This window comes from Nocardia sp. NPDC004168, assembly GCF_040610355.1.
Classification (GTDB): Bacteria; Actinomycetota; Actinomycetes; order Mycobacteriales; family Mycobacteriaceae; genus Nocardia; species Nocardia sichangensis.
The window spans coordinates 171802-228188 of record NZ_JBEXME010000004.1 but is presented as its reverse complement, the minus strand read 5'-3'; the positions used below and the strand labels follow the sequence as shown (position 1 = coordinate 228188).

Below are 56387 nucleotides of genomic sequence, written 5' to 3'. Positions count from 1 at the left end.
ACGCAGGTGGCCGGTGATCGGGTGCGGAGACATCGGGACGAGGAAACTCAGCGCACGCCGAGCCGGGCCAGAATGTCCGACTCGATCCCGGACAGCTCGTGGGAGATCGACGCATGCACGGAACGGCGGCGATTGGCGGGCATCTGGTCGGAGGTGTGCACGGCGGCCGTCAGGCTGCCGAGGCGGTCCTTGGTGGCGGCGACGAACTTCTGCGCCTCGCCCTTGTCCTTGCCGTCCTGCGAGCCGATCTTCGTCAGCGCCGCTTCGGCATTCGTGATCCGCGCCTGCAGCTTCGCGCCGTGTCCGGTGAAGTCGCCGAGCTGGTCGATGCCGACGCCGAGCTGTTGGGCGCGGCGGGTGTCGAGCTGTCCGCGCAGGAAGGTCGCGCCGCGGTAGGCGAGCGGAGCGAGTACCGGGATGAGCACACGGGCCACCCCGAGGTATTTCTTCACCTGACCGGCGCTGAACGGATCGCGTTCGGCCTTGGCCGCCACCTTGAGCGCGGCCTTCTCCTCCGCCTGGAACGTCGCGATCTGCGCCTTGGCGACCTTGCGCTGGGTGCGGGCCTCGGCCCGGCGCGCTTTGCGGTCGTTCTTCGCGACGAGCTTGGCCTCCATCACGGCCTTGTGCTTGAGGGCTTTCGCCTCGGCCCTGCGGCTCGGCCGCCGCTTGCGCTTCGTGAACAACCCCATCGAAGGCCCTCCGTCATGCTGGTTCGCCATGGCAGTACGACGCCGGGGAAGCCCGTCCGCCCATGTCACACGCTTTGCCGTTACCCTATCGGGTCCACGCCGTCAGCTGCGAGGGTAGTGCGGCCCGCGCGCACGGCGCCCGGCAATTCCCATCCCAGCCGAGCGACTGGTCGGCAAGGCTTCCTTTCTCCATCCGGTGCCGTGCTGGTCGACGTCGAGCGGCCACGCCGCACCACCGCCTGGAACATCGTCCGTACCGAGCGGCGCGCTCCGTGGTTCGAAGTGAAGTGGTGTTGTCGGCAGTGGGGTCGACGCGATCGCCAATGTGAGTACCGCGTATGTGCGGGTCACCGCCCTACGCGCCCAGCGCACTGCAACCCCGGGACGCGCCCAGCGCACCGCAACCCCCGGTTTCGAGCGAAGCGAGACCGAGCATCCGCCGTTCGCGGCCCGGCTCGCGTCCGAGTGGCCGCTGCGTCCGCGACGAAGTCGCCAGCGGCGGTCGCTCGGACGCGAGCCAAGAGGGGGCCGCGAACACGCCGCGACGAAGTCGCGGCCAATCCAACACAGCGCTGAAATTCAACACTGTCGGGGGGAGGGACCATACTGCTTAGCGTGGATTCGGACATCGGTGACCGGGATGGTCGCAAGCGCAACGGAACGGCCGTGGATCGGGCCACCGACGTGCCGGCCGCCTTCATCGATGCCAGGGCGCTGATCGGCTGCCGCCATCGCCTGCGTATGGACGCCGCGCACCCCGAGGCATTGGCGGGGATCGTCGAGGACGCGGGCGTACGCCAGCGCCGGGACGCCGCCGTCGCACACCGCGCCCGAGTGCGCGACGCGCTGGTCGGCGCGGACCCCGATGCCTGGGTGGTGATCGATCCCGGACTGCGCGCCGCCGAGCGCGCCGAAGCGACGATGCGCGCGTGCGAAATCGGGGCACGGCACATCTGGGGCGGACTGCTACCGCAGGAGCCGGACACCGGCAGGCGCGGAGGTTCGGAGATCCTGCTGCGCGACGTCGAACGCGGCGGCTACATCCCGATCATCGTGGTGAACCACAAGGTGACCGACCCGCGTCAACCCGAGCGCGCCGACTTCCACCCCACCACCTCGGACCCGTATCACTGGGACCCGCAACCGGATCCGCACCGCAAGCTACGCCAGCAGCCCCGCGACCAACAGCGGCTCGCCCACCTGCACCGGATGCTGCAACGGCACGGCCTGGCCAGCCCCGCGCTGGTCGGCGGCGTCATCGGCTTCGATTTCGATCGCATCCTGGTCCACGACCTGGCGCCGCTGCTGGCCGATTACGACCGCCGCTACGCCGACCGGATCGCGGTGGTGCGCGGCGAGCTGCCCACCATCCCGTCGAAGGTGCCCGAGTGCAGGCAGTGCCCGTGGTGGACGCGAGGAGTCGATGGCCCGAGCTGCGAGGGCTGGCTGATCGAGCATCGTGACGTCAGCCTGGTGGCGCCCGGCTCCCGCGCCGAGGTGCTGCGCAGGCACAACGTCGAGACCATCGATGAACTCGCCGCGTGGGTGGGTGAGGAGCCCGAGGATTGGCAGCACGGCCCGTTCGACGAGGCCGTGGTCACCGCGCGGGCGTGGATCGTCGGCGCCCCGCTGGTGCGGCGGGTCGAGAGCGTGCAAGTGCGGCGGGCGGATGTGGAGGTCGACGTCGATCTGGAGAGCTTCCAGGAGTACGGCGCGTACCTGTGGGGAACGCTGCTGAACGGCGTGTACCGCCCGTTCGTCACCTGGGATCCGTTGCCCACCGAGGACGAGGGCCGCTCTTTCGGCGAGTTCTGGACCTGGCTGATGACGGTGCGCGCCGAGGCGACCGCGACGGGCAGAACATTTGCCGCGTACTGCTATTCGCGCACGGCGGAAGACAAGTGGCTGTACGAATCGGCGCGCCGGTTCGCGGGCAGGCCCGGCGTGCCGACGGTGGAGCAGGTGCGCGCGTTCGTGGACGGACCGCAATGGGTGGACATGTTCCAAGCCGTCTCCGACCAGTTCATCTGCCCGAACGGCAAGGGGTTGAAGAAGATCGCGCCGGTCGCCGGGTTCTCGTGGCGTGATCCCGAGGCGAGCGGCGAGGCGTCGATGAGCTGGTACCGGCTCGCGGTCGGCTACGACGGCGCCACGCCCGACGCGACCCAGCGCACCCGTTTGCTGGAGTACAACGAGGACGACGTCCGCGCCACCCAGGTGCTGCGCGAATGGATGACCACCCGCGCCGACGCGGAGGTTGCCGGTCTCGCCGATTTCCGGCAGGTTCCCGATGCGCGGTCGCCCGGGACCGTCGCGGGTTACGCGGCGGCCCCACCTTCGGCTCCGTAGTCAGCGCACGGCGGTACCATCGCGACCGTGACAGAGCACGTCGAACAACTCGAGTTCCAGGCAGAGACTCATCAGCTGCTCGAGCTGATGATCCATTCCGTCTACTCCAACAAGGACACCTTCCTGCGGGAGCTGATCTCGAACTCCTCCGACGCGCTGGACAAGCTGCGGCTGGAGTCCTTCCGAGACAAGGATCTGCACGTCGACACCTCCGACCTGCACATCGAGCTGGAGGTCGACAAGGACGAGCGGATCCTGACCGTCCGGGACAACGGCATCGGCATGTCGCGCGCCGAGGTCGTCGATCTGATCGGCACCCTCGCCAAGTCCGGTACCGCCGAGCTGCGCAGGAAGCTGAACGAGGCCAAGTCCGAGGCCGCCGCCGAGGAGCTGATCGGCCAGTTCGGCATCGGTTTCTATTCGACCTTCATGGTGGCCGACAAGGTCACCCTGACCACCCGCCGCGCGGGCGAGGCCACCGCCACCCGGTGGGAGTCGAACGCGGGCAGCTCCACTTACACGATCTCCGAACTCGACGAGGCCCCGCAGGGCACGTCGGTCGCGCTCCACCTCAAGCCGGTGGACGAGGAGGATCACCTCTTCGACTACACGCTGGAGTGGAAGCTGCGCGAGATCGTCAAGAAGTACTCCGACTTCATCTCCTGGCCGATCCGCATGCAGGTGGAGCGGACCGTCACCGAGGGCGAAGGAGAGGCCGCCGAGGAGAAGACGATCCTCGAGGACCAGACGCTCAACTCCATGAAGGCGCTGTGGACGCGCCCCAAGAGCGAGGTCTCCGACGAGGAGTACAAGGAGTTCTACAAGCACGTCAGTCACGGCTGGGACGATCCGCTGGAGATCATCCCGCTGAAGGCCGAGGGCACGTTCGAGTACCAGGCGCTGCTGTTCATCCCCTCGCACGCGCCGTTCGACCTGTTCACCCGCGAGCACAAGCGCGGCGTCCAGCTCTACGTCAAGCGGGTGTTCATCATGGACAACTGCGAAGAGCTGATGCCGGAGTACCTGCGCTTCGTCAAGGGCGTGGTGGACGCGCAGGATCTGTCGCTCAACGTCTCCCGGGAGATCCTCCAGCAGGACCGGCAGATCCAGATGATCCGCAAGCGTCTGGTGAAGAAGGTGCTGTCCACGGTCAAGGATCTGCAGGGCGCCGAGGACCAGGCCGGCTACCAGACCTTCTGGAAGGAGTTCGGCCGCGTCCTGAAGGAGGGCCTGCTCTCGGACTTCGACAACCGCGACACCATCCTCCAGGTCTCCTCGTTCGCCTCGACGAACTCCGAGACCGAGCTGACCACGCTGGCCCAGTACGTGGAGCGGATGCCCGAGGGGCAGGACACGATCTACTACATGACCGGCGAGACCCGTCAGCAGGTCGAGAGCTCCCCGCATCTGGAGGCGTTCAAGGCCAAGGGCCGCGAGGTGCTGATCCTGACCGACCCGGTCGACGAGATGTGGGTCGGTTCCGTACCGGAATTCGACGGCAAGGCGTTCCAGTCCATCGCCAAGGGCGAGGTCGATCTGGAGACCGAGGAGGAGAAGAAGGCCTCCGAGGCGCTGCGCGAGCAGCAGGACAAGGACTTCGCCGATGTCCTCACGTGGCTGGGCAAGACGCTGGAGGAGAACGTCAAGGAGGTGCGCCTGACCAACCGGCTCACCACCTCTCCGGCTTGCCTGGTCGGTGACGTGTTCGACTTCACGCCGATGCTGGAGCGGATGTATCGCGCCTCGGGCCAGGCGCTGCCGGAGAGCAAGCGGATTCTGGAACTCAACCCGACCCACCCGCTGGTCACCGGCCTGCGCGACGCGTACGCGGCCGAGCGGGAGAAGGCCGACGCCGGCACGGCGACCGAGCTGTCGGAAACCGCCGAACTGCTGTTCGGCACGGCGGTGCTCGCCGAGGGCGGTGAACTCAAGGATCCGGCGCACTTCGCCCACATCCTCACCGATCGGCTCACTCGCACTCTCTGAACCATCCGCGACCGGAGGACCAGCGATGTCCTCCGGTCGCGGCCGGTGCGGTCGGCGGCGTTTCGGCCATTTCTCGGTTACGGTGACGGGCGGGATGGCATATTCGCAGGACTGGGGAGTTCGCCCCCGGGTGGCGCGGTTAGATGTGGATGCCTGAAAGGATCGTCACGACATGTCCGCAAACCCGCTTGCCGTCGCCGAGCCGTGGGATCTCGTCGCCGACGGATATGACGAGTTCGCACCCGCGATAATGCAACCGTTCTCGGCGCGGGCGCTCGAGTTCGCCTCGCTCTCGCCGGAATCGCGCATCGTGGATGTCGCGGCGGGGCCGGGCACGCTCAGCCTGCTGGCCGCGGGTCACGTGGCGCAGGTCGACGCCATCGATTTCGCGGAGTCGATGATCGCGCGCTTGGCGAAGAACGCCGCTGCCGCCGGGCTGGTGAATATCCGGGCGCAAGTGGGTGACGGACAAGAACTGCCGTACGAATCCGACCATTTCGACGCCGGGTTCTCCATGTTCGGACTGATGTTCTTCCCGGACCGCGCTCGTGGGTTCGCCGAGCTGTTCCGAGTGTTGCGGCCGGGCGGGACGGCGGTGGTGTCGAGCTGGGCGCCGATCGCGGACTCGCCGCTGATGCGGATGATGTTCGGTGCCTTGACCGCGGCCGACCCGGACATCCAGGAGCCGCAACCGAACTTCCTGAGCCTGGAGAACCCGGAGGTCTTCGAATCGGAGATGCGCGGTGCGGGCTTCGAAGCCGTGTCCATCCAGCGGCATTCGATCGCGCTCACCTTCGGCAGCCCCGAGGAGATGTGGGAGACCATGGTGCGCAGCAGCGCCCCGTTGGAACTCATGCGTCACAACGTGAGCGCGGAGGTCTGGGCGCGGCGCGCCGCCGTCATGAAAGCGTTTCTCGCCGAGAAGTACCGGCCACACTGCCCGTTGTCCACCACGGCCTACCTCGGCATCGGCCACAAATCGGGGGAATGAGAACAGCGCGCGACCCTTCGGTGAAGGGTCACGCGCTGCCGGGACTGCGGAGCGGAATTACCGCGGCGCCATGCGCAGCGCGCCGTCCATGCGGATGGTCTCGCCGTTGAGGTAGTCGTGCTCGACGATGTACTGCGTCAGCTGCGCGTACTCGTCCGGACGGCCGAGGCGGGACGGGAAGGGCACGCCCGCCTCGAGGCCTTTGCGGTACTCCTCGGTGACGCCGGCGAGCATCGGGGTGTCGATGATGCCGGGAGCGATGGTGTTCACCCGGATGCCGAACTGGGCCAGATCGCGCGCTGCCGGAACCGTCATACCGTGCACGCCGCCCTTGGACGCCGAGTAGGCGATCTGACCGATCTGCCCCTCGAACGCGGCGACCGAGGCGGTGTTGATGATGACGCCGCGCTGGCCGTACTCGTCCACGGCGTCGGTCTTGGCGATCGCGTCGGCGGCCAGCCGCATGACGTTGAAGGTGCCGAGCAGGTTGACCGTGATGACCGTGCGGAACAGCTCCAAGTCGTGCGGGCCGTTCTTGGACAGGATGCGGCCCGCCCAGCCGACACCGGCGCAGTTGACCACGATGCGCAGCGGGGCGCCGGACTCGACGACCTGCGCGACGGCCGCGCCGACCTCGTCGTTGCTGGTGACATCGGCGGGAATGAGGGTGACCCCGGCGGGCACGTTGTCGCCGGCGCGCTCGATCGACTGCGGTACATCCAGCCCGAAGACGGTGGCGCCGAGATCGGCGAGACGCTTGGCGGTGGCGGCGCCGAGGCCCGATGCGCCTCCGGTGACAATGGCGGCGGAACCCGAAATCTCCACGATGGTCCTCTCGTTTGTGACAGCCAGTTGGCCCTTCGTCAATGGCACCCTAACCGGTACGCGGCGAACGGCCCTGCACGGCTCCCGCGACTCGTTTCCGGCGCGGGCCCTTTCCGGCAAGTCGGCGGAACCGACCGAGCAGAATGGAACAGCCCAGTCAGCTCGACCGAACACCCGGAGTCACCGAATGACCGAATCGGCCACCAGCGCACGCCTCCCCCGAGGTAGGCACGGCCTGCCACGGGAGCAGGTGATCGCTTCGCAGCGCGAACGAATCCTCGTCGCGACGGCGGAGGCCATGGCCGAGAACGGTTACATCGGAACGTCGGTCGCGGCGATCCTCAAGCGGGCTTGCGTGTCCAGGGAGACGTTCTACGAGCAGTTCCGCTCCAAAGAAGACTGTTTCGAAGCGGCCTATCAGCGCGCGGTGCATTTGTTGCTCGACCGGATCGCCGACGCCACCGAGAGAGAAGACGCGGCGGCCGATACCGACGCCGTGGCTCGGATGGATCGGATCCTGCGCGCCTATCTCCAGTATCTGGTGGACTACCCGGCCAGCGCGCGGTTGTTCTTGGTCGAGGTCTTCGCGGTGGGGTCGGCCGCCATCGCGCGCCGGGCCCAGCTGCAAGAGCGATTCGTCGAGTTGATCGCCGCCGTGCTCGACGCGCGGACCGACCAGCAGCGTTTCGCCTGTCAGGCCCTGGCCGCGGCGGTCGGTTCGATGGTCACCGCTCGGATCGCGGCCGGAGACTCGAGCGGTCTGCAGGCGCTGCGGGAACCACTGCTGGATCTGTTGCGTCAGGGTGGCGGACTGTACGGGGCTGCGCTGGACTCGAGCGGCGAGCCATCCGCGTGAGCAGCAGCGCCGCACCGGCCAGCGCGGGAACCAGCGCCGCGAGCCCGGCGACGGCGACACCGCCGAGGGCCGGCGCGGTCGCGCCGAGTAGGGTCGCCGCGCCGAAGTAGAGGAACAGCAGGCCCGAGCCGATGCCGATCGTGTGCTCCGGCAGATGCTTGCCGACCAGAATGCCCACCGCGATGGCGAGCGCGTCGGCGGCGACCATGCCGATGGTCGAGCCCAGCCAGACGCCTACCCAGTCGTAGTCCGTGGCCAGCGCGGCGGTCGCGAACATGGTGCGATCGCCCAGCTCGGCGAGCAGGAACGCGGACAGCACCACGAAGAACGGCGCACCGCCCACTTTCGGCGCCTTCGGCTCCGGGTCTTGCTCGCCGGTGCCGAAGTGCTCGCGCAACGTCCACAGGCCGACGGCCAGGAAGGTGACGGCGGCGATCAGCGCGATCGCCGTGGTGGGCAGCGCCGCACCGAGGAAATAGCCGATGCCGACCGAGATCAGGTGCACCGCCGCGGAGGCTGTCGCGATGCCGCCGAGCACCACCCACCAGCGGTAGCGCAGCGCGAACGTCAGCGCCATCAGCTGGGACTTGTCACCGAGCTCGGCGAGGAAGACGACGCCGATGGTGAGCAATACGGTGGCGATCATGTGTGGCGGCTCCAAGGTCTCCGGCCTGCCGACCGGAGATATGGGGACGCTCCGGCCGACAACGAAATGGTTGTCCAGGCCGAAGGTCTCGCCCACCGGCCGGAAGCCGGTTCACACAGCCGGACCCGGCCCGAGCGGGCTCGGCGGGTCAGTATGTCGACTGTGTGATTGGGGGCTACTCCCCTTCGCTGCTTGCGACTCTACCGCCACGTTCCGCTCGTGCCAACCCGCTGTAATCGAAATCGCAATGCGCACAATAAGTTTGGCGATCCACGTGCAGAATTTCGGTTACCCTCACGCGGCCAGCAGCATAGCCAGAACCGCGGTGTCGGGATCGCTGATCGGGTCCAGTCCGACCCGGCTGACCAGCGAGGTTACGGTTCCGTCCGACTCCGCCTCGACCCACGCGGCACGGTGTTCCAGCCCCAGGTGGGGCACGCCGGGCAGCAAGACGCAGCCGGAGGCCGCACCCGCGCATTCGGGCAGCGTCGGGCGGGTTTCGGACGGCGGATGCAGCATCAGCAACGCCGGTGGCACATGGTCGGCGAAACGGCCGGGTTCCACGGCCTCGTCGCCGAGCACGGGCCCTTCGGCCAGCACCAAGCCGACCGTGCCCGGGGCGGGGTCGTCGGGCAGGTCCTCACGGACTCCGAACACCGTCGAGGTGGTCAGCAGCCCGGGTAACGTGGCCACACGCACCGCTAGGACCAGCACCTGCGCCCACTCCTTGGTGGTGTCCGGCCAGCGGCCGGAGATCAAGAAGCCGCGCAGCGACCCGCGCGAATGGAACGGCGTGATGCCGATCGGTTCGTTCGTGCGCATTCCTGCCTCCCGTTGTCGTACCCGGGGGCGACCTTGCCCGTTCCTTTGGGGTGGATTTCCCGAATATGAACCACGAGTCACCTGGCACACAAGTACCAAAGAGTGCCAATCGGGCGGCCGGGGGCGTGGAGGAGGGCAATCCGGCTGCGCACTCGACGGATCCCGCCCCACCTCAGGGACTCCGGATACACGCGGGGCGGGTGGCGTTCCCGGCAACATGTCCGCGTCACCGGAGAACAGAACGGGCCCGCGAATCCGGCCGCGCGTGGCGGACGGATTCGCGGACCCGGTTCCGGCGTGCCGAACAGGCTCAGCCGAAGATGAGGCCCTTGGCCTGCGAAGTCGCCTTGGCGAAGCGCTCCTGCACGTCGGCCCAGTTGACGACGTTCCAGAACGCGGTGACGTAGTCCGCCTTGACGTTCTTGTACTGCAGGTAGAAAGCGTGCTCCCACATGTCGACCTGCAGCAGCGGGATGATGCCCAACGGGACGTTGGCCTGCTGGTCGTAGAGCTGGAAGGTCAGCAGCTTCTGGCCGAGGGTGTCGAAGCCGAGCACCGCCCAGCCGGAACCCTGCAGGCCGTTGGCCGCGGCGGTGAACTGCGCGCGGAACTTGTCGAACGAACCGAACTGGTCGTCGATGGCCGCGGCCAGTTCGCCGACCGGCTTGTCGCCGCCGTTGGGGGAGAGGTTCTTCCACCAGATGGAGTGGTTGACGTGCCCACCCAGGTGGAACGCGAGGTTCTTCTCGTGCAGGAAGATGGCGCTGTGATCGCCCGACTCGCGAGCGGCTTCCAGCTTCTCCAGTGCGGTGTTCGCGCCCGCGACGTAAGCGGCGTGGTGCTTGGAATGATGAAGCTCGTTGATCTGCCCGGAGATGTGGGGCTCCAGGGCGCTGTAGTCGTAATCCAGATCTGGCAGCGTGTACTCGGCCACGTTGTCCCTTCCTATGTCGGGCTGGTTGTGCCCCGTTCCGGACACAGCCAACCATCATTCGTACACCCGGTCGATTCCAACTCGGGCCCACGCCCGCGCATTCCGGTGACGCCGCTCACACCTAGCGGGTCGCGCACCGTCACATCACGCACATCGGCCCCACTGGAAACGCACGCGTAGCATCGAACCATGTCGTGGTACGACGAACTAGTGGGGCGTCTGAGCCTCCCCGAACCCGTCATGGTCGCTCCCGAGCAAGCCCTGCCCGGCCGGGCGGAACCGCTCGACGTGCCGGATACCCACTACGTCAACGGTCACCCGATCCGCCCGCCGTTTCCCGAGGGGCTCCAGCTCGCGGTCGTCGCGATGGGCTGCTTCTGGGGCGCGGAGAAAGGCTTCTGGGAGCTCGACGGCGTCTACTCCACGGCAGTCGGTTATGTCGGCGGGTACACGCCGAATCCCACCTACGAAGAGGTATGCAGCGGACGGACGGGTCACGCGGAAGCGGTGCTCGTCGTGTTCGATCCCGCGGTGATCGACTACGCGGGCATCCTCAAACACTTCTGGGAGAACCACGATCCCACCCAAGGCATGCGGCAGGGAAACGACCGCGGCACCCAATATCGTTCGGCCGTCTTCACCTTCGGCGCCGAGCAGGCCGACCTCGTCGGCTCGACGGCCGAGTCCTACGGTAAGCGGCTGGCCGCGGCGGGATACGGGCAGATCACCACGGAGATCACGCCGCTGCCCGGGCTGGCGGCCTTCTACTATGCCGAGGGCTATCACCAGCAGTACCTGGCCAAGAATCCCGGGGGATACTGCCCCGTTCACGCCACCGGAGTGAGTTGCCCGGTGGGCACGGGCGCCTGAGCGCCGAGGTGCGACGAACCGCACCCAAAAGTGCGGTTCACTCGCGACGGTTCGGCGCTCAGAGCGGCGGCGCGATTCCCGGACGACTGGCTCGCGGGTCGCCCGCATCGTGCGCCCGCCACCACCGCGCGCCGCCCGCGACGAAGTCCGCCAGCGGGATCTGCTTGCCCCGCGCGTCGTACACGGTGATGCCGTCGAACCACACCCGGACGTCCAATTCGCGCGGATCGATGCCCTCCTCCTGGGAGAACTCCAGAACGTGTGCGGATTCGCGATCACCGATGCGGGTGTCGAAGCTGAGCAACTCGCTCCACAGCGCCCAACTGCTGTCGTCGAGATCGATGAACTCCCAACCGTGCAGCCGCCCGCCGCCGAAACTCCGGATCGCCTCGTCCAGGCCTTCCAGTCGCAGCGGCAGCACCCTGGGTTCCAGGTCGTCCCAATGCTGCGTCCGCAGTGACGCGGCGACCCGGCTCACGCCGGTGAACGTCACCTGCACCCGATAGTCCTCCGTCGCCGTTCCGCGTTCGGGAAGAGTCAGCACTTCGAGGTCGAGTCGCAGTTCTGCGGCGGCCTCGTCGATCGCGAGGCCGAGGCACGTGGCCTCGGACAACGCGATATTGAGCCCTGCGATGTCCATTCCGTGGCGTAGCCCCCTGCTCACGTTCATGCGCCCAGGCTACCGATCGTCTTCGCCGGATCGCGGGATTTCGGCGGCGTTCTGGATTCGATGGAACCGAATGCGCCTCGGCGCCGTCCAAGTAGATATCGGGCCCTCTTCGGCCGCGGGTTCCGATGTCGGCGACGAATGGCCGCTCCGGGATTGGTATGGAGGGGAGTCCCGGATCGGCCATTCGCATCGCTCGACCGTTAGGGACTGATCCGTACTTCGATCAGGTAAAGCATGCCGAGAACGGACCAAGGGTTCACAACGACACCAGGTCGATAGCTGATCAGTTGCTAGAAAGCCGGTTCAATCCCGCGAAACGCCTTCGACACCTGCGCCTTGTGGATCGAGCTGTGGATTATGTGGATAACTTCGCCCGAGTTATGCACAACCAGCATCGGGCGGGTGCGCGGTCGAGTTCCGGAGGGGAGAACATACCCGAAGTCGTGGCTCGCTGTCGAGGTCGCTCCCCTGGCATGGAACTGCACGGCGGTCCGCCACGCATGGCAGGATCGAATCTGTGACGAGCCCCCACGTTCCGTCGGTCACGGTGGAGGACGTGCCTGCCGAATTCGACAGCAGCGCGCCCGCGTCGGCCGACACGCCGCGATCGATCCTGCTCGACGTCCGTGAGGACGACGAGTGGCGGCTCGGACACGCCCCGGGCGCGATCCACATCCCGATGGTCGACGTTCCCGCCCGGATCGACGAGCTGGAGTACGACGCGGATCTCTACATCATCTGCAGGCAGGGCGGTCGGTCGCTTCAGGTGGTCGAATATCTCACGCACATCGGCTATGAGGCCATCCAGGTCAACGGGGGCATGGTGGCATGGCAGCACGCCGGCCGCCCGCTGGTCGCGGAGGGCGACCACGAGGCGAAGATCTACTGACGAAAGAACGAGGTGCGCGGGTGAGTACGGTGGTGCAACCTTGTGCGCGCTGCGGTGCGCGCTGGGCCGTGCAAGGGGCGCCGATGCACTGGTGCCCGCGCTGCCGCGGCGTACTCCTCTCGCCGGGGCCGATCGACGCGCCCGCCGACCGTCGCAACTACCGCTGGGTGGCGCGCAAGCCCGACCAGCGCGGTCGGCGAGCGCAGTCGGCCGTCCGACCGGCCCCGCCGAGCCGCACGCCTCGGTACACGCAGATCCCGCGCTGGGGTCTGATCGACCCGCCACCGCACGCGGGCGGCGCGGCGCGTCGCCCGTTCGGCAAGTTGACCCACTCGGTGATCAGATTGCTCGTCGCGACCGCCGTCGTCTTCGGACTCGCGGCCGTCGCGGAACTGGCGCGCTACGGGGTGTTGCTGCGCAACCGGACGCGCCTGATCCACCCCGCCGTCCTCTTCGCCTCCGACGCGTTCGTGATCGGCGCCGGAGTGCTCGCGGTCGTGCTCGCGCTGCTGGCGGCCGCGGCCACCGTCGGAAGACTGATCGAGATCAGGCGCTCGGCCTACGCCGCCACGGGCAGGCGCGACCCGCGTTCGCCGCGAGCGCTCGCGCTCGGCTGCCTGATTCCGGTGGTCAACCTGCTGTGGCCGGGGGTCTTCCTGAGCGAAGTGGCCGCGTTGCAGGGTGATCCCAGGACGGGACGGGCGGTCCGGATCTGGTGGGCCGCGTGGGTCTTCGGCGGCCTCGTCACGGTGGCCGCGCTACTGTGGCGGACCGCGGATTCGTTGCAAGCCGAGGCGGACGGGGTGCTGTTCACCGCGTTCACCGACGCGGTCGCCGCCGCGGTCGCGTTGCTGACCCTCTGGGTGTTGCGAACGATCGAGGGGCATGACCTACTCGGTCGCAGCCGGACCGCGCGCCGCTGGCTGATCGCGGTCGACCCCGCGGTGCCGGTGATCGAGCCGGTGCATCCCGGCGGACGTGCACAGGCGGGCGCCGACGCGCACGAGGACAACGGTGCTGAGGACCGTGAGCAGGAGGAGGTTATGGCCAAGTGAGCCAGGGCAGTCGCGCGCCGTTCGTCGTCGCGCATCGAGGCGCCTCGGCGGCGCGCCCCGAGCACACGCTCGCCGCCTACGAGTTGGCGCTCCAGGAGGGCGCCGACGGCGTCGAGTGCGATGTCCGGCTGACCAGGGACGGACATCTGGTGTGCGTGCACGACCGCACCGTCGACCGGACCTCCTCGGGCAGCGGTCTGGTCAGCGAGATGACGTTGGAGGAGCTGCGGGCACTGGATTTCGGCGCCGACGGCGATCCGGCCTCGGTGCTGACCCTCAGCGAGCTGATCAGCCTGGTGCTGGACTGGCGTAGCAGGCCGACCAAGCTGTTCATCGAGACCAAGCACCCGGTCCGCTACGGCGCGCTGGTGGAGAACAAGCTGCTCGCCGAGCTCCAGCGCTTCGGCATCGCCACCCCCGCCTCGGCGGATCATTCCCGCGCGGTCGTCATGTCGTTCGCGGCCACCGCCGTGTGGCGCATCCGCCGCGCCGCCCCGCTGCTGCCCACCGTCCTGCTCGGCGAATCGTCGCGCTACCTGGGCGGGTCGGCGGCCACCACCGTCGGCGCCACAGCCGTCGGCCCCTCGGTGAAAACACTGCGCGAGCACCCCGACCTGGTCGACAAGGCCGCCGCCGCCGGCCGCGCCACCTACTGCTGGACCGTCGACGACCCCGACGACGTCCAATTGTGCGCCGACCTCGGCGTCAGCTGGATCGCCACGAACCACCCCGGCCGCACCAAGTCCCTGCTCCCCGCCGCCTGACCCGGTTCCGCCGGAAGGGGTTGTCGTGGCTTCCAACAAATCCTCGATCGTCCGTCGCTGCGACGCACGCCTCGATCAGAGCGGAATACGGTGCGGTGAACGTTGGGGGGGTGTGCAGGTCGGAGCGCATCGAAGTGGTCGTCGCAGGTGCGGTGGTGCCGTAGCGGAATCTCTGTGGCGTCCACGTCGATGGCGGGCGCTCGACGCCGCGCCGAGTTCGGCGGCCTTTCGCCACGCCCACCCGGTGAACTAGTTTGCGCGATTGCTCCCTGCCGCGACCACGCCACCTCAACCCCCGGTTTCGAGCGAAGCGAGACCGAGCATCCGCCGTTCGCGGCCCGGCTCGCGTTCGAGCGGCCGCCGCGTCCGCGACGAAGTCGCCAGCGGCGGTCGCTCGGACGCGAGCCATAAAGGGCCGCGAACACCCAGCGCCGCAGGCGCTGGAAAAACAAACACAGCCAAGAAACACGGTAGGTTGACCCCTCGTGGGTAAAAGCAAGCGCAACAGTCCTAAGCCCGGTGGGAACCGGGCGCAGCGTCTCGCCGAGCGGCGAGCGGCGCAGGAGCAGGCGGCACAAGTCGTCACCCGTCCGTTCGAGGGCCTGGCCGCGGAGTGCGATCTGGTCGCGCTGCGCGAATTCGTTCCTTCGGCCACCGCCCGGTTGACGCTGGCGGCCGAGGTCGCGGCGGAGCGGCCGGTCGTGCTCGCAACGGTGCTGCCCGGCGCGGTGGCCGCGTTGGTGCGCGCCGGTGACGAGCCCAGCGGTTACGTCGGCGCGCAGGTGCAGTTCCAGGGCGCGGATCCGGCCGCCGATCTGGCCGCGGCGATCCTATGGACCCAGTCCGCCGAGCCCGGTGATTCGCTGACCTCGGTGGAAAGCGTCGCGGGAGGCCCGCGGCTGGCCGATGTCATCGATCCCGCCGCGAGCCTGGACTTGACCGTGCACCAGGACTTCGACTGGTGGGTGCCCGCAGGGGTCGAGCCCGACCCGCAGGTCGCCGCCACCATCGAGCAGGCCAAGCAGGCGATCATGCCCTCGGCGCGGCTCGGGCTCGCCGCCGACACGATCGGTGCCGCCTGGTGGGTGGACGCGGGCGAGAAGGCGCACATCCGCTGGGTGCGGCCGGAGGACGAGGACGCGCTCATGCTGGCGCTGGCCCGGGTGCACGCCTCCGGCGGTCTGCACCTCGGCGAGGGTTCCCGGTTCGCGGGGTCGTTCCGCACGCACGGAGTGCTGGTCCCGGTCTTCGACCTGGACCGCGAGCGACACCCCGACGAATGGGTCGAGCCCGCAGCCGAATTCGGCGCTCGGCTGTCCGAGGCGCTGGCCGTCGACGCCCCGTTGACCTCCGACGAGCGGCGCTCCCGCGACGGCCTGCGGTCGCGTCAGGTCACCTTGCGCTGAGCCCGGATATCGCGAGACTTGGGCAGAAACGGCCTTTGTCGGCGGCGGTGTTTTCCGGTTGCCGCCGGTGCGGCTCGAAATATAGGAAAGACTCGCCAAACCACTGCGAAATGTGGTGGAACCGTCGTTTACGCCGACATTCCGACTCGCCGTCCGGTAGAACGTCCAACAGCGACAGGCCCGGTTCCTGATACGGAACCGGGCCTGTTTCACCTATACGGCGAACGCCGTCAGACGGAGCCGCCCGCCGCCGAAGGCGCGCCGGAGGCGTCGCTCGGGCCGCTCATTTCCCGGGCGACGAATTCCTCCAGGTCGAACAGGTTCGACCCGGCGCGATCGGCGATGGTGAGCAGGGTGGTCATGTTCGCGACTTCCTCGACCTGCTCCTTGAGGAACCACTGCATGAACTGTTCGCCCAGGTAGTCGCCCTCTTCGCGGGCGGTGCTCGCCAGCTGGATGATCTGCTCGGTGACCGTCTTCTCCTGGGTCAGTGCGAGCGCGATCGGCTCCCTGGCGTTCTCGAACCGCGATTTCGCGGCATCGATGCCGGAAATATCGACGCTGATATCCCGGTCCAGGAAGTACTGCACGATCATCATCGCGTGATTGCGCTCTTCGACGGCCTGCTTGTAGAACCGCTTGGCCAGCTGCGGGAGATCGGCATTGTCGAACCACACCGCAATCGCGATGTACTGATGCTCGGCATTGAATTCGTGCCGGATCTGATCGTGCAACAGGCTGTGAAATTTGCTGCGGGGTGATTCCGGATGGCTTGACATGGCATCGACATTAGCGCTGGTCAAGACCCGTGTCATCCAAGTGCAGCCTTATTGAGGCTAGTGTTGCCTAATTAATTCTTCGCCGCTCCAGCCATTTTCGGCGCCGGAATATCGGTGCGCGGCCGCGGCCGTGTCTCCCGGGCGACGAACTCCTCGACGTCGAACAACTGCCCGTCGGCACGGTCGATCACGGCCAGCAACGTGCTCATCCCGGCGACGTTCTTCACCTGATCGGCGAGGAACCACCCGATGAAGCGTTCGCCGAGATAATCGCCGGAGGTGCGGGCAGTGTGGGCCAGATCGCTGATCCGGGCGCTGCGGACCTGCTCGATCTCCAGCAGCGAAGCGACCGCGCCGCGCGGGCTTTCGAAGGTGGACTCGATCTCGTCCAAGCCGCCGATCTGCACCGGGAGATCCCGGTCCAGCAGGTACTGCACCATGCGCAGGGAATTGCCGTAGTGCTCGCGTGACCGGTCGTAGGCGTGTCCGGCCAACTGCGGCAGTCTGCGTGAGTCGAAGTACACGGCGGCCGCGAGATACTGCTGGGCAGTGGTGAATCCGTGACGGATCTGGGTGCGCAGCAAGTCGGGAAAGGACTCGTCGGCCTCGTCGATGTCCGGCATGGCATCGACGCTACCGCGTCAGCAGGTCCTCCGGGATCGGACGGTCGCCGGCGAGCGCGTCGAAGAACCGGCTCGCTTTGGCCTTGTCCCACAGCAGGACGTTGCCGCTGTCGGTGTCCTCGAATCCGCCTACCGGTACCGCCGTGGCGATGGTGTCGCCACGCAGCGCCCAGCCCAGGCCGCTCAGATCCCAGATGTGGTCGCCGTTGTCGACCTTCAGCGACTTGGCGGTGTCGGTGGCCAGCGGCCAGAGCTTGAACGGATTGGCCAGCGTGGCTCCACTGGTCGCCTTCTTCAGCAGGGCGGCCATGAAGATCCGCTGGTTGTTCATCCGGTCCAGGTCGGCGAGCGCGGTCGCGCGACTGCGGACGAAACCCAACGCCTGTGGTCCGTTGAGTCGCTGGCAGCCCGCGGGCAGGTCGATGCCGGCGAGCGGGTCGTCGATCGGTTTGGGCACGCACACGTCGATGCCGCCGAGCGTATCGACCACGCTGGCGAAGCCGCCGAAGCCGATCTGCGCGTAGTGGTCGATCCGCAGGCCGGTGGCGATCTCCACGGTCTGGACCAGCAGCGCGGGGCCGCCGATGGCGAACGCGGCGTTCAGTTTGTCCTTGCCCTGGCCCGGGATGCTGACGTACGAGTCGCGCGGCAGGCTGACCAGCGTGGTCTTCCCCGACTGCGGCACGTGCACGAGCATGATCGTGTCGGTGCGCTCGGGGCCCACCTCACCGCCGGTGGCGAGTTCCCGCTCCTGCTCGGCAGTCAGTCCGCCACGGCCGTCGGACCCGACCAACAGCCAGTTCGTGCCGGGTGTGTCGCCGACGCGCTTGGCGTAGTTCGCCAGCGCGGGGATGCGGTTGAGCGAGTTGTCCAACTTGATGACGGCGCCGACGGCGGCGAGCACCAGGACCAGCAGGATCACCAGGAACCAGCGGAAAGGGTGGCGCTTGCGGCGCGGTCGTGGAGCCCGCGGCGGACGCTCGCCGCGTGGCGGCACCGGTGGGGGGCCTTCGCGGAACGGCCTCGGTTTCCGGGGCGGCGTGTGCGGCGGACCTTCGTGATACGGAACCGGCCGCTGTGTCGGCGCGTGCGACGGAACTTCGTGATGCGGCACCGGGCGCTGCGTGGGGGCGTGCCTGCGGGCCGGGGGAGGCGGCGGCATTCGCCGCGCCTGTTCGGGCGGGACCTGCGAATACGCCAGCGGCTGTGCGTGGGGGTCGGCGGTTCCATCACGGCGCACGACCTGCGTGGGCTCGATCGGCGGCGGACCGCCGGACCCCGGAGGCGGCATGCGACGGCGCATCGGAGGTTCACCGGGTCTGCCGGGCGGCGGCATCCGGCGCGTATGCGCGTTGCGCTGGGGGTCGTCGCCGTTCATCACTGGAACTCTACTTATCGGGCGGTTGTGACGTGCCGCATGTGGACGCGGGCGCACGCGGAAGCGGCGCTGTTCCGTAATTCGCAGGCGGCACCAGGTTGTTAGCGCTGCCGAGGGCACAGTTGCGTCACGGCAGCCACGAAACATGGCCGCGCAGAACGGTGTAGCCGATGTAGGCGACCGCATCGATGGTCGCATGGGCGAGGACCAGCGGCCACAGCCGATTCGTGCGCTGCCAATAGCGGCCGAATATGACGCCCATCACAAAGTTTCCGAGCCCGCCGCCGATTCCTTGGTACAAGTGATAGCTGCCCCGCAGCACAGCCGAGGCCAGCAGAGCCGAGTTCGCCGACCATCCGAGCCTGCGCAGCCGGGTGAGCAGGAACGCGACCACGATGACCTCTTCGGCCAAGGCGTTCGCGCAGGCCGAGAGGACGAGCGCGGGCAGTCGCCACCAGTAGTCGCCGAGCGAGGCGGGGACTATCGTCACGCTGACGCCGAGTGCGTGCGCCGCGAGATACAGCCCGAGTCCCGGCAACCCGATGATCGCGGCCAGCGTCAAGCCGGGTAGCACGTCGGCGCGCCAACGGAGCCGGTTCGCCAGCCCGATCAGTCGCGGGCCGATGCCCCCGCGCCACAGCAGATATAGGCCGAGCGCGGCCCAGCCGAGCAGCCGCAGCACGCTGAGCAGCTGGAACAGCAGGTCGATGGTGGACTGCGTGGCTCGCGACGGATTCAGCGCGACGGTCCGTCCGCCGATCCCGCCCGGGGCGAGCGCGCTCTCCACCAGCGAGAGCGCGGCGCTGAGCCCGCTGAGCCCGAACGTGACCAGCAGCACCACGGCGATCTCGAGTTTGATCGCCAGCCGCTCCCGATCGGTCGGCTCGGCCTCGTCCCACTCGGCTCTGGACTCCGCACGCATGGGTCGAATCTATTGCGCTCGTCCGCCGCGGCGCGCGGCGCGTCGGCATGTGAACTGCCTGGTGCGTCGTCGGCGTCTCCGCTGCGGCGCATGCTTCCGGGCCTGGTGGCCCAACCCGGCCCGCCACTCGGTCGAGCTCGGACTTCGGGTCTGCGCGCGCTGCGGCGAGCAGCCGCCACTCCGGCTCACCGGAGCATCCCTCTAAACGACGGTTCACCGAAGGAGTGTGCGACCAAGCGGCGCTGGATCAGCCCGGGCACGATGCGCTCGAGGCAGCCGGACCGCTCACCGCGGATTCGCCACAGGTCGGGATCGAACGAATCGGTGTGGTTGACGTCCGTCGTCCGCCCGCGTTGAACGAATCGGTGCGATTGCCATTCGCCGCGTCGGTGTGCGTGTCAGCCGAGCAGCCAACCGCGTCGGGAGTGCGTGCGCCCAGCCGATGCGCCGCCCGTCTCTCACCCTCATTCCCGCCGATGTCACCAGCAACGACGAGGTCAGCGCGGCCGTCGCGCGGGTCGTCGAGTCCGGCGCTCCACGCATCGTGGTCAACTGCGCCGGTTGTCCACAACCTCTGCGGGCAGGGGCCATGGAACGCTATCTCGTCCGTCTTCTCGGGCCGGTCATCCCGTTCTTCGCCTTGGTACTTCCGTTCGCCGGCCCGATGCCGCTGAAGATCGTCTTGATCGTGCGGCGGGTCAGATCCGGCGCAATCCATTGAGGAACGGGCAGCCCGCCAGCGTGCGTACGGCGCGGCTGAGCCCCTCGATGTCGTGCGCCGGTGCGCTGAACGGCAAGCGGAAGTCGTGGTCGCCGTCGTGTCCTTCCACCCGCAGCGTGAGCCCGTACCGGTCGATGGCCAGCGGGTGCACGATGCCGCGCCGCAGGTGTGGCGGCAGATGCCTGGCCAGCTGGGCGACGACGTCGGCGTGATCGGCCTGCATGTGCTGCAGCCACGCGGATTCCATGGCGCAGAACGGATCCGGCTGCGCCAGGCGCAGTTCGTCGCTGCGCACCGATTCCGCGCCGGTCGAGTCGGCCACCACCGCGGAGTCGATCACCAGCCGCAGCAGGGTGGCGCCGAAGCCGATGTCGAGCAGGCCCGGATGCGGGTAATCCTTGGCCACCTCGGTGGCCAGCGCGCGCTGCGCCTGGGTGGGCACCGCCCGTACCCAACCGCGCAGCCAGACCAACGCGCGCACCGGCTCGCGCAGCGGCAGTGGGGCGTGGTCGGTGAGCTCCAGCACCGCGGGCGCGCCGTGGTCTCCGGAGTTGCCTGCCAGGATCGCGGCGACCGAGGCCGTCGGCACCGCGATCACGGCATCGCCGCACTGCCGTACGTGGTGCACGGACGCGGGCGTCGGATCGATGCCCGGCATGGCCAGCACCGCTTGCTCCGCGTGCGCGCATGCGCTGCGCACTCGCTCGGCGGTGGACGGTGCGAAGGTCGAGGACGGACGCGGCATACAAACCTCCGTGGAGCGTGGCGCGCTTGACTGTTGATTAGGTTACCCTAAGCTAAGTGACGAGGCGTGGTTCCGCAAGCGTTCCGATCCGGCTGATCGCAGCGAACTGGATCGGTTCCGGTGGAACCGGGTTGTTACGGTGAGGGCGTGTCGGAAGGGTCGGAATCCGCAGAACCGGTGCTGGTGACGTTGTCGACGCCGCCGCGGCGCAGTCTGGTCGACGGGCTGGTCCGCAACATCGGCGCAAGTCCCGCCGCGCCGACGCTGGAGCTGGACGCGCCCGACACCGGGATCGCCGACTTCCTCGCACACGTGGCCCACTCTGATACCGGCTTCGTCGCGCGCACTTCCTCGGGGGAACGGGCGCTGGCCATCGTCGCCGCCACAGCCGCCGCCCTGTGCGGCGAGGACATCGGCGCGGCCCTGCGCGCCCCCGACATCGCCTTCCTGACCTCGCTGAAACCGCCGGCCGTCGAGGCGGTCCGTTCGGTCCTGCGCGCCATCGAGACCGAGGCCGCGGACCGGGTGAACGCCGCATTGCGCGTGCTCAACGGAGGTTGAACACCGCTAGGGCGGTCCTGGAACAGATGACCGGGACCGGCAGGCCCTTCGCAATTGGTGGGGAGCCGGGCGAGCGCGCAAGTAATCTCGTAACCGTGCCGCGAATCGCGTACTTCGGGCCGTCCGGAACTTTCACCGAGATGGCCCTCGCTCAATTGGAATCCTCGGGAACCTTCGCCGGGCCCGTCGAGCGGATCGCCGCGCCCAGCCAAGGCGCCGCGCTCGACCTGATCCGTTCCGGTGAAGTGGATGGCGCGGTGGTGCCGATCGAGAGTTCCGTGGAGGGGTCGATCTCGGCGACGCTCGACTCCCTGGCAATCGGTCCGCGCCTGCAGATCGTCGCCGAGACCGAACTCGAAGTGAGTTTCACGATCCTCGGCAAGCCGGGCACGGCGTTACCCGACGTGCGCACTCTCGCCGCTTACCCCGTGGCCGCCGCGCAGGTCCGGCTGTGGGTGGCGCGGCATCTGCCGCAGGCGCAGCCCTACACCTCGGCGTCCAACGCCGCCGCCGCCGAGGACGTGGTGGCGGGCCACGCGGACGCCGCCGTGTCGACCGCCCTGGCCGGAGAGCGGCTGGGATTGATCGCGCTGGCCTCCGGGGTCGCCGATCACGAGCAGGCGATCACGCGGTTCGTGCTGTGCACCCGGCCCACCGCGGCGCCGCCCGCCACCGGCGCCGACCGCACCTCGATCGTGCTCGAGCTGCCGAACGTACCGGGCTCGCTGATGCGCGCCTTCGCCGAGTTCGCCACGCGCGGTATCGATCTGACCAGGATCGAGTCCCGGCCCACCCGAACGGGCATGGGCACCTACCGTTTCTATCTGGACTGCGTCGGGCACATCGACGACACCGCGGTGGCCGAGGCGCTCAAGGCGCTGCACCGCACCGCGCGGATCCGCTTTCTCGGATCTTGGCCGGCGACTTCCGCGACCGGTACGCCACCACCGTCGGACGAAGCGTCCGCGGAGTGGTTGATCCAGCTGAGAAAGGGGATGGCCGACCTATGACCGGGAGGTTGATTCTGGTCCGGCACGGCGAGACCGAGGGCAATGTCGCCAAGCTGCTGGACACCCGGATTCCCGGGTTGCCCCTGACCGAACGCGGTGCGGCACAAGCGAAGACGTTCGGTGAGGGCCTGCTCCGCCCGCCGCAGGTGCTGTTCTCCTCGGCGGCGCTGCGCGCGCGCCAGACCGCGAGCTACATCGAGGCGGCGACCGGTGTCGCCGCCATGGTGCTCGACGGACTGCACGAGGTACAGGCCGGCGACCTGGAGGGAGAACACAGCGAGGAGGCGCACCAGACCTTCCAGCGGATCTACCGTGCCTGGCATGAGGGCGATCTCACGCTGCGGGTGCCCGGCGGCGAATCCGCTCAGGATGTGCTGGATCGGTTCCTGCCCGCGATCGAGGAGCTGCGGAATACGTATCTGACACCGGACGTTGCCGCGCCCGGGGACGTGATGGTAGTCAGTCACGGTGCGGCCATGCGGCTCGTCGGCCGCACGCTTTCGGATGTGCGTCCGCCGTTCACCACGAACAACCACTTGGACAACACCGAGACCATCGAGCTGGTACCGATGCCGGACGGCAGGTGGGAGTGCATTCGGTGGGGACGATTCACGCCGCCGTTCGGCTACGAGGTCGCACCGACTTCGGACGATCCCATGGGTTAGCGACGCTCGTTCGGTGCTTCAGGACAGCTTCGGATTCCGCGGGAACTCTTCGCGTTCCGGTAGGAAGTTGATCAGATCCTGCACGGCCGTGCGCAGTCGCGCGGGAGTCCCGCTACTGAGCGACGTCCACTTGACGCCGTCGTCGGACCTGCTCGCGGTCGCGATGAATCGGCCGGCGCGCGTGTTGAAGACGGCGATGTGGTTGTCGGCCGCGTCTCGGGTGCCATCGCCGTAGATCACACTGACGATCTCGGCATACGAGTGGATCTCGACCAGAGCCGCGGCCAAGGTCTTCGCGTCCTGGGCCGGGTTGCCCACCTTCGCCAGCCGTTCCGCGGTGGCCGCCGCGTCGCCGGTGTCGCCGAAGATCGTGGCCAGCTCTTCGGTCGGGGCGTTCATGCCGTACAGCTCGAGCGGCTCGGCATAGCCGAGTGCCGCGAGAACCGTTCCGGGCAGGTCGTTTCCAGCCTCGTCGACGACGTAGGAGTCCTGTCCCCGAAGGGCGACGACCGGGAGGTCGACGCCCTTCGCCAGACAGAAGCGGCTCACCCAACCATCGACGACCAACCGCAGCGCGATGATCCAGTGGGGCCGGTGCAGCGCGCGCAGCCGATTCTCCAGATCACGATGCAGCACATCGTCGATCAGGAGTTCCCGCTGGGCGAGCGACTCGGCGGCCGCGTCCATCGCCGCTTTGTGGTCGGTCAGATTGTCGTACCGTGCCCTCGCGTTCAGGACGACGGGAACCTCGATCTGCAGTTTCTCTACGAGGAACTGCATTTCGTCGAGCGACAGGACGACCGCGTCGAGCGTCGACGGGCTGCGGCCCGCACCGAGTACGGTCACCTAACCGTCCCGCTGAGGTCACCGCCGATGACCCCATCGGCGGTGAAGCGGCCGTCGTTGAAGTGCTCGGTCGACCGCAGGTAGTCCCGGCCGTCGTGTTCGGTCTCGTCGTCCTCGTCGCTGCGCGCCTGGTTACCGAGCAAGGGGTTGCCGTTGCCGGTGTTGGCGGGCCGGACCGGCGCCGCCTCGACGCCCTTGACCGCGACGCTCTCCTGCACCGGAGCCGTGCTGCCACCGATCGTGCCGTTGGAGCCCCAGCCTTCCGGAAGCTTGAGCGAGCCGCTGCTGATGCCCGCCGCCGATCCGAGACCGGAGAACGACACGGCACGCGTCGCCGCACCGGTAGCGGTGGCTGCCGCACCGATACCCATGGCCATGGGAGCCATGCCGGAGAAGGAGGGCGCGGAGCTGGTGGTGGCGGCCGCGATCGCGCTGCCCGCGACATTTCCGACGGTGGAGACACCGGTGGTGGCGATCGAGCCGACGGCCTGAGCGGCCTGGGTGGCAGCGCTCGCCACCCCGGGGTTGCTCAGGAACGCCTGGGTGGCGGCCACGGCAGCCTGGATCGGATCGGCCGGGACCTCGGTGGTCGTGTCCGCCGCTTGCTCGGGACTTGCCGTCCCCGCGCCCTTGGCGATCGCCGGCGGTAACAGGAATTCGGCGGGCGTGGCGACCATGGCGCTGGTCGCGGCCTCATAGGTCTCCATGACCAGCGCGGCACGGATGTCCATCGCGTTCCTGGCGACTTCGGCGGCTTCGAACGCACCGCTCAACACGCCCGGCGGGTTCGCCGACGCGGCCAAAGCGGTGTTGACGGCCGCGATCTCGGGCGGGCTCGGCATCGCCAGCGCGGCGACGGTGTAGGCGGTGGCGTTCGCCGCGGCCTTGGCGCCCATCGCGGCCGCCTGCACGCCCTGCTGCTCGGACCAGCCGAGGAAGCCGGTGAGCTTGCCCAGCGCGGCGATGCCGTTGATGCCCTGCATTCCGACGCCGAGTTCGGCCATCACCCTGGCGACCGTCGTCGTCGCGTCGATCCAGGCGGCGGTGAGCCCGCCCCATGCGGTGGCGGCGGCCGAGATCGGAATCGCGTGCGCGCCCGCGTGAAGTGTGGCCGAATTGATCTCCGACGGGCGCGCCGCCCAGATCACCCCGGTGACTCCTGCAACCATGTCTGACTTCTCCCCTGCTTAAAGCGTTGCTGATGGATCTCGCTTGCGGAACTACACCTGGATGGCGCTGATGCCGGCGGCGCGGACCACGTCGCCCGCGACGTGCTGGGCCAGCTGCATGCGCAGCGTCGCCGCGGCGTGGTGGCACTCCAGAATCGCCTGCGCGATCGCGCGATCGTGCGACATCGCCCCCTGATTGAAATGGCTCGCGCTGAGGAAGGAGACTTCTTCCGCCCCGGAGGGCAGCACGTGCGTCGCGGGCGCGGTGATCGCCGCGGCGGCGGCCAGACGTTCGGCGACGAGGTCGAGTTCGGCCGCGGCGGCGAGAATGGCTTCGGGTGCGATCAGTACATGTCCAACCATGACTCGACTCCTTCTAGTGGCTGTGGGGCGGAACCACGAGAATTCCCCCTTCGAGTGATAGGACGCGACAGCAACGCGATCGGTTCCATCGAATCCCCAATTTTTCGATCTCCGTGCCGATTACACACCCACCGCTGGTGGTGCGCAATACAGCTCGGTTCAGACTATCCCCATCCCAGCTGATGCAGGCGGTCTTCGTCAATGCCGAAATAGTGTGCGATCTCGTGGATCACGGTGATCGCCACCTCTTCCACCACTTCGGATTCGTCGGCGCAGTGTTCGAGGATCGCCTCGCGGTAGATGGTCACGGTGTCGGGAAGCGCTCCGCCGTAATGACTGTCACGCTCGGTGAGGGCGATGCCGTGATACAGACCGAGCAGGTGTGGATTCTCCGGATCGCGCGGCTCGATCAGTACGACCACGTTGTCGATCGCGCGGGTCAGCTCGGGCGGGATGAGATCCAGTGCGTCGCCGACCAATTCCTCGAACCGGTCGGCGGACATCGTCACGGGCATCGGCGCTCGGCTACCTGGGCTGAGGCTGCGGCGGCAGGGGCGCGGCGCCCGGCAGCGGTGCGGGCGTGGAACGTCCGTTGTTCGGCGGCGGCACCGGAGCCTGGCCGTTGATCAGGATCTCGCCCTTGGCCGACCCGGTGATCGGCGCGAAGCCCTCCCGATCGGCTCCCTTGCCGATCATGCAGTCCAGCTTGCGGCTGCCCGCCATCCAACTGCGGGCATCGATGTAGTCGAAGAACAGCGTGAGCGTCTTGTTCCGGATGACGTCCGGCCCGCCCAGGTAGTCGGTCGACGTGCGGGTGCACTCCTCCTCGACGAACTTGTCCTGGTCGTCCTTCGCGGGCGGGCCTCCGTTGAAGTGGGCGGCCAGATCGACGGTGGAGACGATCTCCACGGCGTGCGGCTGGGCGCAGTCCACCGGATCGGTGGGCAGGTTCTGGTTGATGCCGAGGCACACGCCCGCCTCGTACACCTTGGACTGATCGTGCTCGGTGGCGCTGCCGACCGACGGCGGGGTGCCGACGCTGGCCGCGATCTGCAGGCCGCAGCGCAGGGTGCGGTCACCGTGCTGCCAGCCGTCCGGGCTCGGATACATCAGCCCGACGATGTACTTGCCGCGCGGATCGAACCGGCCCGACATGTACTTCTGCACCGCGGGCACGCAGTGCTCCTCTTTCAACTCGGTCAGGCGCAGCGAGTCCGGGAACCGCGAGCCGGGACCGAACTCCTTGCCCGGATACCTGCTCATGTCGATGTCGGCCGCGACCTCGAACATGTGCTTGCTCGAGCAGTTCACCTTGGCCAGGTCCGATCGGTCCGGCTTGGTCCAGCTCAGGCAGTCGCCCTTCGCCGCGGTGCCGAACTCCTTCTCCAGCACCGGCTGCGCCGGAGCGCCGGGATTGTGCGCCTCCAGGCCCTTCTCGTTGTCGAAGCCGGTGACGAACAGCGTCACCAGGGCCGCCACCACGGCGCCGACGGCCACCGCGAGCAGGCCCCAGCGCAGGGTGTGGGCCGACAGATGCAGATCGCGCAGCTCGCCGTCGGCGAGGGCGGCTCTGGCCGAGTCGAACGAGCGCCGTACCGAGTCGGCGCGCGACGAAGCGCCGCGCTTGGGCGCCTGCGGGGACCGGGACATGCGTTCGGAGGACATCGCGGTCCATCATGGCAGTGTCGGTGCCGCGGTGCCACGACCTGCCCCGATCGGCGCGGCACGGGCCACGAGCGATTCAGCCGCGCAGGGCCGAGAGGAAGACGCCGGGCAATCGGGCGGGGTTGGCGTCGGCGTAGAACTCGGTGAGCCTGCGCCCGGTGGTCGCTGCGGTGGCGTTGCCGACGAACCACGGCGGCTTCGGAGAGAGGGCGAGTTCGCCGCCCAGCAGCGAGCGCGGCACCGGCCGGAACGGGCCGTGCACCACGGTGCGCTCCACATCGTCGAGCAGCAGGGCGTTGTGCACCACGCCGATACCGCTCTGCACGTCGTCGAGGGTGTGCCCAGGGAAGGCTCCCCAGGCGGCACGCGGCGCGAGGAAGGCCAGACCGGTCCAGCTGTTCACCGCGATCGCGCCGTAGCGCAGCCGTTCGATCGCGCGGTCGAAGGCGACACCGAGCCTGCGGATGGTCGTCGGATCGGCGATCAGGTTCGCGCCGAGCGTGCCGGTCAGCTCGGCGTTGGCGAAGTCCACCGCGCGTTGCAAGAACTCGCCGCCCGTGTAGGGCAACTCCACCACGCCCAGCACGGGGGAGAAGTACTCCGTGCGCAGCAGCGGCGAGCCGGTGCGCGGCAGTCCGCCGACCAGCACCCGTCCCGCGCCGAGACGCTCGGCCTCCGGGTACGAGGCCAGCGCGTCGGCGACCCGCGCGTCGCTGCCCGGGTAGTAGGCCGTGCGCTGTGGCGCCCGCTCCATGGCCAGGCGGAGTTCGGCGAGGAACTCGTCCTTGCGGTCCCACTCGGAGCCGATCACCACCGCCTGCGCGGCCACGCAGTTGTAGCCGCCGTTGTGCAGCCGTTGGGTGGCCACGTGCTCGGCCTGGTAGCGCAGATCGGCGTCGGACCAGTCGCCGGGCACCACGATGGTCGGCGAGACGCCGCCCAGTTCGCTGCTGATCGGCTTGTCCAGCAGTGGCCGGTTGTGCTGCTTGCGTTCCGCGCCCTCGGCGCCGGGGCCCCACACGATGGCGTCGTGGGTCTGCGCGCTGCCGGTCATGTGCACGTGCGCGACGTCCGGATGACGCACCAGGTAGCCGCCCTGCTGCGCGCCGCCGGTGAGGATTCGCAGCGCGCCGATCTCCAGCAGCGGTTCGAACACCATCTCGAACACGGTGAACAGCGGGTCGGTGATCGGGTTGAGCTTCAGCGCGACCACCCGGTTGTGCGCGAACAGCTCGTACAGCGCGTCCAGCGGCGGAATCGAGGTGATGTTGCCAGCGCCGAGCACGGCGCCGATCCCGCCGGTCGCGGTGGGATCGAGCTGGGCGAGTCCGGCTCGCCGACGGGCGGCGTCGGCGTCGACGCCGGGACGCAGCCACACCTCGCCGCGGAAACCGTTGAGCAGCAAGCGATCGTAGACGCCGAACGGGAATACCGGCACCGCCAACCGCCCGCCCGGCGCCTCCCGCAGCGTGATGCCCGCCAGTGGACTTCGCCCGGTCTCCAGCGCGGCCAGGGTCGCCGACAGCGCGGCCGTGGCTTGCAGCAGCGTGAGCGGCCCGGACATCCACTCCTCACCGACCAGCGCGGAGTGCTCGCCGAGATCCTTGACGACGCACGCCGCGCGCACCCAGTCCTCCGCGAGGCGGCCGGTCCTGGCGTGGATCTCGTCGAGCAGCGCGCGGCGGCGGCGCAGCGACGTCGCGGCCCACACTTTCTCGCCCGCCGCGAGATCGGCCAGCGCGTTGTCGATGGCCGTCTCGTCGAATGGGGTGCCCACAAACCCACTATGCGCGCGATCCGAGGTGGATGGTCCGCATCCTGGGATATCGGCGTGAAAGCGCAACACACCGACTACTAGGCTGGTGGCCCATGATCGACCTCCGATTCCTGCGGGACAACCCGGACGCGGTCCGCGCCTCGCAGCGCGCCCGCGGCGAAGACCCCGTTCTCGTCGACGCGCTGCTCGAGGCGGACGCGGCGCGGCGCGCCGCGGTGGCCACCGCGGACAACCTGCGCGCCGAGCACAAGGCGATGGGCAAGCTGATCGGTAAGGCGAGCAAGGACGAGCGGTCCGCGCTGCTGGCGCAGGCGTCGGAGATGTCGGTCAAGGTCAAAGAGGCCGAGGCCGCCCAGCACGCCGCCGACGTGGATCTGGACACCGCGCACCGCGCCATCTCCAATGTGGTGCAGGACGGCGCGCCCGCGGGTGGCGAGGCCGATTTCGTCGTGCTGCAAACGGTCGGCACGCCGCGGGAGTTCGACTTCGAGCCGAAGGACCACCTGGAGCTCGGCGAGTCGCTCGGCCTGATCGACATGGAGCGCGGCGCGAAGGTCTCCGGCGCCCGGTTCTACTTCCTGACCGGCTACGGCGCGCTGCTCCAGCTGGGCATGCTGCAGCTGGCCGCGCAGAAGGCGGTGGCCAACGGCTTCACCATGATGATTCCGCCGGTGCTGGTGCGCCCGGAGGTCATGGCGGGCACGGGGTTCCTCGGCCAGCACGCGGCGGAGGTCTACCACCTCGCCGACGACGACCTCTACTTGGTCGGCACCTCGGAGGTGCCGCTGGCGGGCTACCACTCGGACGAGATCCTCGACTTGAGCGACGGCCCCAAGCGCTATGCGGGCTGGTCGTCGTGTTTCCGCCGGGAGGCGGGCAGCTACGGCAAGGACACCCGCGGCATCATCCGGGTGCACCAGTTCGACAAGGTGGAGATGTTCGTCTTCACCACGCCCGACCAGGCCGACGCCGAACATCAGCGTCTGCTCGCCTGGGAACAGGAGATGCTCGCGGCGATCGAGGTGCCCTACCGGGTGATCGACGTCGCGGCCGGTGATCTCGGCAGCTCCGCCGCGCGCAAGTTCGACTGCGAGGCGTGGGTGCCCACGCAGCAGACCTACCGGGAGCTCACCTCGACCTCCAACTGCACCACGTACCAGGCGCGGCGGCTGGCCGTCCGCTATCGAGACGAGAACGGAAGGCCGCAGATCGCCGCGACCTTGAACGGCACGCTCGCCACCACCCGCTGGATCGTGGCCATTCTGGAGAACCACCAGCAAGCCGACGGGTCGGTCCGGGTGCCGTCCGCCCTGGTCCCGTTCGTCGGTACCGACGTGCTCCGACCGACGAATTGACAACGGACGAATGACGTTCAGGTAAATAGCTACTGGTTCGCCATGCCGTATTCCCGGGATGTGGCAACCAGGGGGATTCCTTATGTCTAGGCTATTCGTCGTGCGAGGAATCGGGTCTCGCGGCGATACCCGAACCCGGGTGCGGGCCGCGTCTGCGTTGGCGACGGCTATGGTCATGGCTCGGACCACCGGGGCGTTCTACGTCATGGGCGGGGTGCTCGGTCTGCTGATCACCGCCATCGCCCCTGGTGAAGAGGGTAATCGTCCGCTGGTAGGCGGGGCGGCAGCGGTGGCGCTGGTGCTCGGTCTCACGCTGCTCGCATGGGGCCCGCGGCTGCCGCATTCGATTCATCACGTCTATGTCGCGATCGCGACGGTGTTGGTGACGATCGCGGTGCATTCGTTCCCGAACACGGTGGGCGCGATCAGCCTCGCGGCGTTCTACGTCTTCATCGCGTGCGACGCGGCCCTGTTCTTCGCCTGGTCGCAGGCCGCCGCCCATATCGCGTTCGCCTTGGCGCTGTGCCTGTGGGTGCTGCCCGCGCGGCCGGTGACGCCCGGGTTGCCGTGGTGGTCGGGCCTGATCCCGGCCGGCGTGACCTTCGGTGTCGGCGTCGTCGTCGGGATCCTGACCAGGATGGCGTCCGAAGCCGACATCGACGTGCTCACCGGCCTGCTCAACCGGCGCGGCTTCGACCGGGCGTTGAACACCGCGATCCAGCAGGCCACCAGGTCCGGGCACGGACTCGCGCTGGTGCTGGTCGACCTGGACCGTTTCCAGAAGATCAACGACCATCTCGGGCACCGCGCCGGTGACGCCGTTCTGCAGCGAGTGGCCGACACCTGGTCGAAACTTCTGGCTCCCGATCAGCGCCTGGCGCGTTACGGCGGGGACGCGTTCGCCTTGCTGCTGCCGAACACCACCGAGCAGGCCGCGATCCTGCTCACCGAACAGCTGCGCGCCGCGGTGACCACCGGCTGCTCGGCAGGCGTGACCTCCTGGCAGCCGGGCGAATCGGGGTCGCTGCTGGTCAGCCGCGCTGACGTCGGCCTGTACCGGGCCAAGCAGGCCGGACGCAACCGGACGGTGCTGGAGTCCTCGCGGCAGCTGCCGCTGGCGGTGGAACTGCGCGAGGCGATCGACCGGGGCGCCCTCGACGTGCACTACCAGCCGATCGTCAGCCTGACCGAAGGCGGCGGCAAGGCCGTCGGTGTGGAGGCGCTGCTGCGCTGGTCGTCGAGCGCGCAACCGGATGTCACCACCGAGGGCTTGATCCGCGTCGCCGAGGAATACGACCTCATCGCCGATCTGGACGAACTGGTGCTGCGCCGGGCCTGCGCGGACGCCGCCCGATTGCAGGAAACCTTCGCCCAGCTGGATCTCACACTGAACGTGAACGTCAGCGGGCTGGAGCTGGCCGAGACCGGTTACGCCGACCGGGTGGCGGGCATCCTCGCCGCCACGGGGTGGCCCGCCGACCAGCTGGTGCTCGAAGTGACCGAGAGTGAGCTGGCCGCCGAATCCCAGACCGCGATCGAGAATCTGCACACCCTGCGCGACCGTGGCGTGCGCATCGCCATAGACGACTTCGGCACGGGATACTCCTCGCTCAGCCGACTGGCCACGCTGCCGAGCGACATTCTCAAGGTCGATCAGTCCTTCGTCGCCGCGATCCGCTCGGATTCGCCCGCGCCGCCCTTGCTCGGCGTGATCGCCGCGCTCTCCAACGCGCTGGACCTGCAGGTCATCGCCGAGGGCGTGGAGACCGAATATCAGGCCGCCGTGCTCACCGAACTGGGCTTCGCACTCGCGCAGGGTTATCACTACAGCGATTCGCATCCGGTCTCGGAGCTGATCAGCGACCTCAACGAGAACAAGGGCCGGATCGGCCAAGGTGTCACCGACCGGGAGTTGGGCGACGGAGATTCGGTTCCGGCGAACGGCTGGGTGCCGTTGCCCTGATTCGCGCGGCGGCCGATTCCCTTCGACGCGCCCGAGCGGTAATTCCCTTGACGCCGCGAGGCGGGGATGGCCATGCTGATCGGCATGCGGTTGCTCGTCTACGCCTATTGATTCGCTGGATCGCCGCGCGCCCGTCGGACGGGTAGCGCGCGTACTTTCAGTCTGCGCTCGCTGACGGTTCGGGCGGTGCTCTTCAAGAGCACCGGTGAACTGATTCCGCTGTACGCGCTGTATGCCCTGCTGTTCGCCGATCACGGCATGAGCACGGGGCAGATCTCCTTACTGTTCGCCATCTGGTCGATGACCTCGTTCCTGCTCGAGGTGCCCTCCGGTGCGTGGGCCGACACGGTTTCGCGGCGCGGACTGCTCGTGCTCAGCGGTGTTCTGCTGACGGCGGGCTTCGCGCTGTGGACGGCGGCGCCCTCCTTCACGGGCTTCGCCGCCGGGTTCGTGCTGTGGGGTACCTCGGGCGCTCTGGCCTCCGGCACCTTCGAAGCGTTGCTGTACGACGATCTCGCCGCCCGCGGTGCGTCGTCGACATATCCGCGCATCCTCGGTTACACCCGGGCCGGTGCGGAAACCGCCGTCGTCATCGCGATCGTCGCCGCGACGCCGCTGTATCTCATCGGTGGCTATGCCCTGGTCGGCTGGGCCAGTGTCGGTCTGGCCGCCGTGCACACGCTGGTCGCGCTCTCGCTGCCCACCGCGCCGAAGGCGGTGTCCGCGGCGAACGTCGATGATCTCGAAGAGGACGAGTCGGCATCTTTCGCGCCACCTTCCGTGGTGGCCGGTGAGACGGGCGGCTCCGCGGGTTCGAATGCGGATGTACGCGGGTCGGTCTCGGTGATCGAGGGCTATGACGAGACTCGGGATGATCAGGCGGACGTCACGAGGAGATCGGGAACGTTCGCGCGCTACCTCACCATGCTGAAGGCCGGTGTGGGCGAGGCCCTTCGCGTGCGGATGGTGCGCTACGGCGTGCTGCTGGAGGCGCTGCTGTTCGGGATCACGGCGTTCGACGAGTATTTCGCCTTGCTGGCGGAGGAGGCGGGCGTATCGACGGCCGTCGTGCCACTGCTGGTGGGCCTCACTGTGCTCGGTTCGCTGACCGGGTCGGTGCTGGCGGGGCGCACCGAAGGAATGTCGGGCCGGACGATGTCGATCGCGGTGGGTGTCGCGGGCGTGCTCTTCCTCGGCGGCGCGCTGATAGCCGGTCTCGCGACCGGTCGTCCGAACGCGGTGTACTTGCTGACCACCCTCGGCTTCGCGTCGATCGGAATCTCCTACGGCATCGTCTACAACGCGGGCATCGTCGCGGCCGCCCGCCTCCAAGACGCCATCGAGGGTCCCGCCCGAGCGACCGTCACCTCGGTCTCCGGTCTCCTGGGCGAGGTGATCGCCCTAGCGGTCTTCGGATTCGCCGCCCTCCTGACCCTCCACGCCGCCATGTCCACCCTCTTGGCCATCCTCGGCGCCTCCATCCTCGCCATCGCCGCCCTCATTCCCCGCTGGCTCCCACCCCGCCACTGACCACGGGCGGCACACGATCGAGAGCGCTTCTCGCGAAATGCCGCAGTGATGTGCCGCTCGACGATTGGGTAGCGTGCGGGAGTGCGGTTGGGGCTGTTTGCGGGGTTCGGGATCGGTGCCGGGGTGGCGGTGCAGGGGCGGATCAATGGCGCGTTGGGGGCGCGGTTGGAGGATGGGATCGCCGCGGCCACGATCAGTTTCGGGGTGGGACTGGTCGTGTTGGGGGTGGCGTTCGCGGTGAGCGGGCGGCTGCGGGACGGTGGGCGGCGGGTGCGGCTGGCTCTGGCCGAGGGTGGGCTGCGGCCGTGGCAGTTGCTCGGCGGGCTGTGCGGCGCGTTCTTCGTCGCGTGCCAGGGGCTGACGGTCGCCGCGATCGGCGTCACCGCGTTCACCGTCGCGACCGTCGCGGGGCAGTTGCTCAGCAGCCTGGCCGTCGACCGGCTCGGGCTCGGTCCGAGTGGGCGGACGCCCGTCACCGTGGTGCGTCTCGTGGGTGCGGCGCTCGGGGTGGCGGCGGTGCTGGTAGCCGGATTCGGGCACCACCGCGCTACCGGTGGTCTCTCCGTGCCCGACGCGCTGCGCGGCACGCCGACCGTGTTGTTGATCGCGCTGCCCGCGCTGGCGGGCATCGGCCTGGCCTGGCAGCAAGCGGTGAACGGCAAGGTGGGCGCGGTCGGCGGAGCCATGTCGGCGGCGATGGTCAATTTCTGCGTCGGCCTGGCCGCGCTGCTCGTCATCGAGGCCGTGGTCATCGCGACTTCGGGCGGCCCGGCCGCATTCCCGACCGAGCCTTGGCTCTACACCGGCGGTTTCATCGGCGTCGCCTTCATCGCCCTCGCCGCCATGGCGGTGCGGTGGATCGGCGTGCTGCTGCTCGGGCTCACCTCGGTGGCGGGACAGTTGCTGGCCTCCGTTGTCCTCGACGTGCTCACGCCGACCAGCGCGGGCTTGTCCGCCACCGCGATCGTCGGCTGTGTGCTGACGTTGGTCGCCGTCGCCATCGCGACTCGGTCGCAGTCCTGAGGACACTCGCCCGACATTCATGTTCGAAGTGCATGAATGTGGGAGGGTGCGCTCATGCTGATCGAATACGGGGTGTGGGTTTCGCGGCTGGGACTGACTGTCGTCTTCGCGCTGTCGGCCTGGGGCAAGCTGACGGATCGCGGCGCGGCACGGCAGGCGGTGAGCGATTTCGGGGTGCCGCTGCGCTGGGTGCCCGCGGTGGCCTGGGGGTTGCCGATCGCCGAGGCGATGATCGCGGTCGGTGTGCTGTTTCCATGGGTTTGCGGCCCGGCGGCGCTGGCGGCGCTGCTGCTGCTCGGCGTGTTCACCGTGGCGATCACGCGCTTGCTGCGGCGAGGCGAGCATCCTTCCTGTTCCTGTTTCGGTGCTGCGAGCGCGGCGCCGATCGGACCGAGGACGCTGGTGCGCAATGCTCTTCTCGCGGCGCTCGCCGTGGTTGTCGGCATCGGCGCGCAGACACATCCGCGCGTTCCGATGGGCCTGCCCGCCGACAACGCGGTCGGCTGCGCGGTTGTCGCCGCAGTGGGCGCGGTGCTGGTCTGGTTGACCGGCCAGCTGCGTGTCCTGCGCCGCCGAGTGGACGAGCAGGCGTTGTCCACGCTGGGTGCTGAGGGCTTGCCCGTCGGTGCGGTGGCGCCGGAGTTCGAACTGTTCGGCCCCGAGGGAACGAAGACCACGCTCGAGGATCTCTTGGCCTCGGCGAGGTCGGTGCTGCTGGTCTTCGTGCACCCCGGCTGCGAGCTGTGCGCGGCGCTGGCACGGGAACTGCCCCGCTGGCGTGCGCGAACCGGTGACGCCCTCGCGATCGTCGCGGTCGGCAACGGCGATGCCGCCGAGCAGGCCGCGTGGGGAGCCGAGCACGGGTTGGAGGACATTCCCTCGCTCGTGCAGCAGGGCAACGAGGCGGCCCTGCGTTACCGGGTGCGCGGTACGCCGTCCGCCGTGCTGATCGATCCCGAGGGACGTGTCGCCGCGCCGGTGGCCAGAGGGGGCATCGCGATCCGCGAGTTGATCAGCACGGTGCGGGCAGCGCCGCGCAAGCCGGCGCGCGACAAGATCCCGGCCGGGGCCGCGCGTTAGTTTCGGGGCGTACCTCTTTTCTGCCGCCGAGACCGACCGGAGCCCGGTTATCTACTGGTTAGCAAATTTCTAGCAAATCTACGGTGATGCGCCGATAGGATCGAACCGCACCGGTGCGGATTCGCCATCCAACCAACACGACCCATCGACAAGAGGGGAAGACATGGCGCTCTTCGCATTCACCGACTACTCCGGCAAAGAGTTCATCATCCAGCTGACAAACGAGCAGCGGATCGCCGAAGCACGCCGCATCCTGTCGGGTGACGAGCAGATGTCCGTCCACGTCATGGGCCGGATCCGGAAGATGCCCGCCCCCTACAACCCGGGTTGGGACTTCCATCTGGACCCCGACACCATCACCTTCTTCACCATGGCGATCGAGGTTTGCGACGCCAGCATCATGTACGTGAACGATCACCTGGACGAGGCGTGCGGCGCGTTTCTGCCGGGCTGCTTCTGGTGTCCGTGGTCGTCGAAGCTGACCCGCGAGGTCGCCGACCGGTAATCGGCTGGCAAACGCTTCCGGCCGGCGTGTGAACGCCGGCCGGAAGTCTCGGATTCAGTCCAACTTGCGCGAGCGCAATTCGTGGCCCTTGGACGTCTTGCACCGTCCCGACTCCAGGTCCCACTGCCAGCCGTGCAGGTTGCAGGTCAGCGTGTTGCCTTCGACCACACCGAACTTCGACAGGTCCGCCTTCAGGTGCGGGCACCGCCGCTGCACCTCCCAGCCGCTGAGTTCGGTGGAGGCGGAGTCGTCGTGCGCCTCGGAGAACCAGCCGTCGGCGTAGGCGATCCGCTCGTCGGTGAGGCACTTGAAGAAGGTGTAGAGGAACTCGTTGTATCCGCCGATGCGCCAGGCCTGGAAGCGGGTGGACAGGAAGATGGTGTTCACCCAGTCGGGCTCCCGGTCGCGCAGCACCGTGCGCACCAGCTCCGGCGCGATGCGGAAGCCGTAGCGGTAGCGCCCCTCGCCTTCGATCGGCTCGCGCACCGTGCGCTTGGGGAAGTCCAGCACGACGGTCTCCTCGCCGATCACCAAGCCGACCGGGTAGCCGATGCCGTCGCAGATCACGTCGCTCTGGGCCATGATCGGCTCGAACACTTTGCGCAGCGGCTCCAGCAGCGAGCCGTCGCCGCGCTCCCAGGTCGCCTTCTCGGCCTCCAGTACCGGGGCGAGGCGCTGGGCCATCCGTTCGATGTACTCGGCCTTGTTGTCGTAGATCTCGGCGGGGTCGCTCGGGTGGGTCAGGGTCAGCTCGGCGCCGCGCACGTCCGCGACCGAGCCGGGGATCATCAGGATCCCGCCCCCGTTGCCGTGGATCTCCATCTGCTCCAGGAACACCTTCTGGTCGGGGAAGATGTTGCCTTCGTCACCGCGATCGTCGTTGAGGTAGCGCAACTCGTCGTCCAGGAACACCGGCGGACCCGCCGACGGCACCACCCAAGTCGCGCCGACCTGCTCGATGTAGCTGCGGGCGCGGTCCATGCCGCGCTGACGCTTCTGCTTGCCGAAGTTCGACTTGGTGCGGGCCGGGATGTCGTAGACCATCGGGTACCAGATCGCGCCCGAGTACTGCAGCAGGTGGATGTCGACATGGCCGAAGGCGTCCTGCAGCACGTCCATGTCGACCGGGCGGGCGTCGTTCATGTTGAAGCAGGTGGTCTCGCCGTCGGAGACCACGAGCCCGGAGTCGCCGATCGGGCCGTCGGCGGGCGCGCGCAACGCGATGATCATGACGTCCAGGTCCCCGCCGGGGCCGGTCACCGTGTGCTTGACCGAGTCCTCGGTCTCGAAGAACTTGTGGAAGCCCAGCTGCTCGAGCTCCCGGCGCAGATCCGGCACGGGATAGTCCGGCAGCAGCACGGTCGCGTCCTTGTTCACGTGCTCGGCCAGCGTCTTCGCGTCGAAATGGTCGCGGTGCAGGTGCGAGACGTAGAGGAAGTCGCATGCGCCCAGCTCGTACCAGTCCAACTGGGTGTTGTCGGGGAACGGGAACCAGGAACCGAAGTACGCGGGGTTCACCCAGGGATCGCAAAGGATCGACCCGGCCGCGGTGCGGATGTGGAATCCGGCGTGTCCGATGCTGGTGATCTGCACTAGCTGCTCCTCCTGCTGTTTACCAGCCAACCAGGGTAGTAGTTACGGCGAGACATCGCCGATGCAGTAGCCGTCCGTCCCGGAGCGCAAGGTGAAGGTGCGGGTCTGCGTCACACCGGAGGAGTTGGTCACCGGCACGAGCACCGCGATGTAGTCGGTGTTCACCTGCTCCGACCGGATCTGCTGGTCGGCGAACTCGGCGGCCCCGGTGAGCACGCCCTGGTTGTTCGCCAGCGGCGCGGGGCTCGGACGCCCGGTGCCCTTGGGATCCCAGGACGCCGGGGACGCCTTACAGATCAGAGGGTAGTCGCCTTCTTTGTCGGCGGGGTCGAGCGGAGTGCCGACGAAGCGGGAGAGGTACCGGCGCACGGTGTGCCGGGCGTCGGCGTCGTTGTAGGCGATCTCCGCACCGGCCGTCGCGACGCGCGGGCAGGCGTAGCCGGTCTCGATCTCGGCGCGCTGGACGGCGACGGTGGTGGTCGGGCTCTTCCAGACGACGGCGTCCTCGCCCGCCGTGCCGGGGTGGGCCAACGCGGTGAGGACGGCCTGCTGGTCTCCGTACATCTCGGCGACGTTCCTGGGCGCGATGGTCCAGCACTTGTCCTGCATCTCGGCGATGGTGTGCGAGCGCAGGTCGGCCGCCCAGCGCCGCATCGCCGGGGCGGCGGCAGGCACCCCCGCGACCGCGCCGACCGCCGGAGCGTCGGCGGGAACCGGCGGAAGCGCGGAGGAGCTCGGCGGGGGCGTGGCCGGCACGGCGGTCGGCGGTGTCGTGCGAACGGCCGCCTGCGGCGGGGTCTCCTCCGGAATGCCGACGACGGAATCGCATCCGGTCAGCGCGATCGCAGCGATCAGGGCGGAGCCGCAGGCCAGCGCGGCGCGGGTCGCTCGCCCGGCCCGGTTCCGCTCGCGTGCTGCACTGCGGTCGTACTCGCGCGGTACCGATCGGGCGCGTTCCACTTCGACGATCCTCTTCTCTCCGGACGTGCGGTCGGGGCTGCTCATGCGTCCTCGCTCCGGCGCGGCGCGCGGCGGCGGCGAACTGCCGATGGGGACGAGCAGCGACTACGCTAGCGGACTTGTGGAACCCGTCTACCGGACGATCATCGGCCTCGCCCGTACCGTCTTCTTCATCGAAGGTCTGAAGTTCACCGTCAAGGGCGATGAACACATTCCCGCTCGAGGTGGCGCCGTGCTGGCGGTGAACCACACCGGCTACATGGACTTCACCTACGCGGGCCTGCCGGTGCGCACCCCGAAGCGCTACGTCCGGTTCATGGCCAAGAAGGAGGTCTTCGACGACAAGATCTCCGGCCCGATCATGCGCGCGCTCAAGCACATCCCCGTCGACCGTTCGGCGGGCGCGGATTCCTACAAGGCCGCTGTGGACTATCTGCGCCGTGGCGAGCTGGTCGGGGTGTACCCCGAGGCGACGATCAGCCGCAGTTTCGAGATCAAGGAATTCAAGTCCGGCGCGGCGCGCATGGCCATCGAGGCGGAGGTGCCGATCATTCCGATCGTCATCTGGGGCGCGCAGCGGGTCTGGACGAAGGGGTTCCCGAAGCGGCTGGGCCGCACCAACACGCCCATCTCGATCGCGGTCGGCGAGCCGATCCAGCCGTTCGAGCCCGCCGCCGAACTCACCGCCAAGCTCCGCTCGACCATGCGGGAAATGCTGGCCGACCTGCAGAAGGACTATGTGCACGAGCCCGGCGCGTACTGGGTTCCGGCCCGGCTCGGCGGCAGCGCTCCTACCCTGGAAGAGGCGGACGCGATGGACGCCGCCGAAGCCGAGGCGAAGGCCGCGCGCAAGAACGCGGCGGGGCAGTAGCGGGAGGTGCGATGGCGCGCGAACCGGTTTACGACATTCTCACCGGATTGGCCCGCGCCATCTTCTTCGCGCAGGGTCTGCGCCTCGATATCCAGGGCAGGCAGCACATTCCGCGTTCCGGCGGCGCGGTGCTGGCGGTGAATCACACGGCTTATCTGGATTTCATGGAAGTCGGACTGGTCGGGCGCAAGTCCGGCCGCAACGTCCGGTTCATGATGAAGGCCGAACTGGAACACGGCATCGTCGGCTTTCTCATGAAGCACTGCAAGGCGATCGGCGTCGATCGCACGGCCGGAGCCGAGTCGTACGCCCGCGCGGTGACCGCTTTGCGCGAGGGCGAGGTGGTCGTGGTCTATCCCGAGGCGACGATCAGCCGCAGCTTCGAGTTGAAGGAATTCAAGTCCGGTGCGGCGCGCATGGCGGTCGAAGCCGGGGTCCCGATCGTTCCCCTGGTCATCTGGGGCGCTCATCGGATCTGGACCAAGGACATCCCCAAGCAGTTGGGCCGCCATAATTTTCCGGTCACCATCCGGATCGGCGCACCGATCCCACCCGATGAACCGGCCGAGAAACTCACCGCCACCTTGCGGACGCGGATGGGTGAGCTTTTGGACCTCGCTCAACGCGACTATCCAATGGTGGAAGGCGCCCGCTGGGTCCCCGCACGGCTCGGCGGAACCGCCCCGACTCTCGCGGAGGCGGCTGTGCTGGAACGCGAGGAGATGGAGAGGCGGCGGCGCGCGAAGGCGCGGTGACGGCGCTGTACCCGCCACGTCGTAGGGCGGCACTCGATCAGGCCGCGTCGAGCGCTGCGGTGATCTTGCGGACCATCTCGGCCGGGACGGGGCCGGGCGCGCCCTTGTGGGATCCGGCGGCTGCGTCGATGGCGACGAGGACGGTGCTGCGGAAGTTGTCGGCCTCGGCCGGGTCCTGATTCGCGAGCAGCCTCATCGCCGCGGTCAGGGCAGGCAGCACATGGTCGGCGAGTTCGGCGACGTTCTTGCCGTTCAGGGTGATGTCCTTGGACTTCGCGGCGAGTACGTGCCCGACCAGGCCGGTTGCCGACGACAGGGCGATGCTGCCGTGCGTGGCGGCCTTGTGGGGTGAGCCGGTGGCGTCGGCGGCGGCCATGAGCGATACGGCGCCGTAGGCGGCGGTGCGGACGGTGGACTTGTCCTGGTCGGTCAGGGTGATGGACATGGTGGTGTGCTCCTTCGAAATGTGGGGGGTCGGCGGGCCGGTCAGTGGCTCGGCGAGCCGTGCTGGTCTCCGGCCGGTGCGGTCTGGCGGACGGCATCGGCGATGGCGCGAAAGTCCTTGCGCAGGATCGCGCCGTGGTTGCCGGCGACCTTCGCGCCGATCCGGATGTTCGGATTGCGGGCGCACACGCCGTCCAGGCTGGTGCGGATTCGCTCTTGCTCGTCGCCACGGCTTCCGAACGACGTCCCCGAAGCAACCACATACCGCACCGGAACAGTGCTGCGGTCCAGCAGGGGACCCAATTCGCGCTCACGGGAGAGCTTGCCGAGCTCGATGTTGCTCTCGGCCATCTGTTCGGCGGTCATCCGCGGGGTCAGACCGGTCGGGCGCAGCAGCGGCGTGAACCAGCTCAGCCGCTTGAACAGCTTGCGGATCCGCTGCTCCATGGCCTCGTCGAGCCAGTCGTACGGGAAGGCGCCGTCGACCAGCACCGCGCCCATGGCACGGTCCGGATTCCGGTCGGCCCAGTGCGCCGCGACGACTGCCCCGTAGGACCAGCCCACCAACAGCGCCCGGTGCACGCCTCTGGCCGCCGAGACCGCATCGACGTCCCGGACGGCGGCCTCGAAGGAATAGTCCGCCGAACGCCGGGATTTGCCGCGGGCGCGCTCGTCGAAGGTGATGTGCCGGTAGGCGGGGCCGAGCTCGGCGATGACCCGCCGCCAGTAGCCCTGAGTGGCGAACTGGCCGTTGCAGTAGATCACGGGGATACCGGGACCGCCGGTATCGGTGACCGCCAGGGCGGTATCGTCCACCGGCACCGTGCCGGTCCACTTCGAAGCGGGGGCCGGGTTGCTGTTCTTATTCATGGCAACAACTCTCGGCGTCCGGCCTGACACCGCCCTGACACCCGCCTGATACGGCCACTGACACCGTGTTTCGCGGCGGCGGTTGTAGTTCAGCCCAGATCGGGTGCGTTCTCGACCGCCCTACGCGAGCGGCGGTCGGAACATCCGACTACCGCCCGGTCCGCAGGGCCTTCAGTACGCTCCGTCACCCCGGGCCACCACACCGACCGTGCGCGCGATCAGCCGCAGGTCCATCCGCATGGACACGTTCTCCACGTAGGACAGATCGAGCCGCACGGCGTCTTCGAGCGGAAGGTCCGACCGGCCACTGACCTGCCACAAGCCGGTCAGCCCCGGCTTCACCAGCAGGCGTCGGCGCATCATGTGGTCGTAGGTGTCGACTTCCCGCCGCACCTGCGGTCGCGGCCCGACCACGCTCATGTCGCCGCGCAGCACGTTGAGGAACTGCGGCAGCTCGTCGAGACTGTACTTGCGCAGGAATCGTCCGACCGGCGTGACGCGGGGATCGATCTTCATCTTGAAGAAGACCGGATTTGCACCTTGCTGTGCGATCAAAGCTTCGGCATATCGGTCGGCATCGTCGTGCATACTGCGAAACTTGATCATGCGGAAGGGCAGGCCGTATCGGCCGATGCGTTCGGACAGGTAGAAGACCGGGCCGCGGCTGGTGGTCTTCACCGCGATCGCGATCACGAGGAACACCGGCAGCAGCAGTAGCAGGCACATCGTCGCGAAGACGATGTCGAAGGCCGTTTTGCTGACCGACCGAGCCCGCTCGTACTGCGGTTCGGCGATGTGCATCATCGGCATTCCCGCGACCTGCCGATTGGTGAGCCGGGATATGGCGATGTCGACCGCCCCTGGCGCCAGCATGAACTCGACTCCCAGCGCATCCAGTTCCCAGGCGAGCCTGCGCAACTCGGTCGGACCGAGATGCCGGGTCGGACCGATGGCGACGGTGTCGGCGTGGGTGTGCAGGACCGCCCGCAGCACGGCGCTGTCGTCGCCGACGACCGCGACCGTGCCGCCGGTGAACGCCAGCGGCGCATCTCCTGATTGCCCACCCGGCACGCAGGCGCCGACAACGTTGTACCCGGCGCCCGGGTCTGTGGCGAACGCCGCGGATATCGCCGCGGCCGCTTCGGCCGTACCGACCACGAGTACGGCCGAACGATAGCGTCCCCGGCGGCGTGCCCTGGCAAGCTGGTGGCGCCACCACAGTCGTCCACCGACCACCGCGAGTACGCCCGCCGGAAAGGCGATCGCGAGATACCCTCGGGCGAACTTGATTTCGAGTGCCAGTGACGTGAATGCCAGTACGCCGAACAGGTGCATCGTCGCCGACATCAGCCGCCGGAATTCCTCGACACCGCTGCCGACCAGCTGCGGCGCACGGCTGCCCGCACTACCGAGGATCGCGAACCAGCCCGCGACCAGCGCCCCGGATACCATCGTGTAGCCGACCCGGTACGGCCCTTCCCAGGCCAGCGGCGGAGCGCCGCCCTCATTGAAACGGATCAGCTGCGCACTCCCCACAGCGATGGATACGGCGGCGAAATCGGTGATGGCGAGGCGGCGTACGTACTCCGATCGCCAGGCCTTACGGGTCGAGACGGTAACCGGGGTAACCGTGAAGGATCGTGGGATTTCGGCGGTCCCATGCCATTCCGGGACAGCCTTGGATTTCATCAAGAGAACACCCCTCCTGGGGCAACGGTGGAATTGCTACCCGATCCGAGGATCGGCTGTCCCGGCAGCGTCCCGACCGCCTCTACCGAGCGCTTCCTCGGCACTTGATCGGCAAGTGTCACAACATTTCTCGCCGGTCAGAAGGTGTGCGCGAGGCAGCGTGATCGGGATGTTAACTGATGCGAATCCGCCCAGCGACCCATTGTGATGCGCGTTTGGAATAACACCACGAGTGCGAATATGAAATGTGCCCTATATCACAGTTAGTAACGCGGATGTGTAACCCGGCCGATATTGCCGTCGGTACGCTGAAGGTCGCAACAGGTGCGGTCGGTACCACGAATGACGTTCTCGTCGCGCGCATCTCGTGATACGCCGGGCAGCTTCTGCTTCCGTGTGCCGCGACAGGCGTTCCGGCGGGCCGGGGCGTTTCGAGCAAAGGATCGGATCTGTGCGCTGTCGACTCTGTGACTCCGACAGGCTGTCCAGCATTCTGGACCTCGGCGCCACGCCGCCGTGCGAATCGTTCCTCACCGCCGATCAGCTCGACCTGCCCGAGCCGACCTATCCCTTGCACCTCCGGGTGTGCGCCGACTGCCTGCTACTGCAGATTCCGGCGCTGATCACGCCGGAGGACACCTTCACCGAATACGCCTACTTCTCCTCCTACTCCGACAGCTGGGTCCGGCACGCGGGCGAGTTCGTCGACACCGCGACCGCACGGCTGGGGCTGGGCAGGAACTCCTTCGTGGTAGAGGTCGCCAGCAACGACGGCTACCTATTGCGCCACGTCGTCGACCGCGACATCCGATGCCTGGGCATCGAGCCATCGGCCAACGTCGGAGCGGCGGCTCGCGAGTCGGGCGTGCCCACCGAAACCGTCTTCCTCGACGAGGATTCCGCACGCCGCGTCCGTGCCGAACACGGCCCCGCGGATCTGGTGATCGCGAACAACGTCTACGCCCACATCCCGGATCTGCGCGGGTTCACTCGTGCGCTGCGCATCCTGCTGGCGGATGACGGCATGCTGACCATCGAAGTCCACCATGCGCTGAACTTGGTCGAGTTCGGTCAGTTCGACACCATCTACCACGAGCATTTCCAGTACTACACCGTGCTGTCGGCGCAGCGTGCGCTCGCTGTCGCCGGATTGACCGTGGTAGATGTCGATCGGCTACCGACGCACGGCGGATCGATCCGGCTGTGGGTGCGCCCCGATGCCGCCGCGGAGGCGGTGAGCGACCGGGTGCGGGTGGTGCTCGACCTCGAGCGCGCCGCCGGACTGCACTCGGTGGCCGGCTACACATCGCTGCGGGAGCGTGCCGAGTCGGTGCGGCACGAGTTGCTTCGGTTCCTGCTCGACTGCAGGCGCCAGCGCAAACGCGTCGCCGGATACGGTGCACCGGGCAAGGGCAACACACTGCTCAACTACTGCGGGATCCGACCTGACCTGCTCGAGTACACCGTCGACCGCAACCCCTACAAACACGGCAGATTCACACCGGGAACGCGAATCCCGATCCACCCGCCGGCCCGGCTCGACGCCGATCGCCCGGACGTGATCGTGGTGCTGCCTTGGAATCTCGAGTCCGAGATCACCGCACAGTTGCGGCATGTCGCCGAGTGGGGCGGTCGGCTCGCCTATCCCTTGCCCGAGCTGCACGTGATCGACCCGGCGTTCCCGGCCCGCACGGTGCAGGCCGGAGCCGAGTCGAAAGGAAACCGGCGCCGATGAAAGTCGTCTTGTTCTGCGGTGGCTACGGCATGCGCATGCGCGGAGGCAGCGATGACATGGTGCCCAAGCCGCTGCAACTCGTCGGCCCGCGCCCCTTGCTCTGGCATGTGATGCGGTACTACGCGCACTACGGCCACACCGAATTCATTTTGTGCCTCGGATACGGCGCCGAACACATCAAGAATTTCTTCCTCACCTACCGGGAGTCGGCGTCCAACGACTTCGTGATCCGCAACGGCCGGGTCGAGTTGCTCGGCAGCGACATCGATGACTGGACGATCACCTTGGTCGATACCGGCGTGGAGTCGGCCATCGGGGAGCGCCTGCGCCGGGTGCGCGAGCATCTCGGCGACGACGAGCACTTCCTGGCCAACTACGCCGACGTCCTCACCGACGCTCCCCTGGACGAGATGATCACCCAGTTCCACGCTTCGGGGGCGGCGGCATCTCTCATGGTGGTGCCGCCGCAATCGTCGTTCCACTGCGTGGACCTCAGCCCTACCGGTGAGGTCAAGGACATCGTTCCCGTGGCGAATATGCCATTGTGGGAGAACGGCGGCTATTTCGTGCTCGGCCGGGAGATCTTCGACCTGCTGCCACCCGGCGGAGATCTGGTGGAGGACGCTTGCGGAGCGCTCGCAGGCCAGGGCCGGTTGTTCGGTTACCGCCACGACGGATTCTGGAAGCCGGCGGATACATTCAAGGAGCGCGCCGAACTCGACGCGGCCTACCGCAGCGGACACCGGCCATGGATGGTGTGGGAGCCGTGATCGCGCTGCTTCCCCCGCGGCCCGCCGAGATCGCCCTGCTCGGCGCGCACTGCGACGACATCCCGATCGGCATGGGCGCCACGCTGTTGTCGCTGACCCGCGACCATCCGGGTATGCGGGTGCGCGCGCTGGTCCTCTCCGGTGCGGGCACCGAGCGCGAAGAGGAGGAACGGGCGGCGCTCACCGCCTTCTGCGCCGGACGGACGCCGGAGTTGACGGTGCTCGACGTCCCGGACGGACGAGCACCGGCGCACTGGGATCGGATCAAGACGGCCGTAGCGGAGTTTCGCCGGGCGGGTGAACCGGACCTGGTGTTCGCCCCGCAACCGGGCGACGCGCACCAAGATCACCGCACGCTCGCGGAGCTGGTGCCGACCGAGTTCCGCGACCACCTGATCCTCGGCTACGAGATCCTCAAGGCGGAGGTCGACACACCGGCGCCGACCGTGTTCCACCCGGTCGACGCGGAGCTGGTCCAGCGGAAATCGCAACTGCTGCACCGGCATTACCCGTCCCAGACCGGTCGCGACTGGTTCGACGAAACCGCGTTCCTCGCCTCCGCGCGGATCCGCGGCGTGCAGTGCCGCACCGAGTACGCCGAAGCCTTCGTGGTGAACAAGGCCGTCATTCGATGGGAGAAGCAGTGACAACGATGCGAGTCCTGGTCACCGGGCATCAGGGATACCTGGGCACCGTCATGGTCCCGATACTGCGGGCCGCCGGGCACGAGGTCATCGGGCTCGACACCGGGTGGTTCGCCGACTGCCTGCTCGGCGAGTTCGCCGGTGACCCGGTGGGCCTGCGCCTCGATCTGCGATCGGTGGGGATCGAAGACCTTCGCGGCATCGATGCGGTCGTCCATCTCGCCGCGCTGTCCAATGATCCTTTGGGCGCGCTCGCGCCGGAAGTCACCCACGAGATCAACCATCGCGCCTCGGTGCGTCTGGCTCGGCTCGCGAAAGAAGCCGGTGTGTCACGGTTCCTGTACGCCTCCACCTGCTCGGTGTACGGGGCCGCCGGAGACGAGCTGGTGACCGAGTCGGCGCCGCTGCGGCCGATCACCCCGTATGCCGAGTCGAAGGTGCGGGTCGAAGACGACGTCGCGGCGCTGGCCGACGACCACTTCGTTCCGGTGTTCCTGCGCAACGCCACCGCGTTCGGATTCTCGCCTCGCCCCCGCGCTGACATCGTGCTCAACAATCTCGTCGGTCACGCCGTCCTCACCGGTGTGGTCAAGGTGCTCTCCGACGGCACGCCCTGGCGGCCGCTGGTCCACGCCCGCGACATCGCGGCAGCCTTCGAACGCTGCCTCACCGCACCGGCATCGGCCGTCGCCGGCCGGGCGTTCAACATCGGGACCGAGCGAAACAACCTCACCGTTGCCGAGATCGCCGAGTCGGTGGTAGCTACCGTGCCGGGGTCGCGGCTGCTGGTCACCGGCGAGACCGGGGCCGACCCACGCTCCTACCGGGTCGACTTCTCCGCCGCTCGCGCGGTGCTCGGGTTCGAGGCGCAGTGGTCGGTGCCCGACGGCGCCGCCGAACTCTACCGTGAGTACACCGAACGCGGCCTCACCCAGGACGCCTTCTTCCAGCGATTCACGCGACTCACGTGGCTCCAGCGGCTGCGCGCGTCCGGCGCGCTGGACCCGCGGCTGTGTGCGGTCACCGCGCCGGCGACAGGGTAGCCCGCAGATGCTCCCATCGTCCCGCGTTCGCGTCGCGATCCGACATCACCGTCACCGGCAGCGGCCAGGCGATCGCCAAGTCCGGATCATCGAAGGCGACGCCGAGATCCTCGGCGGGATCGTGCGGCCGATCGATGCGGTAGCACACGTCGGCGGTGTCGGTGAGCGCTTGGAATCCGTGCAGGAATCCCGGCGGCACGTACAGGTGCCGGAACTCCTCGTCGTCGAGCCGGAACGCCTGCGTCCGGCCGAACGTCGGCGACGACGGCCGGATATCGACCAGCACGTCGTGCACCGCGCCGTGTGCGCAGCGGACCAGCTTGGCCTCGCCGCGCCCGGATCGGCCGTGCATGCCGCGCACCACCCCCCGGCGCGACCGGGACTGCGAGTCCTGCACAAAACTGGCGGAAATTCCTGGAATCCCCAGGTGAGAGTCGAATTCGGCGGCATCGAAGGTCCGGGTGAAAAGGCCCCGGTCGTCCCGGACGGGCGCTGGGATCAGCACCACCACGTCGGCCAGGTCGGTCTGCTCGATACGCACACCGGCATCGTGTCATGACCGGCCGCTGCCGCGCCTGCTCCGGCGCCGTTCTGCACACCGTCCTGGATCTCGGGACGGTGCCCGCGGCCGATGATTTCCCGCCCGCGGCACGACCGGTGACGCCGGCGGAGACCACGCATCAGCTGCGGATGGTGCGGTGTGCGCGATGCGAGCTGGCACAACTCGCCGAAGACGACACCGTGGGGTCCGAACCCCGCGGAGTGGAGCCGCAGGCTCTCCGTGATCAGGCCGCTGACGCGATTGCGCGGGTCGACGCGGCCGGCCTGCTGCGCGGCAACACGGTCATCGAATTCGGCAGCCCGCACGGTGGTTCGTGGCTGCCGTTGCTGGCCGAGCGTGGCTGGGCGGAAGCCGACGCCGCGCAGGCGGAGCTGGTCCTGGACTGTTTCGGCATCATGCACGAACCCGACCAGCGTGCAGCCTTCGCCGCCCGCGCCGCGGCCGTCGCCCCGGGCGGATTGTTGCTGTTGCAGTACCACTCGCTCGCCGCCATCGTGGCACAGCGGCAGTGGAACGCGTTGCGCCACGGGCATTTCGCGTACTACTCCCTGCATGCGCTGAGCCTGGCGCTCACCGGCGCGGGCATGAGCGTGACCACCGCGTGGGAGTTCGACCTCTACGGCGGGACGGTGCTGGTGGCAGCTCGACGCGGGCCCGCAGCGCCCGACCGCACCGTGCGCGAGATCCTGTCCCGCGAACGCGAGATCATCACCCCGGAATCGCTGCGCCTGCTACAGCGGTTCGTGGACGATCACGTGCGCGCGCTGCGGACCTGGCTGATCGATGCGGCCGCGGCCGGGCAGCGAGTCTATGCCTACGGGGCGGCGTCCCGGGCGGTTGCCCTGCTGTCGCTGGCTGGTGCGCACCAGGGGCTTGTCGCAGGCGTCGCCGACGTCGCGCCCGCCAAGCGGGGACGCCGAATGCCCGGCACCGACATCCCGATCATCAGCCCACGGGAGCTGATCGAGGCAGCACCCGACCGGGTGCTGTTGACGCTGCCCGACCTGCTGGGTGAAGTGTCGTCCGGACTTCCGGAACTCGACGGTCGCTGGTTCCTCGACGATCCCCGCGGACCCAGAAAAGGAGGTGTGGACGACCGCCACACCCCCTGGGCCGCCCCCGGCCAGCAGTTCACGAGCGAAGGACAGCCGTACCGATGAACACCACCCCTCGGATGCGCCGACACCGGCTGCACTGGCCGGCTGACTCGGTCGCACCGGCCACTGCGCTGATTATCGTGGCTGTCTTGCCGATGTGCGGCGGCACCGCCGCTGTCGACGGCACGAGCTCGACGGTGTGATCGACAGTGGACCCTACCGGACAGAAGCAACCGCGATCGTGCTCAGCGGCCTACCGTGGCCCGCGCTCGCACCCGCAGCCGCGTCCCCAACGCCCGGACCAGACGCAGATCACCGGCCAGCACGTCGGCCGGACGCACGAGATCCGGGTGATCGGCGCCCAGGCGATGATGGAATCGCAGCTGCTCGGTGAGCTTGCTACGGGTCGAGGTGCGACTGCACAGGTTGAACGACGAGTTCCGCCACGCGGCAACGATGTCGCCGAGCCCGACGAAAGCGCCGCGGCTGCCGACGCGGGCGAACAGGTCCACATCCATCGGAAACACCAGGTCGCCGCGCAGTCCGCCGACGGCGTCGTAGTCGGTACGCCGGAACATGGCGGCCGCGGTCGGGCCGAAGTCGGCCGGTCCGCGACGCACGATCATCCGGGCCAGATGGCGGCTGCCGTGCCTGCCGACCAGCTGCGGCAGCCCAAGCCCCGTCTCGAGCATGTCGCCGGACTCGTCGATCACGTCGAACCTGCCCGCGCACAACGCGATCGCGTCGTCGTCGAACTCCGCCGACTGCGCGGTGAGGGCGCCGGGACGCAGGATGTCGTCGGCGCAGACCACCTTCACGAGGTCCCCGGTGGATTCCCGGATCGCCCGGTCCCAATTGGCGCCGATCGGCAGTACCCGATCGTTGCGCAGCACACGCACGCGCGGATCGCGCCGCGCTCGCGCGATGTCACCGGTGCGGTCGGTGCTCGCGTTGTCGAGGATCACGACTTCGAAATCGAGATCTTGGGCCAGCACCGAGTCCAGGGTCGCGGACAGAGTTCGTTCCGCGTTGTAGGCCGGCACGCACACCGACAGTTTCCGCATCCCAAGCCGCCCCTTTGCCAGAATCGCGATCGGACATTGCCTCGTAATTGCCGAAACTATGCCACATTTCACCGCGAGTTGGCATCTGCATTCGGAATTCCCAGTGCTGGATATCAGTTACCGCACCTCTGCGCGACCAGGATGAATCCGGCGTGCAGCCTTATACTTTCCGGCCGTGAACGAGTTCGGCAGACGACTTCACGGTGCGGCGAACGGGACGAAGGGATCGGGTCATGACGAGTGCGTCCGGCGCGGTGAAGGTGCACATGACCGGATCGGAATGGTTCGGCGCCGCGCCCGGCGGGCTGGGCCGATATTTCACGGACTTACACGGCGCTTTATCGGATATACCAGGGATTTCGATGTCGGCCGCCGCTTTCGGCCTGCCCGACCGGATGCATGCCGGGGCGCGATCCTGGGGGCCGGTCGGCGGGTCGACCCTGCGCCGCGCCCGCACCGCGTTCTGCGCTCGCGACGCATTGGACCCCGGCACGGTGGTGGATCGCCACTTCTGCCTCTACGGCCCGGCCGCCAGGGACCGGCGTGGTCGCCGGCTACCACTTGTCGTTCATTTCCACGGCCCGTGGGCGGCGGAAAGTCGAATGCACGGACAGCATCCCGTCGCAGCCTTCGCCAAATACCTCATCGAGCGTATGCGATACGTTTGCGCGGATCGTTTCGTTGTGCTCTCGGAACACTTCCGCAACGTGCTGTGTGACGATTACCGCATCGCGCCCGATCGCATCGAGGTGATCGCGCCCGGGGTCGATCTCACCCGGTTCCGCCCCGCCCCGGTCCCCGCGTCTGCGCCGGTCGTGCTCTGTGTGCGTCGGCTGGAGCGCCGGATGGGGATCGATGTGTTGCTGCGCGCCTGGCCCGGGGTGCTCGCCGAACACCCGGAGGCTCGTCTGGTCATCGTCGGGACCGGCAGCGCCGAGGCGGATCTCCGGCGCGCAGCCACCGAGGGTGGGCTCGACGGCAGCGTCGAGTTCACCGGCCGGATTCCCGACCATGAGCTGGCCGCCCGCTACACCTCCGCCGCACTCACGGTGGTGCCGACCGTAGCCCTGGAGGGATTCGGCCTGATCGCCCTCGAGTCGCTCGCCGCGGGCCGGGCGCCGGTGGTCACCCGGTGCGGTGGTTTGCCCGACGCCGTGCAGGGCCTGGATCCGTCGCTGATCGTGCCGCCCGGCGACCCCACCGCGCTCGCGGCTCGGATCAGCGCGGCGATCGCGGGCTGTCGGCCCACACCGGCGCAATGCCGCGCCCACGCGGAGACTTTCAGCTGGCATGTCGCCGCCCGGCGGCACGCGGCGCTGTACCGGGAGCTCGTATGAGCGGACCCGCCGTCTTCCTCGGCCATACCGCCGCGCCCTCCGGAGCCGAATTGGCCACCCTGCGGCTGCTGCGCACACTGCGGACGCAGGGCACCGAAGTGGCGCTGGTGTGCACCGAGGACGGCCCGGTGATGGCTCGTGCCCGCGACGCGGGGATCGAGACTCGTGTCGTGACAGGCCGATTCGACAGCCGGGCGATGACCACCGCATCCGGCCCGTTGCGGCTGATCACCGGGTTTCTCGCGCTGCTGCGGCTGGGCTGGACGGTCGGTGGCGCGGTCCGCGAGCTGCGCGCTCGGGTATTGGTCGCGGAGAGCAGCAAAGCGCTCGTGCTGGGGGCGGTCGCGGCCCGCCGCGCGCGGGTGCCGCTCGTCTGGCAGGTCCACGACCGGGTGTCCCGGGACTACTTCGGCTTGCTCCCGGCCACCACGATCCGGCTGCTGGCCGCCCTGGTCTGCCGGGGACTGCTCGCCAACAGTCACGGCACCCGTGCCACGCTGCCCGCGCGTATCCCGGCGGCCGTCGCCTATCCGGGCGTCGCCCTGCCTGCAGCGCCGCCGTCGCCGCGCGGACGCGCGGCCGCCGACGCGGTCGTAGTCGTCGTGGGACGGTTGAGCCCCTGGAAAGGCCAGGACGTATTCCTGCGAGCCCTGGCGGCGGTGCCGACCCGGCCTGCTGCGGTGTACCTCGTCGGCGGCACGTTCTTCGATGAACAGCCGTTTCGGCAGTACTTGGAACGACTCGCCGACGAACTCGGTCTGGCCGTGACCTTCACCGGTCACGTCGACGACCCCGACCGGTACCTCGCCGAGGCCGACGTGCTCGTGCACTGCTCGGTGCTGCCCGAGCCGTTCGGGCAGGTGGTCGTGGAGGGTATGGCCGCGGGCTGCGCGGTGATCGCGACGGTGCCCGGCGGCCCGGCCGAGATCATCGACGACGGGCGTACCGGCCGATTGGTTCCTGCCGGCGACGAAGCCGCCCTCACCGCGGCTCTCACCGAACTGCTCGGCGATCCGGCCGCACGCGCCCGGATCGCCGCCGCGGGCGCCGACCGCGCGCGCGACTTCGACATCCGCGCCACGGCACATGTGGTCACCCGCTTCCTCGACGAGGTGGCGCCGCCGTGACCGAACCCGATTACCTGGCCACGCTCACCACCGACGTCTTCCCCCGCGTCGAACTGCCCCCGCGCCCCCGCGGGGTGCACCGGCGCGCCGACGGGGCGCGCGGGCCGGGAGGTGGTGGCGCGCACAGCAAGCCGAGCCGGTTCGAGGTGCTCGGCGATATCGCCCTGGTGAGTTTCGGCAGATACGGTCAGTACATCGTCACGGTCGTGACCGTGCCGTTGATCGCCCGGGTGCTCGGCGCCAACGGCCTCGGCTTGCTCGCCATCGGCATGTCGGCCTACTTCATCGGTTCGCTTGTCGTGGATCTGGGAGTCACGCAGTTCCTGTCCGCCCGCGTGCCGGAGATCAACGCGCGCAAAGACACCCGCTTGCGGGAGATCAACCAGCTGCGCGGCGACTATCTGGCCATCCGGCTCACCACGGCGACGCTGTTCGGTGCCGCGCTCGCCGTAGCCTCGGCCGTGCGCGTGCCGGAAGCAGCGCAGATGGTGCTGCTCGGGCTGTTCGTCGGTGGCTTCTGGTCCCTGTCGGAGGACTGGCTGCTGATCGGTGAGGGACGATTCGGCACCTCTACCGCGTATCAGACCATCGGCCGACTGTGCTATCTCGGGCTGCTGGTCGGCTTGCTTCCCCAGCTGCCGAACTCGCACATCGCCCTGCTGTGCTTACTGCTGTCCTCCGTGCCGACGGTGGCGTTGACATGGTGGGACGCCTGGCGCCGGTACGGGTCGCCTGCTCGTCCTCGCTACTACGGCGTCGTGCTGCGCCGCAGCGTTCCGGTGTTCGTCTCCCGGTTGCTGGTCACCGGCTACGGCCAGGGCGCGGCGACGCTGTATTCGACCGTGCTCGACGCCATCTCGCTGGGGCTGTACTCGGCGGGCGACCGCCTGGTGCGCGCGGTCCAATCCCTGCTCGACGCCATCGGCTTCGCGCTGCTGCCACGGATGGCCCGGCGCGGCGACGACCACGGGTTCTGGCGGCAGAGCCTGCAAGCGCTGGCCGTGACCGTCGCCGTCGCCGCACTCGCTTCGGTCGGCATCTGGCTGGCCGCGCCACTGCTCATCCGGCTGGTCTTCGGTACCGAGTTCGCCGCGTCCACCGGCCTGTTGCGGATCGAGGTGCTGATTCTGCCCGCCACGACGCTCACCTCCTTCATCACCACGGCCATCCTGCCGGTGCGCCAGGACACCACCGGCGTCCTGATCGGCGCGCTGCTGGGGACTCTCGTCGCCGCGGGCGCACTGGTGCTGACCGTGCGGACCCGCTCGGTGCACACCCTGGTCTACGGCCTGCTGGTGGCCGAAATCACCGTCGCCACCTGGCATTTGCTGCGGGTGCGCTTCCTGACGCGCCGGGATCGGGCCGAAGCCGACACCGTGCCGCTGCCGATCGTGCCCCGGAAGGAAATCCGACCATGAGAATTCTGTTCGTCGGCGACGACTGGCTCGGCAGCAACGCGCGTTCGCTGGCCGACGGCTTCCGTCAGGCCGGCCACGACGTGCTCGTGGTCGACTCCACACCGGTGACCCTTCCGGCCAGGCTGTCGCCGCCGTGGGTGTACGCGAAGGCGACCGGCCGACGCGACCGGCGCACAGTCGAACGGGTACACGCCGAGATCGAACGAAACGCTGCCACCTTCCGGCCCGAGATGCTGTTCGTGTTCAAGGGAATCCATCTGGACCAGCAGCGACTGCTCGACGTGCCCGCCGCGTTGCATGTGCACTACAGCCCTGACGACGTGTCCAATCCCGAGAACCTGACCGATGCCTACCTGGCCGCCGAACCCGGCTGGGACCTCATCGTCACCACCAAACAGCACAACGTGCCGGAGTTGCTGGCGCGTGGCGCCCGTGCCGCGGGCTTCGTGCTCAGCGCCTACGACCCGGCCTGGCATCATCCGGCGGCGCGCCGAGGCACAGGTGATCATCTGGTCGGCTTCATCGGAGTGTGCCGACCCGACCGACGCGCCGAACTGGTGTCGCTGGCACGCCGCTACGGACCGCGCCTGCTGGTCCGCGGCCCCGGCTGGCGCCGGGTTCCTGAGTTGCGCGCCACCCGCGCCGTCGTCGGCGGCGCGGTGTACGGTCCGGAATACTCCGCGGCGGTCGCCGAGGTGACAGCCAATCTGGTGCTGCTCAACTCCGGCAACCGCGACACCCACACCTGCCGTACCTTCGAGGTGCCCGCGGCCGGTGGATTGTTCGTCGGTGAACGCACCGGCGAACACGCCGAGCTGTTGCGCGACACCGTCGAGTGCTTCCTGTTCGACGGCACCGACGAACTGGTCTCGATTCTCGATTGGGTGGCCGCCCACCCGGAGCGCGCGGCCGAGGTCGCGGCGGCCGGGCACCGGCGGATCACCGCCGAGGGGCATCGTTACGTGGATCGCGCCCGGCAGATCGTCGGCCTCGCCGCGGAGGTCGGGAACTGAACGCCTACACCGATATAGCCGCCGTCGCGGCTGCACTGGTCACGGTTGCGGCGGCCGCGCTGTGGGTTCCCGGCATCGCCCGCGTGTTCTTCATCGCGCAGGCCCTGTTCTGGTCGCTGTCCTACGTGGCGCGGCCGCTGGTGCTGCTCGCGGTGCTGCCCGATCCGCACTACGGCGACAACATCTCCGACCCCCGGCTGGCCGGACTGGGATACGACCGCGGGATCGGTCTGGTGCTCGACCACGTGGTGTTCGGCTTGTGGTGTTACGCGCTACTGGTGATCGGTTACGCGCTCTGGCGGCGGCGGCACCCCCCGAGCGCCGTCCCGGCCGCGGTCGAAGACCCCGGCGTGATGCCCACGCTGATCGTGCTCTACGGGCTCGGACTGTTGGGCCGGGCGGCATCGGTGGCCACCGGATCGCTGGGCGCGGCCGGTGAGGTCAGCAGCGGCAACCCCCTGCTCAGTTTCGTCGCCACGTTCGCAGGGATCGCGGCGCTCGGAATGATCATCTTCCTCCGGCCTGCACGGCCGCAGACCACGGCGCTGGTGCTCGGCGCCCTGTTCGCGGGCGAGCTGTACTGGTCGTCGGCCGTGCAGTCCAAGACACCGATCCTCGCCGCCGCACTCGCGCTGGCCGTGCGGTTTTCGATGCTCGGCTGGAACCGGCGCACCACGATCGGCGTGGTGCTGATCGGCGTGCTCGGCGTCGCCGGATTCGGCTGGCTGCAGTCGTTCAAGAACTCCGGCACGGCCGCGCTGGACGCGGCCCTCGTCGACTCCCGCTACCCGGAGAACGTCCGGCCGTTCCTGAGTATCCTGCGGCGCTTCGACCTGCTCGAAGCCGCCACCGACGCGTACTTCGTCGGTCCAGGGGGCTGGCTGTCGCCCGGCGAGGTTCTCCACCACGCGAGCCTGAGCCTGATCCCGGCGCAGGTACTCGGTATCGAGAAGCTCCAAT

General features: G+C 68.5%; 54 protein-coding genes and 2 pseudogenes (2 of these 56 only partly in view). 31 read left to right on the top strand and 25 right to left on the bottom strand.

All coding sequences use genetic code 11. The features are described 5' to 3' along the window. Together ABZW96_RS10475 and ABZW96_RS10470 are read right to left on the bottom strand one after the other, a co-directional pair. A protein-coding gene (locus ABZW96_RS10475; protein ID WP_355073311.1) for a hypothetical protein crosses the window boundary here: on the bottom strand, positions 1–33 show its 5' end (the start). It extends 504 nt beyond the left edge of the window; 33 of the gene's 537 nt are visible here — the first part of the coding sequence; its start codon is at positions 31–33; its stop codon lies beyond the left edge, outside the window. A 14-nt stretch (positions 34–47) separates the two neighbouring features. Next, positions 48–692 (bottom strand): DUF6474 family protein, encoded by a 645-nt coding sequence (locus tag ABZW96_RS10470; protein ID WP_355073309.1) that lies wholly within the window; start codon positions 690–692, stop codon positions 48–50. A gap of 741 nt (positions 693–1433) precedes the next feature. On the opposite strand from ABZW96_RS10470, the gene ABZW96_RS10465 reads away from it, so the two are divergent. From ABZW96_RS10465 to ABZW96_RS10455, 3 genes are all read left to right on the top strand, one after another. Next, entirely contained in the window at positions 1434–3041 is a 1608-nt protein-coding gene (locus ABZW96_RS10465; protein WP_355073760.1) for a TM0106 family RecB-like putative nuclease, read from the top strand. Between the two features lie 27 nt (positions 3042–3068). After that, positions 3069–5027, top strand: a complete 1959-nt coding sequence (gene htpG, locus ABZW96_RS10460) for a molecular chaperone HtpG (RefSeq protein WP_355073307.1) — start codon at positions 3069–3071, stop codon at positions 5025–5027. A 172-nt stretch (positions 5028–5199) separates the two neighbouring features. After that, the gene (locus ABZW96_RS10455) at positions 5200–6018 is read left to right on the top strand and encodes a methyltransferase domain-containing protein (RefSeq protein ID WP_355073305.1); all 819 of its coding nucleotides are present in this window, start codon (positions 5200–5202) and stop codon (positions 6016–6018) included. 57 nt (positions 6019–6075) lie between these two features. Here ABZW96_RS10455 and ABZW96_RS10450 read toward each other — a convergent pair whose 3' ends face one another. Beyond that, positions 6076–6843 carry an SDR family NAD(P)-dependent oxidoreductase gene (locus tag ABZW96_RS10450; RefSeq protein ID WP_355073304.1) on the bottom strand — a complete coding sequence of 256 codons (768 nt, stop codon included), beginning with the start codon at positions 6841–6843 and terminating at the stop codon, positions 6076–6078. On the opposite strand from ABZW96_RS10450, the pseudogene ABZW96_RS10445 reads away from it, so the two are divergent. Then, positions 6818–7246 (top strand): annotated as a pseudogene (locus ABZW96_RS10445) (helix-turn-helix domain-containing protein); the annotation flags it as partial. The gene ABZW96_RS10450 and the pseudogene ABZW96_RS10445 sit on opposite strands and share 26 nt — an antisense overlap. Positions 7247–7568: 322 nt before the next feature. On the opposite strand, the gene ABZW96_RS10440 reads toward ABZW96_RS10445, so the two are convergent. The 3 genes from ABZW96_RS10440 to ABZW96_RS10430 all read right to left on the bottom strand — a co-directional run bounded on the left by ABZW96_RS10440 (position 7569) and on the right by ABZW96_RS10430 (position 10101). Then, complete coding sequence (locus ABZW96_RS10440) at positions 7569–8345, bottom strand: TMEM165/GDT1 family protein (RefSeq protein WP_355073758.1); 777 nt, start codon at positions 8343–8345, stop codon at positions 7569–7571. 294 nt (positions 8346–8639) lie between these two features. Further along, the gene (locus ABZW96_RS10435) at positions 8640–9167 is read right to left on the bottom strand and encodes a peptidase (protein ID WP_355073302.1); all 528 of its coding nucleotides are present in this window, start codon (positions 9165–9167) and stop codon (positions 8640–8642) included. Positions 9168–9477: 310 nt separating this feature from the next. Continuing rightward, positions 9478–10101 carry a superoxide dismutase gene (locus tag ABZW96_RS10430; protein ID WP_039794275.1) on the bottom strand — a complete coding sequence of 208 codons (624 nt, stop codon included), beginning with the start codon at positions 10099–10101 and terminating at the stop codon, positions 9478–9480. 189 nt (positions 10102–10290) lie between these two features. On the opposite strand from ABZW96_RS10430, the gene msrA reads away from it, so the two are divergent. Beyond that, positions 10291–10971, top strand: a complete 681-nt coding sequence (msrA, locus tag ABZW96_RS10425; protein ID WP_355073300.1) for a peptide-methionine (S)-S-oxide reductase MsrA — start codon at positions 10291–10293, stop codon at positions 10969–10971. Between the two features lie 58 nt (positions 10972–11029). On the opposite strand, the gene ABZW96_RS10420 is transcribed toward msrA, so the two are convergent. Beyond that, positions 11030–11641 (bottom strand): hypothetical protein, encoded by a 612-nt coding sequence (locus ABZW96_RS10420; RefSeq protein ID WP_355073299.1) that lies wholly within the window; start codon positions 11639–11641, stop codon positions 11030–11032. Positions 11642–12197: 556 nt separating this feature from the next. Between ABZW96_RS10420 and ABZW96_RS10415 the strand changes: the two genes are divergently transcribed. The 4 genes from ABZW96_RS10415 (at position 12198) to ABZW96_RS10400 (ending at position 15755) form a co-directional block, all read left to right on the top strand. Continuing rightward, positions 12198–12530, top strand: a complete 333-nt coding sequence (locus tag ABZW96_RS10415; protein WP_355073756.1) for a rhodanese-like domain-containing protein — start codon at positions 12198–12200, stop codon at positions 12528–12530. Positions 12531–12550: 20 nt separating this feature from the next. Further along, positions 12551–13585, top strand: coding sequence for a DUF4328 domain-containing protein (locus ABZW96_RS10410; RefSeq protein WP_355073297.1), 1035 nt, complete (start codon positions 12551–12553; stop codon positions 13583–13585). After that, positions 13582–14349: a glycerophosphodiester phosphodiesterase gene (locus ABZW96_RS10405; RefSeq protein ID WP_355073296.1), complete on the top strand. Its 768-nt coding sequence runs from the start codon at positions 13582–13584 to the stop codon at positions 14347–14349. Before ABZW96_RS10410 ends, ABZW96_RS10405 begins: the two co-directional genes overlap by 4 nt. Positions 14350–14834: 485 nt before the next feature. Beyond that, a complete protein-coding gene (locus ABZW96_RS10400) occupies positions 14835–15755 on the top strand; it encodes a DUF5926 family protein (protein ID WP_355073295.1) in 921 nt (306 codons plus the stop codon). Positions 15756–15985: 230 nt separating this feature from the next. Here the strand turns inward: ABZW96_RS10400 and ABZW96_RS10395 are convergent, their stop codons facing one another. The 4 genes from ABZW96_RS10395 to ABZW96_RS10380 all read right to left on the bottom strand — a co-directional run bounded on the left by ABZW96_RS10395 (position 15986) and on the right by ABZW96_RS10380 (position 19457). After that, positions 15986–16534 carry a ferritin gene (locus ABZW96_RS10395; protein WP_355073293.1) on the bottom strand — a complete coding sequence of 183 codons (549 nt, stop codon included), beginning with the start codon at positions 16532–16534 and terminating at the stop codon, positions 15986–15988. A gap of 71 nt (positions 16535–16605) precedes the next feature. Next, on the bottom strand, positions 16606–17157 hold the full coding sequence (locus ABZW96_RS10390) for a ferritin-like domain-containing protein (protein ID WP_355073291.1): 552 nt from the start codon (positions 17155–17157) through the stop codon (positions 16606–16608). Positions 17158–17167: 10 nt separating this feature from the next. After that, positions 17168–18535, bottom strand: a complete 1368-nt coding sequence (locus ABZW96_RS10385; protein ID WP_355073290.1) for an LCP family protein — start codon at positions 18533–18535, stop codon at positions 17168–17170. A gap of 127 nt (positions 18536–18662) precedes the next feature. After that, positions 18663–19457 (bottom strand): CPBP family intramembrane glutamic endopeptidase, encoded by a 795-nt coding sequence (locus ABZW96_RS10380; RefSeq protein WP_355073288.1) that lies wholly within the window; start codon positions 19455–19457, stop codon positions 18663–18665. Between the two features lie 457 nt (positions 19458–19914). Here ABZW96_RS10380 and ABZW96_RS10375 point away from each other — a divergent pair. Then, positions 19915–20019: pseudogene (locus ABZW96_RS10375) on the top strand (3-hydroxyacyl-CoA dehydrogenase); the annotation flags it as partial. Between the two features lie 136 nt (positions 20020–20155). Here ABZW96_RS10375 and ABZW96_RS10370 read toward each other — a convergent pair. Continuing rightward, entirely contained in the window at positions 20156–20923 is a 768-nt protein-coding gene (locus ABZW96_RS10370; protein ID WP_355073287.1) for a DUF2470 domain-containing protein, read from the bottom strand. Between the two features lie 147 nt (positions 20924–21070). Between ABZW96_RS10370 and ABZW96_RS10365 the strand changes: the two genes are divergently transcribed. The 3 genes from ABZW96_RS10365 to ABZW96_RS10355 all read left to right on the top strand — a co-directional run bounded on the left by ABZW96_RS10365 (position 21071) and on the right by ABZW96_RS10355 (position 23159). Continuing rightward, positions 21071–21484, top strand: coding sequence for a hypothetical protein (locus tag ABZW96_RS10365; protein WP_355073285.1), 414 nt, complete (start codon positions 21071–21073; stop codon positions 21482–21484). 95 nt (positions 21485–21579) lie between these two features. Continuing rightward, positions 21580–22494 carry a prephenate dehydratase gene (gene pheA, locus ABZW96_RS10360; protein WP_355073283.1) on the top strand — a complete coding sequence of 305 codons (915 nt, stop codon included), beginning with the start codon at positions 21580–21582 and terminating at the stop codon, positions 22492–22494. Further along, positions 22491–23159, top strand: coding sequence for a histidine phosphatase family protein (locus ABZW96_RS10355; RefSeq protein WP_355073282.1), 669 nt, complete (start codon positions 22491–22493; stop codon positions 23157–23159). Before pheA ends, ABZW96_RS10355 begins: the two co-directional genes overlap by 4 nt. 18 nt (positions 23160–23177) lie before the next feature. Here ABZW96_RS10355 and ABZW96_RS10350 read toward each other — a convergent pair whose 3' ends face one another. From ABZW96_RS10350 to ABZW96_RS10325, 6 genes are all read right to left on the bottom strand, one after another. Then, on the bottom strand, positions 23178–24005 hold the full coding sequence (locus tag ABZW96_RS10350; RefSeq protein WP_355073280.1) for an ESX secretion-associated protein EspG: 828 nt from the start codon (positions 24003–24005) through the stop codon (positions 23178–23180). Further along, on the bottom strand, positions 24002–25174 hold the full coding sequence (locus tag ABZW96_RS10345; protein ID WP_355073278.1) for a PPE family protein: 1173 nt from the start codon (positions 25172–25174) through the stop codon (positions 24002–24004). The genes ABZW96_RS10350 and ABZW96_RS10345 overlap by 4 nt, the downstream gene beginning before the upstream one ends. 51 nt (positions 25175–25225) lie before the next feature. Continuing rightward, positions 25226–25537 carry a PE domain-containing protein gene (locus ABZW96_RS10340; RefSeq protein ID WP_159849106.1) on the bottom strand — a complete coding sequence of 104 codons (312 nt, stop codon included), beginning with the start codon at positions 25535–25537 and terminating at the stop codon, positions 25226–25228. A gap of 164 nt (positions 25538–25701) precedes the next feature. Beyond that, positions 25702–26052 (bottom strand): metallopeptidase family protein, encoded by a 351-nt coding sequence (locus ABZW96_RS10335; protein WP_355073276.1) that lies wholly within the window; start codon positions 26050–26052, stop codon positions 25702–25704. Between the two features lie 10 nt (positions 26053–26062). Beyond that, complete coding sequence (locus ABZW96_RS10330; RefSeq protein ID WP_355073275.1) at positions 26063–27202, bottom strand: septum formation family protein; 1140 nt, start codon at positions 27200–27202, stop codon at positions 26063–26065. 76 nt (positions 27203–27278) lie between these two features. Then, on the bottom strand, positions 27279–28979 hold the full coding sequence (locus tag ABZW96_RS10325) for an aldehyde dehydrogenase family protein (protein ID WP_355073273.1): 1701 nt from the start codon (positions 28977–28979) through the stop codon (positions 27279–27281). Between the two features lie 92 nt (positions 28980–29071). On the opposite strand from ABZW96_RS10325, the gene serS reads away from it, so the two are divergent. The 6 genes from serS (at position 29072) to ABZW96_RS10295 (ending at position 36435) form a co-directional block, all read left to right on the top strand. Further along, positions 29072–30334: a serine--tRNA ligase gene (serS, locus tag ABZW96_RS10320; RefSeq protein ID WP_355073272.1), complete on the top strand. Its 1263-nt coding sequence runs from the start codon at positions 29072–29074 to the stop codon at positions 30332–30334. A 175-nt stretch (positions 30335–30509) separates the two neighbouring features. Continuing rightward, positions 30510–32297 (top strand): bifunctional diguanylate cyclase/phosphodiesterase, encoded by a 1788-nt coding sequence (locus ABZW96_RS10315; RefSeq protein ID WP_355073270.1) that lies wholly within the window; start codon positions 30510–30512, stop codon positions 32295–32297. A 186-nt stretch (positions 32298–32483) separates the two neighbouring features. After that, on the top strand, positions 32484–33827 hold the full coding sequence (locus ABZW96_RS10310) for an MFS transporter (protein ID WP_355073268.1): 1344 nt from the start codon (positions 32484–32486) through the stop codon (positions 33825–33827). An 81-nt stretch (positions 33828–33908) separates the two neighbouring features. After that, positions 33909–34850 (top strand): DMT family transporter, encoded by a 942-nt coding sequence (locus tag ABZW96_RS10305; protein ID WP_355073267.1) that lies wholly within the window; start codon positions 33909–33911, stop codon positions 34848–34850. A 54-nt stretch (positions 34851–34904) separates the two neighbouring features. Beyond that, positions 34905–35930, top strand: coding sequence for a MauE/DoxX family redox-associated membrane protein (locus ABZW96_RS10300; RefSeq protein ID WP_355073266.1), 1026 nt, complete (start codon positions 34905–34907; stop codon positions 35928–35930). Between the two features lie 163 nt (positions 35931–36093). Continuing rightward, entirely contained in the window at positions 36094–36435 is a 342-nt protein-coding gene (locus ABZW96_RS10295) for a hypothetical protein (RefSeq protein ID WP_039794242.1), read from the top strand. 54 nt (positions 36436–36489) lie between these two features. Here the strand turns inward: ABZW96_RS10295 and ABZW96_RS10290 are convergent, their stop codons facing one another. Further along, positions 36490–38028: a Rieske 2Fe-2S domain-containing protein gene (locus tag ABZW96_RS10290; protein WP_355073264.1), complete on the bottom strand. Its 1539-nt coding sequence runs from the start codon at positions 38026–38028 to the stop codon at positions 36490–36492. Between the two features lie 42 nt (positions 38029–38070). After that, positions 38071–39033: a hypothetical protein gene (locus tag ABZW96_RS10285; RefSeq protein ID WP_355073262.1), complete on the bottom strand. Its 963-nt coding sequence runs from the start codon at positions 39031–39033 to the stop codon at positions 38071–38073. A 76-nt stretch (positions 39034–39109) separates the two neighbouring features. Here ABZW96_RS10285 and ABZW96_RS10280 point away from each other — a divergent pair, with 76 nt between their 5' ends. Next, positions 39110–39859: a lysophospholipid acyltransferase family protein gene (locus ABZW96_RS10280; RefSeq protein WP_355073260.1), complete on the top strand. Its 750-nt coding sequence runs from the start codon at positions 39110–39112 to the stop codon at positions 39857–39859. Between the two features lie 11 nt (positions 39860–39870). After that, on the top strand, positions 39871–40614 hold the full coding sequence (locus ABZW96_RS10275) for a lysophospholipid acyltransferase family protein (RefSeq protein WP_355073259.1): 744 nt from the start codon (positions 39871–39873) through the stop codon (positions 40612–40614). A 37-nt stretch (positions 40615–40651) separates the two neighbouring features. Here ABZW96_RS10275 and ABZW96_RS10270 read toward each other — a convergent pair whose 3' ends face one another. The 3 genes from ABZW96_RS10270 to ABZW96_RS10260 all read right to left on the bottom strand — a co-directional run bounded on the left by ABZW96_RS10270 (position 40652) and on the right by ABZW96_RS10260 (position 43617). Next, positions 40652–41059, bottom strand: coding sequence for a hypothetical protein (locus tag ABZW96_RS10270; RefSeq protein WP_355073257.1), 408 nt, complete (start codon positions 41057–41059; stop codon positions 40652–40654). Positions 41060–41100: 41 nt separating this feature from the next. Continuing rightward, positions 41101–41928 carry an alpha/beta hydrolase gene (locus tag ABZW96_RS10265; RefSeq protein ID WP_355073256.1) on the bottom strand — a complete coding sequence of 276 codons (828 nt, stop codon included), beginning with the start codon at positions 41926–41928 and terminating at the stop codon, positions 41101–41103. 171 nt (positions 41929–42099) lie between these two features. Further along, entirely contained in the window at positions 42100–43617 is a 1518-nt protein-coding gene (locus ABZW96_RS10260) for a sugar transferase (RefSeq protein ID WP_355073254.1), read from the bottom strand. A gap of 451 nt (positions 43618–44068) precedes the next feature. On the opposite strand from ABZW96_RS10260, the gene ABZW96_RS10255 reads away from it, so the two are divergent. Genes ABZW96_RS10255 through ABZW96_RS10240 form a run of 4 tightly spaced genes read left to right on the top strand, consistent with a single transcriptional unit; the run spans position 44069 to position 47809 of the window. After that, positions 44069–45352, top strand: coding sequence for a class I SAM-dependent methyltransferase (locus tag ABZW96_RS10255; protein ID WP_355073252.1), 1284 nt, complete (start codon positions 44069–44071; stop codon positions 45350–45352). Continuing rightward, complete coding sequence (locus tag ABZW96_RS10250) at positions 45349–46122, top strand: glucose-1-phosphate cytidylyltransferase (protein ID WP_355073250.1); 774 nt, start codon at positions 45349–45351, stop codon at positions 46120–46122. Before ABZW96_RS10255 ends, ABZW96_RS10250 begins: the two co-directional genes overlap by 4 nt. Beyond that, positions 46101–46769 carry a PIG-L family deacetylase gene (locus ABZW96_RS10245; protein WP_355073248.1) on the top strand — a complete coding sequence of 223 codons (669 nt, stop codon included), beginning with the start codon at positions 46101–46103 and terminating at the stop codon, positions 46767–46769. The genes ABZW96_RS10250 and ABZW96_RS10245 overlap by 22 nt, the downstream gene beginning before the upstream one ends. A gap of 5 nt (positions 46770–46774) precedes the next feature. Continuing rightward, complete coding sequence (locus ABZW96_RS10240; protein WP_355073754.1) at positions 46775–47809, top strand: SDR family oxidoreductase; 1035 nt, start codon at positions 46775–46777, stop codon at positions 47807–47809. On the opposite strand, the gene rfbC is transcribed toward ABZW96_RS10240, so the two are convergent. Continuing rightward, positions 47787–48350: a dTDP-4-dehydrorhamnose 3,5-epimerase gene (rfbC, locus tag ABZW96_RS10235; protein ID WP_355073246.1), complete on the bottom strand. Its 564-nt coding sequence runs from the start codon at positions 48348–48350 to the stop codon at positions 47787–47789. The two genes, ABZW96_RS10240 and rfbC, sit on opposite strands and share 23 nt — an antisense overlap. A gap of 14 nt (positions 48351–48364) precedes the next feature. Between rfbC and ABZW96_RS10230 the strand changes: the two genes are divergently transcribed. Beyond that, a complete protein-coding gene (locus tag ABZW96_RS10230) occupies positions 48365–49531 on the top strand; it encodes a class I SAM-dependent methyltransferase (RefSeq protein WP_355073244.1) in 1167 nt (388 codons plus the stop codon). A 182-nt stretch (positions 49532–49713) separates the two neighbouring features. Here ABZW96_RS10230 and ABZW96_RS10225 read toward each other — a convergent pair whose 3' ends face one another. Then, positions 49714–50532, bottom strand: a complete 819-nt coding sequence (locus ABZW96_RS10225) for a glycosyltransferase family 2 protein (protein ID WP_355073243.1) — start codon at positions 50530–50532, stop codon at positions 49714–49716. A gap of 260 nt (positions 50533–50792) precedes the next feature. Between ABZW96_RS10225 and ABZW96_RS10220 the strand changes: the two genes are divergently transcribed. The 5 genes from ABZW96_RS10220 to ABZW96_RS10200 all read left to right on the top strand — a co-directional run. Beyond that, on the top strand, positions 50793–51869 hold the full coding sequence (locus ABZW96_RS10220) for a glycosyltransferase family 4 protein (RefSeq protein WP_355073752.1): 1077 nt from the start codon (positions 50793–50795) through the stop codon (positions 51867–51869). Further along, entirely contained in the window at positions 51866–52996 is a 1131-nt protein-coding gene (locus ABZW96_RS10215) for a glycosyltransferase family 4 protein (protein ID WP_355073241.1), read from the top strand. Before ABZW96_RS10220 ends, ABZW96_RS10215 begins: the two co-directional genes overlap by 4 nt. Positions 52997–53142: 146 nt before the next feature. Continuing rightward, positions 53143–54414 (top strand): oligosaccharide flippase family protein, encoded by a 1272-nt coding sequence (locus tag ABZW96_RS10210; RefSeq protein WP_355073751.1) that lies wholly within the window; start codon positions 53143–53145, stop codon positions 54412–54414. Further along, positions 54411–55427 carry a glycosyltransferase gene (locus tag ABZW96_RS10205; RefSeq protein ID WP_355073240.1) on the top strand — a complete coding sequence of 339 codons (1017 nt, stop codon included), beginning with the start codon at positions 54411–54413 and terminating at the stop codon, positions 55425–55427. The genes ABZW96_RS10210 and ABZW96_RS10205 overlap by 4 nt, the downstream gene beginning before the upstream one ends. Before the next feature lie 83 nt (positions 55428–55510). Continuing rightward, positions 55511–56387: the 5' portion of a hypothetical protein gene (locus ABZW96_RS10200; protein ID WP_355073238.1), read on the top strand. 389 nt of this gene lie beyond the right edge of the window; 877 of the gene's 1266 nt are visible here — the first part of the coding sequence; the start codon lies at positions 55511–55513; the stop codon falls past the right edge of the window.

Coding starts and splice junctions, on each gene's coding strand:
- ABZW96_RS10345 (WP_355073278.1), bottom strand. CDS start 25,174: ATGGTTGCAGGAGTCACCGGGGTGATCTGGGCGGCGCGCCCGTCGGAG.
- ABZW96_RS10260 (WP_355073254.1), bottom strand. CDS start 43,617: ATGAAATCCAAGGCTGTCCCGGAATGGCATGGGACCGCCGAAATCCCA.
- ABZW96_RS10465 (WP_355073760.1), top strand. CDS start 1,434: ATGGACGCCGCGCACCCCGAGGCATTGGCGGGGATCGTCGAGGACGCG.
- ABZW96_RS10295 (WP_039794242.1), top strand. CDS start 36,094: ATGGCGCTCTTCGCATTCACCGACTACTCCGGCAAAGAGTTCATCATC.
- ABZW96_RS10435 (WP_355073302.1), bottom strand. CDS start 9,167: ATGCGCACGAACGAACCGATCGGCATCACGCCGTTCCATTCGCGCGGG.
- ABZW96_RS10270 (WP_355073257.1), bottom strand. CDS start 41,059: ATGTCCATCACCCTGACCGACCAGGACAAGTCCACCGTCCGCACCGCC.
- ABZW96_RS10390 (WP_355073291.1), bottom strand. CDS start 17,157: ATGCCGGACATCGACGAGGCCGACGAGTCCTTTCCCGACTTGCTGCGC.
- ABZW96_RS10240 (WP_355073754.1), top strand. CDS start 46,775: ATGCGAGTCCTGGTCACCGGGCATCAGGGATACCTGGGCACCGTCATG.
- ABZW96_RS10340 (WP_159849106.1), bottom strand. CDS start 25,537: ATGGTTGGACATGTACTGATCGCACCCGAAGCCATTCTCGCCGCCGCG.
- ABZW96_RS10420 (WP_355073299.1), bottom strand. CDS start 11,641: ATGAACGTGAGCAGGGGGCTACGCCACGGAATGGACATCGCAGGGCTC.
- ABZW96_RS10385 (WP_355073290.1), bottom strand. CDS start 18,535: ATGAACGGCGACGACCCCCAGCGCAACGCGCATACGCGCCGGATGCCG.
- ABZW96_RS10370 (WP_355073287.1), bottom strand. CDS start 20,923: ATGCCGCGTCCGTCCTCGACCTTCGCACCGTCCACCGCCGAGCGAGTG.
- ABZW96_RS10355 (WP_355073282.1), top strand. CDS start 22,491: ATGACCGGGAGGTTGATTCTGGTCCGGCACGGCGAGACCGAGGGCAAT.
- ABZW96_RS10315 (WP_355073270.1), top strand. CDS start 30,510: ATGGCTCGGACCACCGGGGCGTTCTACGTCATGGGCGGGGTGCTCGGT.
- ABZW96_RS10300 (WP_355073266.1), top strand. CDS start 34,905: ATGCTGATCGAATACGGGGTGTGGGTTTCGCGGCTGGGACTGACTGTC.
- ABZW96_RS10285 (WP_355073262.1), bottom strand. CDS start 39,033: ATGAGCAGCCCCGACCGCACGTCCGGAGAGAAGAGGATCGTCGAAGTG.
- ABZW96_RS10275 (WP_355073259.1), top strand. CDS start 39,871: ATGGCGCGCGAACCGGTTTACGACATTCTCACCGGATTGGCCCGCGCC.
- ABZW96_RS10265 (WP_355073256.1), bottom strand. CDS start 41,928: ATGAATAAGAACAGCAACCCGGCCCCCGCTTCGAAGTGGACCGGCACG.
- ABZW96_RS10440 (WP_355073758.1), bottom strand. CDS start 8,345: ATGATCGCCACCGTATTGCTCACCATCGGCGTCGTCTTCCTCGCCGAG.
- ABZW96_RS10225 (WP_355073243.1), bottom strand. CDS start 50,532: ATGCGGAAACTGTCGGTGTGCGTGCCGGCCTACAACGCGGAACGAACT.
- ABZW96_RS10395 (WP_355073293.1), bottom strand. CDS start 16,534: ATGTCAAGCCATCCGGAATCACCCCGCAGCAAATTTCACAGCCTGTTG.
- ABZW96_RS10215 (WP_355073241.1), top strand. CDS start 51,866: ATGAGCGGACCCGCCGTCTTCCTCGGCCATACCGCCGCGCCCTCCGGA.
- ABZW96_RS10230 (WP_355073244.1), top strand. CDS start 48,365: ATGACCGGCCGCTGCCGCGCCTGCTCCGGCGCCGTTCTGCACACCGTC.
- ABZW96_RS10335 (WP_355073276.1), bottom strand. CDS start 26,052: ATGCCCGTGACGATGTCCGCCGACCGGTTCGAGGAATTGGTCGGCGAC.
- ABZW96_RS10245 (WP_355073248.1), top strand. CDS start 46,101: ATGGATGGTGTGGGAGCCGTGATCGCGCTGCTTCCCCCGCGGCCCGCC.
- ABZW96_RS10250 (WP_355073250.1), top strand. CDS start 45,349: ATGAAAGTCGTCTTGTTCTGCGGTGGCTACGGCATGCGCATGCGCGGA.
- msrA (WP_355073300.1), top strand. CDS start 10,291: ATGTCGTGGTACGACGAACTAGTGGGGCGTCTGAGCCTCCCCGAACCC.
- ABZW96_RS10455 (WP_355073305.1), top strand. CDS start 5,200: ATGTCCGCAAACCCGCTTGCCGTCGCCGAGCCGTGGGATCTCGTCGCC.
- serS (WP_355073272.1), top strand. CDS start 29,072: ATGATCGACCTCCGATTCCTGCGGGACAACCCGGACGCGGTCCGCGCC.
- ABZW96_RS10470 (WP_355073309.1), bottom strand. CDS start 692: ATGGGGTTGTTCACGAAGCGCAAGCGGCGGCCGAGCCGCAGGGCCGAG.
- ABZW96_RS10380 (WP_355073288.1), bottom strand. CDS start 19,457: ATGCGTGCGGAGTCCAGAGCCGAGTGGGACGAGGCCGAGCCGACCGAT.
- ABZW96_RS10205 (WP_355073240.1), top strand. CDS start 54,411: ATGAGAATTCTGTTCGTCGGCGACGACTGGCTCGGCAGCAACGCGCGT.
- ABZW96_RS10330 (WP_355073275.1), bottom strand. CDS start 27,202: ATGTCCTCCGAACGCATGTCCCGGTCCCCGCAGGCGCCCAAGCGCGGC.